The sequence below is a fragment of the Microbacterium sp. MPR-TSA4 genome, from assembly GCF_058792815.1.
On the sequence record NZ_JBXAFF010000010.1, the window covers coordinates 1 to 57128 of the forward strand.

Consider the following 57128-nt stretch of genomic DNA (forward strand, 5'->3'; position numbering starts at 1 on the left):
CTCGCGGGGGTCGTCACATGCGTGAGGCGGCATGCGGGGGTGCCCTAGACTTCTAGGACTGCCGGGCGTGACGTGACCGTCGGCAGCCCGACCCCACACGATTGGTTCCGCACGTGTCCGCCGCCTCCGACCGCCCGCTCGTGCCCGCGTGGCTCACCGTGCCGGACGATGCGAACGCGCTCGCCGCGGCCGTGTGGCCGGCCTCGGCCGCCCGCGACGACGACGGCCAGCTGCTCATCGCCGGCGTCGGCGCCGCCGCGCTGCGCGCCCGCTTCGGCACACCGCTGTACGTCCTCGACGAGGATGCCGTGCGCCGCCGCGCCCGCGAGGTCCGCGAGGCGTTCGCCGCCGCCGCCGCCCGCCACGGGGTGCAGGCCCGGGTCTACTACGCCGGCAAGGCGTTCCTGTCGACGGAGATCGTGCGGTGGGTCACCGAAGAGGGACTCGCGGTCGACGTCGCCACCGGCGGTGAGCTCGCCGTGGCCCTCGCCGCCGGCGCCGACGCGTCGCGGCTCGGGCTGCACGGCAACAACAAGTCGGTGGCCGAGCTGGAGCGCGGCGTGGAGATCGGCATCGGCTCGATCGTCATCGACTCCCGCATCGAGCTCGAGCGGCTCGCCGCGATCGTGGAGCGCCGCGTCGCCGCCGGGGCCGAGCCGCAGGCGGTCCTCGTCCGCGTGAACAGCGGCGTGCACGCCGAGACGCACGACTTCCTCGCGACCGCCCACGAGGACCAGAAGTTCGGGTTCGCCCTCGCCGACGCCCCGGCCGTCGTCGCCCGCATCCGCGAGCTGCCGGGCCTGCGCTTCGTCGGCCTGCACTGCCACATCGGCTCGCAGATCTTCGGCGCGCGCGGCTTCGAGGAGTCCGCGGCTCGCGTGGTCGACCTCCACGCGCAGCTGCTCGCCGGCGGCGACATCCCCGTCCTCAACCTGGGGGGCGGCTTCGGCATCGCCTACACGTCGGTCGATACGCCCACGCCCATCGCCGCGCTGGCCGACGGCATCGTCGACGCCGTCGCGCGCGAGTGCGAGGTCCGCGGCATCCCGCTTCCTCACCTCGCCTTCGAGCCGGGCCGCACGATCGTCGGCCGCGCCGGTGTGACCCTGTACGAGGTGGGCACCGTCAAGCCCGTGCAGGTCAGCGACGAGCTCGAACGGCTCTACGTCAGCGTCGACGGCGGCATGAGCGACAACGCGCGTCCGGCGCTGTACGGCGCGCAGTACTCCGCCCGTCTCGCATCGCGCACCTCGGATGCCGCGCCCGCCCTGGCCCGCGTGGTGGGCCGTCACTGCGAGTCCGGCGACATCGTCGTCGACGCGGAGTACCTGCCCGGCGATGTCACCCCCGGCGACCTGCTCGCCGTGCCCGCGACCGGCGCCTACTGCTTCTCGCTGTCGAGCAACTACAACTACGTGCCGCGGCCGCCGGTCGTCGCCGTCCGGGACGGCGCGGCACGGGTGATCGTGCGCGGCGAGACCATCGACGACCTGCTGGCGCGCGACCTCGGGGTCGCCTCCGGCTCCCCATCCGGCGAGGAGAACGAATGACCGACTACCGTCGACTGCGTGTGGCCCTGCTCGGGGCGGGGGCCGTCGGGTCCCAGGTCGCCGCGCTCCTGCGCAAGCACGCGGACGAGCTGGCCGACCGTGCCGGCGCCGCGCTCGATCTCGTCGGCATCGCGGTGCGCAACCCCGACGCGCCGCGCGACGCGGACCTGCCGCGCGAGCTGTTCACCACCGATTCCGAGCAGCTGATCGTCGGCGCCGACATCGTCATCGAGCTGATGGGCGGCATCGAGCCCGCCCGCACCGACATCCTGCTGGCGCTGTCGTCGGGCGCCGACGTGGTCACCGCCAACAAGGCGCTGCTGGCCACGCACGGCCCGGAGATCTTCGACGCCGCCGATCAGGTGGGCGCGTCGGTGTACTACGAGGCCGCCGCCGCCGGTGCCATCCCGATCATCCGGCCGCTGCGCGACTCGCTCGCCGGCGACCGCGTGCAGCGGATCGTGGGCATCGTCAACGGCACGACCAACTACATCCTCGACCGCATGGACAGCGAGGGCAGCGGTTTCGACGAGGTCCTCGCCGACGCGCAGAAGCTCGGCTACGCGGAAGCGGACCCCACGGCGGACATCGAAGGCTACGACGCGGCGCAGAAGGCGGCCATCCTCGCCTCGCTCGCCTTCCACACCGCCGTACCGCTCGACGCCGTGCACCGCGAGGGCATCACGCGCATCGACAAGCAGGCGATGGATGCCGCCCGTCACGCCGGCTACGTCATCAAGCTGCTGGCCGTCTGCGAGCGTCTCGCCGACGCCGAGGCGGACTCGCCCACCGGCGAGGCGATCTCGGTGCGCGTGTACCCCGCCCTGATCCCGCGCGAGCACCCGCTGGCGAGCGTGCACGGCGCCAACAACGCGGTCTTCGTCCAGGCCGAGGCGGCCGGGAACCTGATGTTCTACGGCGCGGGCGCCGGCGGCGTGCAGACGGCGTCCGCCGTGCTCGGCGACGTCGTGTCGGCGGCGCGGCGCCACATCGCCGGCGGGGTCGGGGTCGGCGAGTCCACGCGCGCGAACCTCCCGGTGCTCCCGATCGGCCGCGTCACCACGCGCTACCAGATCACCCTCGAGGTCTCCGACGAGCCGGGTGTGCTCGCGACGGTGGCCGGCATCCTCAGCGAGGGACGCGTGTCGATCGCGACGGTCGAGCAGACGATCGAGCCGACCGCGCCCACCGAGGCCGAGGACGCTCCGGGCGTCGCGCGGCTGGTCATCGGCACCCACACGGCACGCGAGCAGGACCTCAGCGACACCGTCGACCGTCTCGCCGCCAGCGGCGTGGTCGGCCGCGTCGTGTCGGTCCTGCGCGTCGAAGGCAATTGATCCGGGGAAACTGAACTCGCGGTCGCGGCACCGCAAGAAGGAGATGGACATGGCACACGTCTGGCAGGGTGTCCTGCGCGAATACGCCGATCGGCTCGGCGTCACGGAGACGTCGACGGTCGTGACGCTCGGCGAGGGCGGCACGCCCCTGATCCCCGCCGCGGCGCTCTCGCAGCAGACCGGCGCGAACGTCTTCATCAAGTTCGAGGGCATGAACCCGACGGGCTCCTTCAAGGACCGCGGTATGACGGTCGCGCTCTCGCGCGCCGTCGAGCACGGCGCGAAGGCCGTCATCTGCGCCTCGACCGGCAACACGTCGGCATCCGCCGCCGCCTACGCGGCGCACGCGGGCATCACGGCGGCCGTGCTGGTCCCGGAGGGCAAGATCGCGATGGGCAAGCTCAGCCAGGCGGTCATCCACGGCGGTCGGCTGATCCAGGTGCGCGGCAACTTCGACGACTGCCTCGAGATCGCGCGCGAGCTCGCCGACAACTACCCCGTCCACCTCGTCAACTCGGTCAACCCCGACCGCATCGAGGGGCAGAAGACGGCCGCCTACGAGGTCGTCTCCCAGCTCGGCGACGCCCCCGACTTCCACCTCATCCCCGTCGGCAACGCCGGCAACTACACGGCCTACTCCCGGGGCTACCGCGAGGAGGCCGCGCGCGGCGTCGCGACCAAGGTGCCGCGCATGTTCGGCTTCCAGGCCGAGGGCTCCGCGCCGCTCGTGCGCGGCGAGGTCGTCCGCAACCCCGAGACGATCGCCTCCGCGATCCGCATCGGCAACCCCGCCTCGTGGGAGCTCGCCCTCGAAGCGCGCGACGCGACCCAGGGCTGGTTCGGCGCCATCGACGACGCGCGCATCCTCGCGGCGCAGAAGCTGCTGGCCAGCACGGCCGGCGTCTTCGTCGAGCCGGCCAGCGCGATCGGCGTCGCGGGCCTGCTGGACCGTGCCGAGGCGGGCGTGATCCCCGCCGGCGCGACCATCGTCATCACCGTCACCGGCCACGGCCTCAAGGACCCCCAGTGGGCCCTGCGCAACGCCGACGGCACCGAGGTCGAGCCCACCGTCGTCGACGCGACGACCAGTGAGGTCGCGTCCGTCCTCGACCTGGCATGACCGCGGCAGAGGCGGGGCGTGCCGTCGCGGTGCGCGTGCCCGCGACGAGCGCCAACCTCGGGCCCGGCTTCGACACGCTGGGCCTCGCGCTGAGCTCGTACGACGAGCTCGTCGTGACGGCGCTGCCCGAGCCGGGGCTGGAGATCGTCGTCTCGGGGGAGGGCGCCGCCGACGTCCCCACCGACGCCTCGCACCTGGTCGTGCGGGCCATGGCGTACGCCTTCGAGGCCTCCGGCCGTCCGATGCCCGGCATCCGGCTCGTCGCGCACAACACCATCCCGCACGGGCGCGGCATGGGCTCGTCGGGCGCGGCGGTCGTCGCCGGACTGCTCGCGGCCCAGGGGCTGCTCGCCGGCGACGTCGAGCTCGGTCCCGACACGCTGCTGCGGCTCGCGACGGAGCTCGAGGGGCACCCCGACAACGTCGCACCGGCGCTGTTCGGCGGCCTCACGATCGCGTGGATGGACGAGAACGGCCCGCAGCACAAGAAGCTGCTGGTGCACCGCGGCGTGGCTCCGCTCGTGTTCGTCCCCGACTTCACGATGTCCACGTCGGTCGCGCGCGGGCTCGCGCCCCTGCAGGTCACGCGCGAGGACGCCGTCTTCAACGTGTCGCGCTCGGCCCTGCTGATCGCGGCGCTCACGCAGAGCCCGGAGCTGCTGATGGCGGCCACCGAGGACAAGCTGCATCAGTCGTACCGGGCCCAGGCGATGCCGGCGACCGACGAGCTCGTTCGCGCCCTGCGTGCCCGCGGCTTCGCGGCGGTGGTGTCGGGAGCCGGACCGAGCGTGCTCGTGCTCGCCGACGGTCCCGGTCAGCGTCTCGCGGCCGCGGAGGTGGCGGCCACCGTCACGGACACTCCGTGGGAGCCGCGCATGCTCGCCGTCGACGTCAGGGGTGGTACAGTGAGGAACCATACGGAGGGTGCCACGGCGTGACCGTGAATCTGGCCTCCGTCGCAATTCTGCGAACCACCGCATAACCCTCACGTTGCACCATCGCGCGTCTGAGCTAGACGTGCATGCGCGCACGAGAGCGGTAGCGCCTGTCGTGGACGGCGCGATGCGGACGGTCCCCGTCCACATGCCTACGAAGGAGAACTCGTGGAGTCCCTCTCCGAGATCCAGACCGAGAACATCGAGAACGTCGAGAACACGGAAGCCGCCGGCGACGCCGCCGCGACCGAGGTGACCGACGCCCCCACCGCCGAGGAGACCCCGGCGGAGGAGACCCCCGTCGAGGAGGCCGCCGCCGAGGAGGCCGCCGCCGAGGAGGCTCCCACCGAGGAGGCTCCCGCGGAGGAGCCCGTCGCGCCGGAGGAGCCCGCCGCCGAGGCCGTCCAGAGCGAGGCCCCCGACGTCGAGGTGCCCTCGGATGCCGAGGCCCCCGCCGCCGCGAGCGAGGAGGCGCCGGTCGTCGAGAAGCCCGTCAAGGCGCCGCGCAAGCGTGCCCCGCGCCGTGCGAAGAGCACCGACGTGCCGGCCGCCGAGGCGACGGATGCCGAGGCTCCCGCCGCCGAGACCGCCGCCGCCGAGACCGTCGTCGAGACCGCCGACGCGCCCGCCGCCGAGAGCGCGGACGCGCCCGCCGAGACCGCCGCGCCGGCGGAGACCCCCGACACCGCGGCTGCGGCGACCGACGCCGTCGCCCCGTCCGGTGAGGGCGAGACCGCTCCTGCCCAGGACGAGACGGGTGCCGACGCTGCAGCCGCCGACGCCACGGCATCCGGCGAGAACGCGGCCGAGGGCGAGACCCCCAGCCGCAGCCGCAGCCGTTCGCGCAGCCGCAGCCGCAACCGCGGCCAGCGCGGCGAGAACGCCCAGGCCGCGCAGAACGCCCCGGCCACGCAGGGCGGTCAGAACGCGCCGGCCGCTCCCGCGGCCCCCGCCGAGGACAACACGTCGAACGACGACGCCGACGAGCAGGGTCAGGGACGCGGTCGTCAGCGCAACAAGCGTCGCGGCGGACAGAACCAGAACGGCGACGAGTTCGAGACCGAGATCGGCGAGGACGACGTCCTCATCCCGATCGCCGGCATCCTGGACGTGCTCGACAACTACGCGTTCGTGCGCACGACGGGCTACCTGCCGGGCGCCAGCGACGTCTACGTCTCGCTCGGCCAGGTCAAGAAGTACAACCTGCGCAAGGGCGACGCCGTCGTCGGCGCCATCAAGCAGCCGCGCGAGGGCGAGCAGTCGAGCCGCCAGAAGTACAACGCGCTGGTGAAGGTCGACGCCATCAACGGCCTGTCGGTCGACGACGCCGCCGAGCGCGTCGAGTTCGGCAAGCTCACGCCGCTCTACCCGCAGGAGCGCCTGCGCCTGGAGACGGCGCCGGAGAAGCTCACGCAGCGCATCATCGACCTCGTCGCCCCGATCGGCAAGGGCCAGCGCGGTCTCATCGTCGCGCCGCCGAAGGCCGGCAAGACGATCGTCCTGCAGCAGATCGCGAACGCGATCGCGACGAACAACCCCGAGGTCCACCTCATGGTCGTGCTCGTCGACGAGCGCCCCGAAGAGGTCACCGACATGCAGCGCACGGTCAAGGGCGAGGTCATCGCCTCGACCTTCGACCGCCCGGCCGAAGACCACACGACCGTCGCGGAGCTCGCCATCGAGCGCGCCAAGCGCCTCGTGGAGCTCGGCCGCGACGTCGTCGTGCTGCTCGACTCGATCACGCGTCTGGGCCGCGCCTACAACATCTCGGCGCCCACCAGCGGCCGCGTGCTCAGCGGTGGCGTCGACGCGTCGGCCCTGTACCCGCCCAAGCGCTTCTTCGGTGCCGCCCGCAACATCGAGAACGGCGGATCGCTCACCATCCTTGCGACGGCGCTCGTGGAGACCGGCTCCAAGATGGACGAGGTCATCTTCGAGGAGTTCAAGGGCACCGGCAACAGCGAGCTGCGCCTGTCGCGTCAGCTGGCCGACAAGCGCATCTTCCCCGCCGTCGACGTCAACGCTTCGTCCACGCGCCGCGAGGAGATGCTGCTGAACCCCGACGAGGTCAAGATCACCTGGAAGCTGCGTCGCGCCCTCGCCGGCCTCGACCCGCAGCAGGCCCTCGAGGTGGTCCTCGGCAAGCTCAAGGAGACGAGCTCGAACGTGGAGTTCCTCTACCAGATGCAGAACGTGCAGATGAAGTCGGTGTCCACGACCGCCGGCGGCCACAGCCACGGACACGAGAACAGCATCCGCTGAGCGGGACCGTGTTCGAGTCCGTCCAGGCGCTGATCGACGAGCACCGCGCGGTCCAGGAGGAGCTCTCCGACCCCGCGGTGCACGCCGATGCCGCCCGCGCGAAGCGCGTCAACCGTCGCTACGCCGAGCTGTCGAAGATCGTCGCGGCGCACGACGCGTGGCGTGCGGCGGACGACGACCTCGCCGCCGCGCGTGAGCTCGCCCGTGAGGACGACGCCTTCGCCGACGAGGTCCCGGTCCTCGAGGAGCGGGTCGCCGCCGCGCAGGAGAAGCTGCGGCGCCTGCTCATCCCGCGCGACCCCGACGACGCGCGCGACGTGATCCTCGAGGTCAAGGCGGGGGAGGGCGGCGCCGAGTCGGCCCTGTTCGCGGCCGATCTCCTGCGGATGTACCTGCAGTACGCGGCATCCATGGGGTGGAAGACCGAGCTGCTGGAACGCAACGAATCCGATCTGGGCGGCTACAAGGACGTCCAGGTCGCGATCAAGGGCAGCTCGACCGACCCCGCGCAGGGGGTGTGGGCCCACCTCAAGTACGAGGGCGGCGTGCACCGTGTGCAGCGCGTGCCCGCGACCGAGTCGCAGGGGAGGATCCACACGTCGACGACGGGTGTCCTCGTCTTCCCGGAGGTCGACGAGCCCGAAGAGGTGCAGATCGACGCGAACGATCTCAAGATCGACGTGTTCCGCTCGTCGGGTCCGGGTGGACAGTCCGTCAACACGACCGACTCCGCGGTGCGCATCACGCACCTGCCGACCGGCATCGTCGTCTCGATGCAGAACGAGAAGAGCCAGCTGCAGAACCGCGAGGCCGGCATGCGGGTGCTGCGTGCCCGGCTGCTCGCCAAGCAGCAGGAGGAGCGGGATGCCGCGGCATCCGACGCCCGCCGTTCGCAGATCCGCGGCATGGACCGTTCCGAGCGCATCCGCACGTACAACTTCCCCGAGAACCGCATCGCCGACCACCGCACCGGCTACAAGGCCTACAACCTCGATCAGGTCATGGACGGGGCCCTCGGGCCCCTCATCGAGTCGGCCATCGCCGCCGACGAAGAGGCGCGGCTGGCGGCGCTCGGCGGCGACTGACCGCGTGGGTCGTCGCGCGCCGACGGATGCCGCTACGCTCGCGTCATGATCACGTTCCTCCTGCGCGCCCTCGTCTTCCTCGCGTCGGCGGCGGTCGGCCTCATCGTCGCCGACATCGTGCTGCCCGGCTTCACGATCGACTGGCGCAGTCCGTTCGGGTTCATCCTGGCGATCGTGATCTTCGCGGTGCTGCAGAGCGTCCTCGCCCCGTGGCTCGCGCGCGTCGCCCAGCGCAACGCGCCGGCCTTCCTCGGCGGCATCGGCATCGTGTCGACCTTCGTCGCCCTGCTCGTGACGGCGATCATCCCGGGGGCGGGGCTCACGATCGGATCGCCCTGGTGGACCTGGGTGGTCGCCCCGATGATCGTGTGGGTCGTCACCGCGATCGCGGCGTTCCTGCTGCCCGCGGTGCTCCTCAAGAAGAAGGTCGAGAGCCGGCGCGCGTCCTGACGATGCGTCAGATGTAGTACTCCGGCGTCGTCAGCAGCGCGCGGGTGTCTTCGCCGGCGCGGCGCGTGCGCGCCTTCGCGGGAACGCCGACCAGCACCGAGTCCTCCGGTGCGTCGCGCGTGACGACCGCGTTGGCCCCGATGACGGATCCGGCGCCGATGCGCACGGGGCCGAGGATCTTCGCGCCGGCGCCCACCGCCACGCCGTCGCCCAGGGTGGGGTGGCGCTTGCCCGCGTCGCGGGTGCGTCCGCCGAGGGTGACGCCGTGGTAGAGCATGACGTCGTCACCGATCTCGGCGGTCTCGCCGATCACGACGCCCATGCCGTGGTCGATGAAGAAGCGGCGCCCGATGCTCGCACCGGGATGGATCTCCACCCCGGTCAGCCAGCGCGTCAGCTGCGACAGGGCCCGGGCCGGGAAGCGCCAGCCGCGCCGCCACAGGGCGTTCGCCAGGCGGTAGGACCAGATCGCGTGCAGCCCGGAGTAGAGCACGGCGATCTCCGCCGCGCCGCGGGCTGCGGGGTCGCGCAGCTTCGCGGCGGCGATGTCCTCGCGGACGCGGGCGAACGCCCCGAGTCGCGGCGCGGCGGAGGGGCCGGTGGTGCGGGTCACGTCGGGGATCAGTCCTCGCGCAGGTGCTCGTAGAGCGCCGTCGAGAGGTACCGCTCGCCGAAGGACGGGATGATCACGACGATGTTCTTGCCCTCGGCCTCGGGGCGGGCGGCGATCTGCAGTGCGGCCCAGATCGCGGCGCCGGAGGAGATGCCGACGAGGATGCCCTCCGTGGTCGCGACCTCGCGGGCGACGCGGATCGCGTCGTCGAACTCGACGTCGACGACCTCGTCGATGACGCCCTGATCGAGGATCTCCGGGATGAAGTTCGGTCCGATGCCCTGGATCTTGTGCGGCCCGGGCGTGCCCTTGGTCAGCAGCGGGGAGTCGGCCGGCTCGACGGCGATGACCTTCGCCTCCGGCACCCGCTCCTTCAGCACCTGTCCGACGCCGGTGATCGTGCCGCCGGTGCCGATGCCGGCCACGAAGTAGCCGATCTCGCCGTCGGTGTCGCGGAGGATCTCCTCGGCCGTCGTCTTGCGGTGGATGGCGGGGTTGGCCTCGTTGGCGAACTGCTTGGCGAGGATGGCGCCGGGCGTCGCGGCGGCGATCTCCTCCGCCTTCGCGACGGCGCCCTTCATGCCGAGCGCGGGCTCGGTGAGCACGAGCTCGGCACCGTAGGCCTTCAGCAGCAGACGACGCTCGACCGACATCGACGCGGGCATCGTGAGGATGACCTTGTAGCCGCGTGCGGCGCCGACCATCGCCAGCGCGATGCCGGTGTTGCCGCTCGTGCCCTCGACGATCGTGCCGCCCGGCTGCAGCGCGCCCGCCGCTTCGGCGGCGTCGACGATCGCGATGCCGAGGCGGTCCTTGACGGAGGACGCCGGGTTGTAGAACTCGAGCTTGGCGAGCACCGTTCCGGGCAGGCCCTCGGCGATGCGGTTCAGACGCACCAGGGGAGTGTTGCCGAATGCGCTCGTGATGTCGGGGTGGATGCCGGACATGGCCTGCCTTTCGTGCGGTCGGGTGCCGCCCGGTCGTGCGTGATCGCGTCGCCGTCGGCGTCTCGCACCAGCCTAAGCGCCCGATCCGCTCCGGAGTCGATTGTGACGATTCTTCACGGGTGCACGGGCCTCCCGCGCGGCATCCGCCGGCGGGCGCGACTAGGGTGGGAGGGCTCATGATCCCCCCGCACGATTCCGGCGCGCCCGCACGACGCGCTGCCACCGGTCTGTCCGACCTGCTCCGACGGGCGACGCAGACGCTCGCCGCCGCGGGGGTGCCGACGCCCGACGTCGATGCGGAGCTGCTGGCGGCGCACGTCTGGGGCCGCACGCGCGGAGAACTGCTCGCCGCGGCTCTGCGTGGCGACGACGTCCCCGAGGACACGACGGCGTTCGAGGCGCTGATCGCCCGCCGCGCCGCCCGTGAGCCGCTCCAGCACCTCACGGGCACGGCTCCTTTCCGCCATCTCGAGCTGCGGGTGGGTCCGGGAGTCTTCGTGCCGCGGCCCGAGACCGAGATGGTCGCCCAGCTCGCCATCGACGCGCTGCGCGCCGTGCCGGATGCCGAGCCCGTCGCCGTCGACCTGGGCACCGGCTCGGGCGCCATCGCGTTGGCGATGGCCACGGAGGTGCCGCACGCGCAGGTGCACGCGGCGGAGAACGCGCTCGACGCGTTCGTGTGGGCGAAGGAGAACTTCGCCCGGCACGCGCCGCAGGCGCGCCTGGCGTTCATCGACCTCGCCGACGCGTTCCCGGAGCTCGACGGCTCGGTGGCCGTGCTCGTCTCCAACCCGCCCTACGTCCCCGACGCCGCCGTGCCGCGCGACCCGGAGGTGCGCCACTGGGACCCGCCGTCGGCGCTGTACGGGGGAGAGGACGGCCTGGACGTCGTCCGCGTGCTCTCCCGGGTCGGCCGGCGTCTGCTGCGCCCCGGGGGGACCCTCGTGATCGAGCACGGGGAATGGCAGGGCGGCCCCATCCGCGCGCTGCTGGAGGCCGACGGCTGGCGCGCGTGCGCCACGCATCCCGACCTCACCCTCCGCGACCGGGCCACGACGGCCCTCCGCCCCTGACCTCCCGGTCGTTGAGCGAGCGCAGCGAGTCGAAACGTCGCGTGCCTTCCGGTCGTTGAGCGAGCGCAGCCAGTCGAAACGTCGCGCGCCTTCCGGTCGTTGAGCGAGCGCAGCGAGTCGAAACGTCGCGCGGGTGAAACGTAGACTGGACACGATATGTCTGAGTTCTTCGACGCCCGCGACACGGAGCAGCTGCTTCCGGGTCTGCGCAAGGCACGGCAGGCGATCGGGCGCGGTGAGCTCATCGTCATGCCGACGGACACCGTGTACGGCATCGCGGCCGACGCGTTCAGCGCCAGCGCCGTCGCCGCGCTCCTGGCGGCGAAGGGCCGCGGGCGCCAGTCGCCCCCTCCGGTCCTGGTCGCGGGCCTGTCGACGATGCGCGCCCTGGTCTCGGACGTTCCGGCTCCCGTGGAGCGGCTGGTCGAGGAGTTCTGGCCGGGCGGACTGACGATCGTGCTGCCGTCGCAGCCCTCCCTGTCGTGGGACCTCGGCGACACGGGCGGCACCGTGGCGGTGCGCATGCCCGCCGACCGCATCGCGCTCGAGCTGCTCGAGGACTGCGGCCCGCTGGCGGTCTCCAGCGCCAACCTCACCGGCAAGGCCGCGGCCGTCGACGTGCACAGCGCCTACACGATGCTGCGCGACAGCGTCTCCGTCTACCTCGACGGGGGACCGTCCTCGCACGGCGTCGCGTCGACGATCGTCGACGCGACGGGACTCGCCGTCCCGGGAGGGCGTCCCGTCCGTGTGCTCCGCGAGGGCGCCGTCCCGCGCGACCGGCTCCGCGAGGTGCTGGGCGAGCTGCTCGAGCCCGACCCCGAGCCGCTCGGCGACGACGCGCCCGCGCCATGAGGTTCTATCTGCTCACCGTCGCCGTGACGGCCGTGGCGACCCTCGGTTTCACCTGGGTCGTCTGGCGGATCGGGATGCGGCTCAAGCTGTACCCCGAGATCCGTGAGCGTGACGTCCACACCACGCCCAAGCCGCGCGTCGGCGGTGTGGCCATGTTCCTCGGCGTGCTGGTGGCCTTCGGCATCTCCTCGCAGATCGGCTACTTCCAGATCTTCTGGGCCGATCCGGCGGTCATCTGGTCGCTGCTCGGCGCGTCCGCCCTGATCGTCGTCGTCGGCGTGCTCGACGACCTGTGGGATCTGGACTGGATGATCAAGCTGGGTGCGCAGTTCCTCGCCGCCGGCATCGTGGTGGGCTTCGGCGGCATCCAAATCTTCTTCATCCCGTTCGGCCAGCAGTTCGTGGTGTCGAGCTTCGCGAGCTTCGCGATGTCGGTGATCGCGATCGTCATCGTCATGAACGCGGTCAACTTCATCGACGGACTGGACGGTCTCGTCGCCGGGGTCGCTCTCATCGCCAACGCGGTGTTCTTCGTGTACACCTACCTCGTCGCGCGCGACACGGGCGCATCGAGCTACTCGAGCCTCGCCTCGTTCATCGCCGTCGCCCTCATCGGTGTGTGCGTCGGCTTCCTGCCGCTGAACTGGAACCCGTCGAAACTGTTCATGGGAGACTCGGGGGCGCTGCTGCTCGGTCTTCTCATGGCGTCGTCGGCGATCGTGTTCACGGGCAACCTGCCGCCGGCGCTGCTCGGCGACAACGACGTGTTCGGCCGCTCGCAGCTGCTGGGTGCGTTCATCCCCATCCTGCTGCCGGTCGTCGTCGTGCTGCTGCCGCTGCTGGACTTCGGGATGGCGATCGTGCGCCGCATGGCGCGCGGGAAGTCGCCCTTCTCTCCCGATCGCAAGCACCTGCACCACCGCATGCTCGACATGGGGCACAGCGACCGCGACGCCGTCCTCATCTTCTACGCGTGGACGGCCGTGGTGTCGGTGGGCGTGCTGCTCATGTACATCGGGACGACCCAGAACTGGCCGGGGGACTACGCGATCGGCGGGGTGTTCGTCCTCGTCGGCATCGCGGCCTGCCTCGTCGTCACCTTCATGCCGTCCCGGCGTTCCGCCCCCACCGCTGCCGACGGCGCCGCGGCGCCCCCGTCCGATCCGACCCCGAGGACCTCATGAGCTCCCTGTCCAGCACCACCGTCCTGCGCACGACCCTCCTGTGGTCGGCCCTCGCCACCGGCATCCTGGCCGTCGTCGGCGCGCTGATCGGCTTCGCCGTGGCCGGGACCTCCGGTCTGTGGAGCGCGCTGGTCGCGATCGTCCTCGCGGCGGTCTTCCTCGGGTTCACGGCGGTCACGATCCTCGTGTCCAACCGGTGGTTCGGCGATCCGCTGTACGTGCCGATCTTCTTCGGCGCCGTGATGGGCGGATGGCTGCTGAAGTTCGTCGTCTTCCTCGTCGTGCTGTTCCTGCTGCGGGGCCAGCCGTGGCTGAATGCCGGCGTGTTCTTCATCGCGCTCGTGATCAGCGTGGTGGTCTCGCTCGCGATCGACGCGATCGTGATGGTGCGCATGCGCGTGCCCGTCGTCAGCGACGCCTCGCTGCCCACGCTCGCCGACGTCATCGACGAAGCGCGACGCCCGGCGCCCCCGGAAAGGGGGGATGCCGAGGACGGTCCGCGGCCCGCGGACGATAACCCCTCCCGGGGCTGATAGGCTGTCTCTGCGCCCGTTCGCGCTCCGCGAAACGCGTGCGCAGTGACGCTCACACCGACCATCGTCGCACCGGTTGCATCCGGTGCCCCGAAGCTGGAGCCAGCGCTGTTTACCCAAGCTGCGACACTGATCGCCAAGACCGCCGAAGACGGCGGCTTCCACGGCCCGTCCATCGATGAGTTCTTCCCGGACGTCCTCTTCAGCGTCCTGGGCGTCCCCGTCACGCGGATCCACCTCATCCAGTTCATCGCGACGATCGCTCTCGTGCTGTTCCTGTGGGCCGGAACCCGTCGCATGCGGATCGTGCCGGGCCGTTTCCAGAGCATCGCCGAGATGGGCCTGGACTTCGTCCGCGTGAACATCGCCGAAGACCTCCTGGGCAAGAAGGACGGGCAGCGCTTCCTGCCGATCCTCACCACGATGTTCTTCATGATCCTGTTCTTCAACATCACAGGCATCATCCCGTTCATGAACCTCGCCGGGACGAGCATCATCGCCGTCCCGCTGATGCTCGCGGTGATCAGCTACGTGACGTTCATCTACGCGGGTATGAAGAAGAGCCCGAAGAACTTCTTCAAGAACGCGCTGTTCCCCTCGGGCGTCCCGCCGTTCCTCTACATCATCGTCACGCCGCTGGAGTTCCTGTCGACGTTCATCATCCGCCCGGTGACGCTCACCCTGCGACTGCTGATGAACATGATCGTCGGTCACCTCATGCTCGTCCTGTTCTTCTCGGCGACGCAGTTCTTCCTCATCACCCTCGGCGGCTGGTGGTCGGCTCTGGCGGCGGGCTCGCTCGCCTTCGGTCTGGCCTTCACCCTGTTCGAGATCCTGGTGGCCTTCCTCCAGGCCTACGTCTTCACCATCCTCACCGCGGTCTACATCCAGCTCGCGGTGGCAGAAGAGCACTGAGCGGGCGAGGCTCCCGCCTCTCCCACCCAACCCCGAAAGGAAAAACCCCGTGGACGCAACTACGGTTCTCGCCGAGCTTTCCGGCAACGTCGCGACGATGGGCTACGGCCTCGCGGCCATCGGCCCCGCCATCGGCGTGGGCATCGTCGTCGGCAAGACGATCGAGGGCGTCGCCCGTCAGCCCGAGCTGGCCGGCCGCCTGCAGGTCCTCATGTGGATCGGTATCGCCTTCACCGAGGCGCTCGCCTTCATCGGCATCGCTGCCGGCTTCATCTTCGTCTGATCGCCCGCACCAGTTAAGGAGACAGGATGCGCAATCTTGTCGCGTACGCCGCGGAGGAAGCGGGCCACAACCCGCTCATCCCCGCCTGGTACGACATCATCTGGTCGGGTGTCTGCTTCATCGTCATCCTCGTCGTGGTGTGGAAGGTCGCCCTTCCCAAGATGAAGGTGCTGCTCGACAACCGTGCCGCCGCCATCGAAGGCAACATCGCGAAGGCCGACGAGGCGCAGCGCAAGGCCGAAGCCGCGCTCGAGGAGTACACGGCGCAGCTCGCCGAGGCTCGCAAGGAGGCCGGTGAGATCCGCGACGCCGCCCGTGAGGACGGCAAGAAGATCGTCGCCGAGGCGAAGGACACGGCATCCGCCGAGGCCTCGCGCCTGACCGCCGCCGCGCACACGCAGATCGAGGCGGAGCGCCAGACGGCGCTCGTGTCGCTGCGCAGCGAGGTCGGCACCCTGGCGCTCGACCTGGCCGGCGGCGTCATCGGCGAGTCGCTCTCGGACGACGCCAAGGCGAAGGGCGTCGTGGACCGCTTCCTCGCCGACCTCGAGAAGGCGAAGTAATGGGCAGCGCGACCACTCAGGCACTGGCGACGACCACGGCGGAGCTGACGGCAGCCGGCGTGGGCGACCTCACGGTCGCTCGCGAGCTGTTCGCGGCCGCGCGCGAGATCGCCGACTCGGCGCAGCTGAGCGGCGCGCTCTCCGCATGGGGCGCGCCCGCCGAGGCGCGCGCCCAGGTCGCCCGCGCCGTGTTCGCCGGGTACGGTCCCGTCGCCGTCCGGCTGCTGACCTCCGCGGTCTCGCAGCGCTGGTCGTCGACGCACGACCTCATCTCCGGCATCGAGGAGCTCGCGATCCGCGCCGCCGCGATCGGGGCTCCCGGCACGGACGTCGAGGGCGAGCTGTTCCAGGTCGCACGCCTCGTCGCGGCCAACCCCGAGCTCGAGCTGGCGCTCGGCAGCAGGCGGGGCGACGCGTCGGCCAAGGGCGCGCTGATCGAGAAGCTGCTCGGCGGCCGGGCGGGAGAGGCCACGGCCCTCATCGCCTCGCAGCTGGTGCAGCAGCCCCGGGAGCGCCGTGTGCGCTTCCTTCTGAACCGCGCGCTCCAGCTCGTCGCCGACCAGCGCGGCAAGAAGGTCGCCACCGTGCGGGTGGCCGGCGCGCTCGACGCCGCGCAGCAGGATCGCCTCGCGGCCGCGCTGAGCGCCCGCTACGACGCCGACGTCACCGTGAACGTCGTCGTCGACCCGGAGGTGCTGGGCGGAATGCGCGTGGAGATCGGTGACGACGTCATCGACGGGACCGTCTCCTCCCGAATCAACGACTTGCGCCAGCGCCTCGCTGGCTAGAACAGAAGGAACACCATGGCAGATCTGACCATCAGCCCCGACGTCATCCGTGACGCGCTGAAAGACTTCGTCGCCGCCTACGAGCCGGCCGGCGCCGCCGCCACCGAGGTGGGCACGGTCGTCGACGCCGCCGACGGCATCGCGCACGTCGAGGGTCTTCCCGGCGTCATGGCGAACGAGCTCGTGCGTTTCGACAACGGCGTGGAGGGCCTCGCGCTGAACCTCGACGAGAACGAGATCGGCGTCGTCGTGCTCGGCGAGTTCTCCGGCATCGAGGCCGGCCAGAAGGTCACCCGTACCGGTGAGGTCCTGTCGGTCGCCGTCGGCGACGGCTACCTCGGCCGCGTCGTCGACCCGCTCGGCAACCCGATCGACGGCCTCGGCGAGATCGCCACCGAGGGGCGCCGCGCCCTCGAGCTGCAGGCGCCCGGCGTCATGCAGCGCAAGAGCGTGCACGAGCCCATGCAGACCGGCATCAAGGCCATCGACGCGATGATCCCCGTCGGCCGCGGTCAGCGTCAGCTCATCATCGGCGACCGTCAGACCGGCAAGACGGCCATCGCGATCGACACGATCATCAACCAGAAGGCCAACTGGGAGTCGGGCGACGTCAACAAGCAGGTCCGCTGCATCTACGTCGCCATCGGTCAGAAGGGCTCCACGATCGCCTCCGTCAAGGGTGCGCTCGAGGACGCCGGTGCCATGGAGTACACGACGATCGTCGCGGCCCCGGCATCCGACCCCGCCGGCTTCAAGTACCTCGCGCCCTACACGGGCTCGGCCATCGGCCAGCACTGGATGTACGGCGGCAAGCACGTCCTGATCATCTTCGATGACCTGTCGAAGCAGGCCGAGGCCTACCGCGCCGTCTCGCTCCTCCTGCGCCGCCCGCCGGGCCGTGAGGCGTACCCCGGCGACGTGTTCTACCTGCACTCGCGTCTGCTGGAGCGTTGCGCGAAGCTGAGCGACGAGCTCGGCGCCGGCTCGATGACGGGTCTTCCGATCATCGAGACGAAGGCCAACGACGTCTCGGCCTACATCCCGACCAACGTGATCTCGATCACCGACGGCCAGATCTTCCTGCAGTCCGACCTGTTCAACGCCAACCAGCGTCCCGCGGTCGACGTGGGCATCTCGGTCTCGCGCGTCGGCGGCGACGCCCAGGTCAAGTCGATCAAGAAGGTCTCGGGAACGCTCAAGCTCGAGCTGGCCCAGTACCGCTCGCTCGAGGCGTTCGCCATGTTCGCCTCCGACCTCGACGCGGCATCGCGCCGTCAGCTCGAGCGCGGTGCGCGTCTGACCGAGCTGCTCAAGCAGCCGCAGTACGACCCGTACCCCGTCGAGGAGCAGGTCGTGTCGATCTGGGCCGGCACCAACGGCAAGCTCGACACGATCGCGGTCGAGGACGTGCTCCGTTTCGAGCGCGACCTGCTCGACTACCTCAAGCGCAACACGACGATCCTCGACACGCTCCGCGACACCAACGTGCTCGACGACGCGACGGTCGCCGAGCTCGAGAAGGTCACCGACGCCTTCATCCTCGAGTTCCAGGGCGGCAAGGGCCAGGCCATCAACAAGCCCGGTCACGAAGAGGTCGCCGCCGCGCACGAGGAGGACGTGAACCAGGAGCAGATCGTCAAGGGCCGCCGCGGCTGACGCCCGGCGCGATCTGAGACAGAGAATCCATGGGAGCACAACTCAGGGTCTACAAGCAGAAGATCTCTTCTGCTCAGACGACCAAGAAGATCACGAAGGCGATGGAGCTCATCGCGGCTTCGCGCATTCAGAAGGCGATGGCGCGCGTGCGCGCCTCCTCGCCTTTCGCGCGCGCCGTGACACGGGCCGTCTCCGCCGTGGCGACGCACTCGAACGTCCAGCATCCCCTCACGACGGAGCGGGAGACGATCCGCCGGTCGGCGGTCGTCATCTTCGCCTCCGACCGAGGGCTCGCCGGTGCCTTCAACTCGCAGATCCTGCGCGAGGGCCTGCAGCTCGGTGAGCTGCTGCGCTCCCAGGGCAAGGAGGTCGAGTACTTCCTCGTCGGGCGCAAGGCGGTGGGCTACTTCCAGTTCCGCCGCATGGCGTCGGCCGGCGAGTGGGTGGGCGACACCGACACTCCGCACTTCAACACCGCCGAGCAGATCGCGGGCGCCCTGCTGGACGCCTACGACCGCGGCGGCGAGGAGGAGGGCGGCGTGGACGAGATCCATCTCGTCTTCAACCGGTTCGTCAGCATGATGACCCAGGAGCCGCAGACCGTTCGTCTGCTGCCCCTCGAGGTCGTCGAGGCGGACGAGGTCGTCGAGTCCGCCGGCGCGGGCACCCAGGTCTACCCGCTGTACGAGTTCGAGCCCAGCCCCGAGGTCGTCCTCGACGCGCTGCTGCCGGTGTACGTGCAGAGCCGCGTGTTCAACGCGCTCCTGCAGTCGTCGGCCGCGAAGCACGCCGCGACCCAGAAGGCGATGAAGAGCGCCAGCGACAACGCCGACAAGCTCATCACCGACTACACCCGCCTGCGCAACAACGCGCGTCAGGCCGAGATCACTCAGCAGATCGCCGAGATCGTCGGCGGTGCCGACGCCCTGGCATCCGGCAAATAACGCCCACACCGAAAGAGACAGACAATGACTGCCACCGCCACCGCCGAACAGGCCGAGACGACGGTCGTCGGGCGCGTCGCACGCGTCACCGGCCCGGTCGTCGACATCGAGTTCCCGCACGATGCGATCCCCGACATCTACAACGCGCTGAAGACGACCATCACGATCGGCGACGACGCGACGGAGATCACCCTCGAGGTCGCGCAGCACCTCGGCGACGACCTGGTGCGTGCCATCTCGCTCAAGCCCACCGACGGCATGGTCCGCGGCCAGGAGGTGCGCGACACCGGCGGCCCCATCACGGTCCCGGTCGGCGACGTCACCAAGGGCAAGGTGTTCAACGTCACCGGCGACATCCTGAACCTCGAGCCCGGCGAGACCGTCGAGATCACCGAGCGCTGGGGCATCCACCGCCAGGCGCCGAACTTCGACCAGCTCGAATCGAAGACCGAGATGTTCGAGACCGGCATCAAGTCCATCGACCTGCTGACGCCCTACGTGCAGGGTGGCAAGATCGGCCTGTTCGGCGGCGCCGGTGTCGGCAAGACCGTCCTCATCCAGGAGATGATCCAGCGCGTCGCGCAGGACCACGGCGGTGTGTCGGTGTTCGCCGGTGTCGGTGAGCGCACCCGTGAGGGCAACGACCTCATCGGCGAGATGGAGGAGGCGGGCGTCTTCGACAAGACCGCGCTCGTCTTCGGCCAGATGGACGAGCCGCCGGGGACGCGTCTTCGCGTCGCGCTGTCGGCGCTCACGATGGCGGAGTACTTCCGCGACGTGCAGAAGCAGGACGTGCTGCTGTTCATCGACAACATCTTCCGCTTCACGCAGGCGGGCTCCGAGGTGTCGACCCTTCTCGGTCGCATGCCGTCGGCCGTGGGCTACCAGCCGAACCTCGCCGACGAGATGGGTGTGCTGCAGGAGCGCATCACCTCCACGCGCGGTCACTCGATCACCTCGCTGCAGGCGATCTACGTGCCGGCCGACGACTACACCGACCCGGCGCCGGCCACGACCTTCGCGCACCTCGACGCGACGACCGAGCTCTCCCGCGAGATCGCGTCGAAGGGCCTCTACCCGGCCATCGACCCGCTGACCTCGACCAGCCGCATCCTGGACCCGCGCTACATCGGCGAGGACCACTACCGGGTGGCGACGGCCGTGAAGCAGATCCTGCAGAAGAACAAGGAGCTGCAGGAGATCATCGCGATCCTCGGTGTCGACGAGCTGTCCGAAGAGGACAAGATCGTCGTCTCGCGCGCCCGCCGCATCCAGCAGTTCCTCTCGCAGAACACCTACATGGCGAAGAAGTTCACCGGTGTCGAGGGCTCCACGGTCCCGATCAAGGAGACCATCGAGTCGTTCGACGCCATCGTCAAGGGCGACTTCGACCACGTGGCCGAGCAGGCCTTCTTCAACGTCGGAGGCATCTCCGACGTCGAGGAGAAGTGGGCGAAGATCCAGAAGGAGAACAGCTGACATGGCGCTGACCGTCACCCTCGTCTCCGCGGAGGAGGAGGTCTGGCACGGCGAGGCGAATCTCGTCGTCGCCAAGACCGTCGAGGGCGAGATCGGCTTCATGACCGGTCACGAGCCCGTGCTCGCGATCCTCGCCGAAGGTCAGGTGCGCATCACGCAGCCCGACGGGACGAAGGTCGTCGCCAGCGCGCAGGACGGATTCCTGTCGATGGAGGGCGACGAGCTCACCATCGTGGCCGGCCACGCCGCACTCGCGTCTCGCTGAAAACCTCGAGAAACCACTCCCCTGCCGACAAACCACCGCTCCGGTGGTTTGTCGGCAGGGGAGTGGTTTCTCACTGTTGGGAGGCGTGATGCTGATCCTGCTGCCGCCGTCGGAGACGAAGCGTCCCGGCGGACGGGCGTCCCGGCCGCTGGATGTCGGGTCGCTGGCCCTGCCCGCGTTGACCGACGCCCGCGAGGCCGTGATCGATGCGCTGATCGCCCTCAGCGCGGACGAGGAGGCGGCGGCCGCCGTGCTCAGACTCTCCGCGCGCCAGCGCGGCGACATCGCCGACAATGCCGCACTGCGCCGCGCGCCGACGATGCCGGCGATCGATCGCTACACGGGCGTCCTCTTCGACGCCCTGGATGCCGCGACGCTGGAGCCCGCGGCGCGCCGCTGGCTCGGCGCGCACGTCCTCATCCACTCCGCGCCGTTCGGCCCGGTCGCCGCGCTCGACGCGATCCCCGCCTACCGTCTCGCCGCGGGCACCGCGCTCCCCGGCATCCCGCCGCTGCGTCGCCACTGGGCCGGCGCCGTGTCGTCCGCGCTGGCGGCCGAGGCTCCCGCGTTCGTCCTCGACCTGCGCTCGGAGGCCTACGCGGCTCTGGGGCCGGTCCCGTCCGGACTCCGCTGCGCCTACCTGCGGGTCGTGACCGTCGGCGACGACGGGACCGCTCGGGCCCTCAACCACTTCAACAAGGCCGGCAAGGGCGCCCTCGTCCGCGCCCTCGCCCGGACCCGGCCGCGCATCTCCACGATCGACGCGCTGCTGCGCTGGGCGACGGCGAACGACGTCGTCCTGCGCGAGGGTGCGGCGGGCGAGATCGAGCTCGTCGTCTGACCTCCCTCGTGGCGTCAGTCGCGTGAGGTGTTCGCGGCCGTGCGCTCGGTGTTCTCGGCGATCGCGACCAGCGCGACGCCGGCCTCGATGACGAACCGCAGCACGACGACCGCGAGGAACGCGAGCACGGGGACCACGATGAGCGTCGAGAGGATCAGGGCGATGCCGCCGCCCGGGTTCCACCACAGCGAGCCGATTCCCGAGATGATCCCGCCGAGGAAGCTCGCGATGAAGGCGATGCCGATGGCGACCAGCCCCACGAGGTAGAAGACGCTCGCGAGACGGCGGGTGATGAACCGCGTGAACGACAGGTCGAACAGGGCGGAGAGGAAGCCGCGGCCGATGTCGTCGAGATCGCCCACGAGCCGGGGCACCCCCGTGTCGTCGACGCCGGCGATCCCCTCGGCGCGGGGCATCTCGCGGGCGGCCTCCTCTGCGGGTCGCTCGGGCAGGGGCGGCGGTGTGGGTGCGGACGGATCGGTCATGGCGTCTTCCTCCGGATGGCGGTGGGCGGGATGGGGACAGGCTATCGATCGGCGCGACCGCCCCGGGAAGACCCACCGCAACAGACGTCGCGCTCGTCGGGGCACTACCAATACGATGTGAGCCGAGCGGGCCAGGGTGGTCGTGCTCGACGGCGAGACTCGCCGGGGGAGGTTTTCATGGATGACTACTCGGGAGGCAGCGCGGCTGCGGCTGCGGCTGCCCTGATCGCGCTCGCATTCTTCATCTTCATCTTCGCGGTGATCGGCTACGTGATCAGCGCTTTCTTCTTGATGAAGATCTTCGACAAGGCCGGTGTCCAGGGCAAGTGGCGCGCCTGGGTCCCGATCTACAACTTCATGGTGTTCGCCAAGCTCGGCGACGTCAGCCCGTGGGTGATGCTCGGGGCCATCCTGGCGTCGGGCCTGCTGAGCCAGATCCCCGTCCTCGGATGGATCATCGCCCTGCTCCCCATCGTCGTCGGGGCGCTGGCCGCGTGGCGCGTCGGCCTCAAGCTCCAGAAGGAGACCCCCTGGGTCATCCTCTACGTGCTCCTCGGCATCGTCTGGCTCGGCATCCTCGCGTTCGACAAGTCGCGCTGGAACCCGAGCGTCGCACCGGCACCGTGGGCCGCGAACGGCTTCCTCGCCGACCGCACCGTGTGGCAGGGCGTTCCCGTCCAGGCCACCGGCGCAGCTCCGGCCGGGTACCAGCCGCCGGCCTACCAGCCGCCGGCACCGCCCGCGGGATACCAGCCGCCGGCGCCGCCCACGTACCAGCCGCCCGCGGCCACGCAGCCGCCCGCGGCGCCCGAGCCTCCGACGACGGAGCCCCCCGCGGCTCCGGAGCCGCCGCGCTCCTGATCGCACCTTCTCACCTCGACCGCCCGGGTTCGCTCACAGCGCACCCGGGCGGTTGAGCGTGGGCGGCGCGCGGGCGTAGCGTCGTCTCGCGCTCATCTCACGCTCATCTCGTGGGGCGCGGGAAGGTGGTGCCGTGCTCGGCAGGATCCTGGTGCGCTACATCGCACCGTCATGGCCGCTGCTCGTGCTGGTCGTCGTCTTCCAGCTCGGCCAGTCGGTCGCCTCGCTGCTGCTGCCCACGCTCAACGCCGACATCATCGACAAAGGTGTCATCACCGGCGACATCGGCTACATCTGGCAGACCGGCGGCGTCATGCTCGGCGTGAGCCTGGTGCAGATCGTGTGCTCGCTCATCGCCGTGTACTTCGGGTCGCGGCTCGCGATGGGACTCGGCCGGGCGCTGCGCGCGGACCTGTTCCATCGCGTGGTGGCCTTCTCGCAGCGGGAGGTGGGTCAGTTCGGCGCGCCGTCGCTGATCACCCGCAACACCAACGACGTGCAGCAGGTGCAGATGCTCGTGCAGATGTCGGCGACGGTCATGGTGGCCGCTCCCATGCTGGCGATCGGCGGCATCGTCATGGCGGTGCGACAGGATGCCGGGCTGTCCTGGCTCGTCGCGGTGTCGGTCCCCGTGCTCCTGGTGATCGTGTCGCTCATCGTGGTGCGGATGGTGCCGGCCTTCACCAAGATGCAGGCCCGCATCGACCGGATCAACCAGATCATGCGCGAGCAGCTCACCGGCATCCGCGTGGTCCGCGCCTTCGTGCGCGAGGACGAGGAGCGCGCCCGGTTCACCCGCGCGAGCGAGGACGTCATGGAGACGGCGCTTCGCGCCGGCAACCTGATGGCGCTGATGTTCCCCGCGGTCATGCTCGTGATGAACCTCTCCTCCGTCGCCATCATCTGGTTCGGCGCCGCGGAGGTGCAGGACAACGGCGTGCAGATCGGCACGCTCTTCGCGTTCCTGAGCTACATGATGCAGATCCTCATGGGCGTCATGATGGCGACCTTCATGTTCGTGATGATCCCGCGCGCGGCGGTGTGCGCCGACCGCATCGGCGCCGTGCTGGACACCGAGCCCTCGGTCCGCGCCCCGCAGACGCCGGTGCCGGCCGCGCACGGCGGCGGTCGGGTCGTGTTCGACGACGTGGAGTTCACCTACCCCGGTGCCGAGGCGCCGGTGCTGCAGGGCATCAGCTTCCAGGCCGAACCGGGCACCACCACCGCGATCATCGGCTCGACCGGGTCGGGCAAGTCCACGCTCGTCGGGCTCATCGCGCGCCTCTTCGACGTGACCGGGGGCAGTCTCACGGTCGACGGGGTGGACGTGCGCACGATGGATCCGGATGATCTCTGGGAGCGGGTGGGGCTGGTGCCGCAGCGGGCGTTCCTGTTCGCGGGCACCGTCGCCTCCAACCTCCGCTACGGCGACGAGGACGCCACCGACGACCAGCTGTGGCGGGCGCTGGAGCTCGCCCAGGCGAAGGACTTCGTGACGGCGCTCCCGGGAGGACTCGAGGCCCAGATCGCGCAGGGCGGCACGAACGTCTCCGGCGGCCAACGTCAACGCCTCGCGATCGCCCGTGCGCTCGCCAAGCAGCCGGAGATCTACATCTTCGACGACTCGTTCTCGGCGCTCGACCTGCAGACCGACGCGGCGCTGCGCCGAGCACTGGACATGCATCTGCCCGGGGCCACGCGCATCGTCGTCGCCCAGCGTGTCTCGACGATCCAGAGCGCCGACCAGATCATCGTCCTCGACCACGGTCGCATGGTCGGCATCGGCGCGCACGAGGAGCTCCTGGAGACCAGCGAGACCTACCGCGAGATCGTCGAGTCGCAGCTCGCCGCGCAGGAGGCATCGTGAGCGGCCCGGGGCCCCGCGGCCCGCGCGGCGGCCCGATGGCCGGGGGCGCGCCGGTGCAGAAGGCGCAGAACTTCGGCCCGAGCGCGCGTCGCCTGCTCGCCACCCTGCGCGTGGACAACGCGAAGCTCGTGGTCGTCCTGATCCTGGGTGTGCTGTCGGTGGGGCTGTCGGTGCTCGGACCGAAGATCCTCGGCGAGGGCACGAACGTCGTGTTCGCCGGATTCATCTCGATGCAGGTGCCGGCCGGGGCGACCAAGCAGCAGGTCATCGACCAGCTCGTCGCCAGCGGCAATCAGCAGCAGGCCGACATGCTCTCCGCGATGGACTTCACGCCCGGCGCCGGCATCGACATGGGCCGGCTCGGCACCATCCTGCTCGCCGTCCTCGCGATCTACGTGTTCGCGGCGGTCTTCAACTGGCTCCAGGCCCGTCTGCTCAACGGCATCGTCCAGCGCGCGATGCACCGGCTGCGTGTCCGCGTGGAGGAGAAGATCCACCGCCTGCCCCTGTCGTACTTCGACGGCGTGCAGCGCGGAGAGCTCCTCAGTCGCGTGACGAACGACGTCGACAACATCGGCCAGACGATGCAGCAGACGCTGTCGCAGGTCATCATGTCGCTGCTCACCGTGGTGGGCGTGCTGGTGATGATGTTCGTGATCTCGCCGCTGCTCGCCGTCATCGCGCTCGTCACGATCCCGCTGACCGTCCTGGTCACCGTGCTGGTGGCCCGCCGTTCGCAGAAGCTCTTCGTGGCCCAATGGAAGGCCACCGGCATCCTGAACGCACGCGTCGAGGAGACCTTCTCGGGCCACGCCGTCGTGAAGGTCTTCGGGCACCAGCGGGCGGTGGAGCAGGACTTCGCGGTCGAGAACGAGGAGGTGTACCGCGCGAGCTTCGGCGCGCAGTTCCTCTCCGGCGTGATCATGCCCGCGATGATGTTCATCGGCAACCTCGTCTACGTCGGCATCGCCGTCGTCGGCGGTCTCCAGGTGGCCGCGGGACTGCTCTCGATCGGCGATGTGCAGGCCTTCATCCAGTACTCGCGCCAGTTCACCCAGCCGCTCAGCCAGCTGGGGTCGATGGCGAACCTGCTGCAGTCCGGCGTCGCCAGCGCCGAGCGCGTGTTCGAGCTGCTGGACGAGCCCGAGCAGGAGCCCGATCCCGATCCGGCGGCGACCGCGCCCGCCGACGCCGCTCACCTCGAGTTCGACGACGTGAGCTTCCGCTACGTGGCCGACAAGCCGCTCATCGACGGGCTGACCCTCGAGGCGCAGCCGGGCAGCACCGTCGCGATCGTCGGGCCCACGGGTGCGGGCAAGACCACGCTCGTGAACCTCATCATGCGTTTCTACGACGTGGATGCCGGGGCGATCGCGCTCGACGGGGTCGACACCCGGCGGATGACCCGCGACGACCTGCGGGCACGCACCGGCATGGTGCTCCAGGACACGTGGCTGTTCTCGGGCACCATCCGCGAGAACATCGCGTACGGGCGTCCGGAGGCGTCGGAGGAGGAGATCGTCGCGGCGGCCACGGCCGCCTACGTCGACCGGTTCGTGCACGCCCTGCCGGAGGGCTACGACACGGTGCTGGACGACGAGGCGACGAATCTGTCGGTCGGTGAGCGCCAGCTCATCACGATCGCCCGCGCCTTCCTCGCCGATCCCCGCATCCTCATCCTCGACGAGGCGACCAGCTCGGTCGACACCCGCACCGAGCTGCTCATCCAGCGGGCGATGTCGCGCCTTCGCACCGACCGGACCGCGTTCGTGATCGCGCATCGGCTCTCGACCATCCGCGACGCGGACCTGATCCTCGTGATGGAGGAGGGCTCGATCGTCGAGCAGGGCACCCACGAGCAGCTGCTCGCCGCGCGCGGTGCGTACCGCCGGCTCTACGACGCGCAGTTCGAGGCGCCCGTCGACGACGAGGGGATCGCCGACCTTCCGCCGAGCGGTGCGCCTGTCGGCGGGGTGCGGGGCTGAGGCGTCCACTAGAGTGGGACCGTGCCCGAAGCCGCGACCCATTCGCGCACCATCCCTCTCGCGGACGGTGTGCTCGAACTGCAGTGGTCGGAACTGACCCACCGCGGTCGGCGGCGCGAGGTCAATCAGGATGCGGTCCTCGCCGAGTATCCGCTCTTCGTCGTCGCCGACGGCATGGGCGGGCACATCGGTGGGGAGATCGCCAGCAGCAGCGCGGTCGCGCGCCTGGAGACGATCGCCGCCAAGGGTGAGGTGACCCCCAAGAGCATCGAGAAGGCGCTCGCACGGGCCGTCGCCGACATCGCCTCGCACCCCGATGCGACCGACGACGGGACGGGTACGACCGTCACCGGCGTGTACCTCGACACCTCGACGCCCGAGCCGACCTGGGTCACCCTCAACATCGGCGACTCCCGGGTCTACCTCTTCCGTGACGGCGGCCTCGCCCAGGTGACGACGGACCACTCCGTCGTGCAGGAGCTCATCGCCGCGGGACGGCTGAGCCCGGAGGAGGCGGAGAACCACCCCTACGGCAATGTGATCACCCGCGCCGTGGGCCCCTCCGACGGCGTCGCGCCCGACTACGTTCGCCTCGAGGTCATCGACGGCGACCGCTTCGTCATCTGCAGCGACGGGCTCACCAAGGAACTCACGGACTACGGCATCCTGCACTTCCTCCTGCAGCACGACGACCCGAGTGCGGCGGCCGACGACATGCTCGAGGCGGCGCTGGAGAACGGCGGCCGCGACAACATCTCGATCATCGTCCTCGACGTCCACCGCACCGGTTCCTCCCCGGCAGCCGACTGACGCCTTCCCTCCACCGATCGTCCGTATCCGCGGTCGGCGCTGTCCACGGGCCGGTTGACTGCCGGCATGAGCGATGTCGCCGCCCGTGAGCACGATCTCCTCCGCCTGCCGTCGGTGCCGCCTCCGCCGGTGCGCGCACCGGTGCCCGTGCTGGCGGCGATCGTCCCGGTCGTCGGCGCACTCGTGCTGTGGCGGGTGACGGGATCGACGTACGCCCTGTGGTTCGCGGCGCTCGGACCGCTGCTGGCCGTCGCCTCCTTCGGTGACGGGCTGCGCGCCGCGCGCCGCGCGCGACACGCGGCCCGTCGCGCCGCACGCGGCGAGCTGACCCGCCTGGGCCGCGAGGTCGAGACGCGCCATGCCGAGGAACGTGCGCGCGCGTGGGGCCGCACTCCCGACGTCGCGGCGCTGTGCGGCGACGACGCCGAGATCTGGCGGGCGGTCCCCGGCCGCGAGAGCTGCCTCGTGGTCGGGCGCGGAGCCGGTGTCAGCGGTCTGCGCATCGAGGGCGACGCCGCCGACGAGGCGGCGCGTGCGCTGCGCCGTCGCGCCCGCGAGATCGAGGACGTGCCCGTGACGATCCCGCTGGACGCGGGCATCGCCGTGCGCGGGCCGGCCGTGCTCGCGGCATCCGTGGCCCGGGCGCTGCTGCTGCAGGTGTGCCTGGTCCACCCTCCCGGTCGAGTGCGGGTCGCCGACCCCGCGGCGCTGAGCACGGTCCTCGCGGTCGCCGGCGAGCTGCCCCACGCCCACGCGACGGCGGGGGCGGCCGTCGTGGTGACGGATGCCGCCGCGCGCGTTCCCGCCGGCGCCGACATCCCCATCGTCGTCATCGGTGAAGACGATCCCGTGCCGCCGCGGTGCGCGGCGGTGCTCACGCTCGCCGGGGGAGACCGGGGGCGGCTGGATCACGACGGGAGCACCCGCTCGGTGCAGGTCGAGGCCGTCTCGGCCGCCCAGGCCGCCGAGATCGCGTCGGCGCTCGCGGCGCGGGCGCACGGCCTCGGACACCGCACGGACGAGGCGACCACCGTCGACGACCTCGCCGTCGACGAGCCCCGTCCGGGCAGCTTGCGCTGTCCGCTGGGAGTGAGCGCGGGCGAGGTCGTCTCCCTCGATCTGGTGACCGACGGTCCGCATGCCGTCGTGATCGGCACGACCGGCAGCGGCAAGAGCGAGCTGCTGTGCACGTGGGCAGCCGGCATGTGCCGGGGCCGTGATGCCACCGAGGTGGCCCTGCTCCTCGTGGACTTCAAGGGAGGGCGCGCATTCGACGCGCTCGCGGCCCTCCCGCACGTGACGGGCGTGCTGACGGATCTCGACGAGCAGGCCGCGGTGCGGGCGGTGGAGAGCCTTCGTGCCGAGATACGGCATCGGGAGCGGACGCTCGCCGCGCACGCGGTGAAGGACATCGACGAGGCGGCCGGTGCCCTCGCGCGCCTCGTCATCGTCGTCGACGAGTACGCGGCCCTCGTCAACGCCCATCCCGAGCTGCACGAGCTCTTCGCCGATGTGGCGGCGCGCGGGCGGGCGCTCGGGATGCATCTCGTGCTCGCGTCGCAGCGGGCGACCGGCGCCTTCCGCGACGCCGTCCTGGCCAACGCGCCGCTGCGGATCGCGCTGCGCACCACCGACGCGGCCGACTCCCGCCTCGTGCTCGGCACCGACGACGCGGTGCGGCTGTCGGGGCGCCCGGAGGGGCGGGGGATCGCGCTGATCCGCGGCGCGGCGGACGATGAGCCGCGGCGCCTGCGCGTCGCCCGATGCACCGCGCGCGCCCTGGAGGCGATCCGGCTCGCGGCGGGAGCGCAGCGTGCGCGGGCGCCCTGGCTTCCGCCGCTCGCGGCATCCGTGTCTCTCGAACGGGTCGCCCGCCCGGGACGGATCGTCTTGGGGCTCGCGGACGAGCCGGACCGGCAGCGTCAGGAGGCGGTGGTCCTCCCCGAGGATGCCGCGGGTCTCGCCGTCGTCGGGGCCGCCGCGAGCGGGCGCACGGGAGTGCTCCAGACGGTCGCGCGCCAGCTTCGCGTCGCTCCGCTGTGGGTTCCTGCGGACGCGGAGGGCGCGTGGGACGCGGTCGACGCTCTGCTGCGCACCGCGACCGGCGGCGCCGTGTTGATCGACGACCTCGACGCCCTCGTCGGCCGGTTCTCCGCGGAGTACGCCGTCGAGTTCGTCGCCCGTCTGGAGCGCATCGTCCGTGACGCGCGCCGGGCGGACCGGCTCGTCGTCGTCTCCGCGGCCCGGATCTCCGGCCCCTCGGCGCGCATCATCGAGCTCCTCCCGCATCGCGCGCTGCTGTCGCTCGCGACGCGCGCCGACCACATCGCCGCCGGCGGCGACTCCGCCCACTTCCTCCCCGATCAGCCGGTGGGGCGCGGACGCTGGGGGAGGCTCCTCGTCCAGTTCGCCCACACCGACGCGCCCGTGATGCCCGTGCCGAGCCCCGCGCCGCCCGTGTGGTCACCGGCGGGCGCCGTCGGCGGTGTCACCGCCGTCGTGGCGGGTCCGGGCGCCGACCCGCGCGGCCTCGCCGCGGCCTGCGCCGCCCGCGGAGCGCGTCTGCTGACCGTCGCGGAGGCGGCCGCATCCGACCTGATCGACCCGGCGGCGGCGCCGCCGGGTGCCCCGCGCGAGACCCTGGTCGTCCACGGCGCCGCCGACGAGTGGCTCGCGCAATGGCGTCTGCTGGCGCGCGTCAGGTCGGCGCACGAGCTGCTGATCGGCGCGGAATGCCTCCCCGAGTTCCGCGCCGTGACGGGTCGGCGAGAGCTGCCGCCGTTCGCCGCGTCCGCAGCCGGGCGCGCGTGGCGGGTCGTTCCCGGACGGGAGTGCGTGCGGGTCCGCCTGCCGCCGGGGCGCCGATCAGACGGTCGGGCGGATGCGTCCCACCTCGCGGCCCCCGCCGGTGATCTCGAGGGGGAGCTGCGCCATCGTGGCGGCGGCGTCCTCCGCGGTCAGGGCGCCGACGCGGGCGAGCAGTGACAGGGCCACCGCGGTCGCCACCCGACCGCTGCCGTCGAGGGTCTTGAGCGCGACGGTCGTGCCGTCGGGAGCCGTCATGATCATGACACCCTCGGCGCCGCCCTTGGCGAACACTCCGAGGCGCTCGATCGCGATCGTGTCGGGCCGTCCCGGGCCGTCGATCGCCCACGGGTTCTCCCGCACTGCGCGCACGAGCGCGCCGGCCTGGCGATGCAGCGCGAACGGCGATCGCTCCGACGCCGTGCCGATCCGGTGCGCCGCGCGCGCCAGGGCGGTCAGGCTCATGGCGTACACCGGCGCCCCGCACCCGTCGATGGCCATGGTCGACACCTTCGTGCCCGTCAGGCGCTCGATCACCTCACGGATGTGCACCTGAAGCGGATGCTGCGGGTCGAGGTAGCTGCCCGGGTCCCACCCGTTCGCGGTGCAGGCCAGCAGCATCGTCGCGTGCTTGCCCGAGCAGTTCATCCGCACCCGTTCGGGCTGGCCGAGCTCGCGCACGAGCTCGTCGCGCGTCGCGGTGTCGCCGGGCCATGCCGGAGGGCACTGCAGGCTGTCCTCGCCGAGGCCGGCCCGTCCCAGGATCTCCCGGACCACCGCGGCGTGCCGGTCGGTGCCGCTGTGGCTCGCCGTCGAAAGCGCGAGCTGCTCGCCCTCCAGCGTCACGCCCGCCGTCAGGCAGCCCAGGGCCTGCAGCGGCTTCATGCTCGAGCGCGGCAGGATGGGCGCCTCGACGTCGCCGAGGCTCAGCCGGACGACGCCTTCCGCGTCGAGCACGATCGCCGCGCCCGCATGCCGCGACTCGACGAAGCCGCTGCGCTCGACGACGGCGAGCTCGACGGCGTCGCCGACCGCGATGGTTCCGTTGCGCGCGGACGATCGGGCGGAGGCGTGAGGATCTGACACGCAGAAGAGCCTACTTCCCTGCGCGCGTCGGCCGCGGCGGTCGCGGATGGCAGACTGGCCGCATGAACGGTGAGCATCGCTACGCGCTGCACAGCAGGTGGACCGGCAACCGGGGCACCGGCACGAGCGGATACCGGGACTACGACCGCTCGGTCACGATCTCGGTCGACGGCAAACCCGCCCTCGACGCCTCGAGCGACCGGCCGTTCCGCGGCGACCCGGCGAAGTGGAACCCCGAGGACCTGCTGCTGGCGGCGCTGTCCGAATGCCATTTGCTGTCGTACCTGCACGCGTGCGTCCAGGCCGGCGTCGTCGTCGTGTCCTACGAAGACAGCGCCACCGGCCTGATGACGGAGGACGGCCGCGGCGGGGGGTCGTTCACCGAGGTGACCCTGCACCCCCGGGTCGAGGTGGCCGCGGCATCCATGGTCGCCGCCGCCGAGGCGGCCCACGCGCAGGCGCGCGAGTGGTGCTTCATCGCGAACTCCGTCAACTTCCCCGTGCGGCACGAGGCCGTGGTCGTCGTCGCGGGTGTCAGCGACGCTCGCGCGGGTGTCAGCGACGCTCGTGGGGCAGGACCTGCTTGAGCCGCTCGACGGGATTCGACGCGGGAGCCTCGTTGTAGGCACCCGCCAGCTCCTGGCCGGAGAGGGCGTGGATGGCCGCCATGATCTCGTCGGTGGCCTGCCGTCGGGCGCGGCCCGAGTCGGCCGAGCCGTGGTGCGACAGATCGAGCGGCTCGCCGAAGCGCACGGTCACCCGCGGCCGCAGACGCGGGAACTTCGCGCCGACCGGCATGATCTCGTTGGTGCCGACGAGGCCGACGGGGATGACGGGCGCTCCGGTCTGCAGGGCGAGGAAGGCGACGCCCGTGCGGCCCTTGTAGAGGCGTCCGTCCAGCGAGCGGGTGCCCTCCGGGTACAGCGCGGTCGACCAGCCCTCCTCGAGCATGCGGCGCTGCTGATCCAGGGCGTCCAGGGCGGCCTGTCCCGCGCCGCGCTGGACGGGGAACGCGCCGACGGCGTAGAAGAACTGCCGCGAGAACCATCCCTTGATCCCGGTGCCGTCGAAGTAGCTCGACTTCGCGAGGAACCGCACCGGGCGCGGGGCGGCCATCGGGATGACGAAGGAATCGATGAACGACAGGTGGTTGCTCGCGATGATGACCGCGCCCTTGCGGGGGAAGTTCTTGCGGCCCTCGATGCGCGGCCGGTACACGAGGCGGGCGAGCGGCGCCACGACCCAGCGGCCGATGACGTAGGTCGGGCCGATGCCGGTCACGTCGTGGGGGCCCGTCTCGGGCGGCGCCTGTTCGCCGGCGGCGTCGGGGGCGGGCTCGGCGGATGTCACCAGATGAGGGTACTCCCGATCGCATGCCCGATCACGCATGCCCCGCCAGGGGCTCGCCGACGATCTCCCAGCGCGCACAGAACAAAGTGCGAGAGGATGGGCGGGTCCCGTCTCCCATCTGTGAGGTCCTCATCGTGCGCCTGCGCCCGCTCGCCGCTCTGTCCATCGCCGCCGTCTCCGCCGTCCTTCTCGTGGGATGCTCCGGTTCGGGCGGCGACGCCGCCACGCAGAGCCCCAGCGCCGACGCTGCGGCCGACCTCTGCTCGGCCCAGGTCGCCGCCGGCACCGCGGTCGACGCGGTCATCGTCAGCGGAGACGCGGGTACGTCTCCGACGCTGTCCTTCACCGCCCCGCTGCAGATCGACAAGCTCGAGGCGAAGACCATCGACAAGGGCACCGGGACCCCCGTCGCCGCGGGCGACTTCATCTCCTACGCGATGACCGCCTACGACGCCGAGACCGGCGAGAAGATGGGCGACATCGGCTACCAGGCCGGTCAGCTGCTGCCCGCCCAGATCTCCGCGTCGAGCCCGCTCGGCCAGGTGCTCGGCTGCGGCGCGCCGGGCGAGCGCGTCGTCGCGACCTTCCCGGCCAGCGAGCAGGGCGCGGCACAGGTCTACGTCGTCGATCTGCTCTCGGTGGTGCCGAGCGCCGCGTGGGGGGCCTCCCAGGAGCCCGTCGCGGGCATGCCCACCGTCGCGCTGGCCGACAACGGCGCCCCCACGATCACGCTGCCGGGCGGGAACCCGCCGGCCGAGACGCAGATCGCGACCCTCAAGAAGGGCGACGGCGCGACCGTGCAGAGCGGCGACCAGGTGCTGGTGCAGTACACCGGCGTGCGCTGGTCGAACGGCGAGACCTTCGACTCCACCTGGGACAAGGGCGGTGTCCCCACGAGCTTCAGCACGACGGGGGTCGTCGAGGGCTTCCGCAAGGCGCTCGAGGGTCAGACCGTCGGCTCGCAGGTGCTGGTCGTGATGACCCCCGCCGACGGGTACGGCGAGGGCGAGATCAACACGACCGACCTGAAGGGCGAGACGCTCGTGTTCGTCGTCGACATCCTCGGCGCGCAGACCTCGCAGAACCAGTAGCCCCGATCGGTCGCCGGTAGGCTGACGGGATGCGCCGCATCCTGATTCTCGGCTCCACCGGCTCGATCGGCACGCAGGCGCTGGACGTGATCCGCGGACGCCGCGACAGGTTCGAGGTCGTCGGGCTCGCGGCCGGCAGCAGCGCCGACGCGCTCGCCGCGCAGGCGGCGGAGTTCGGTGTGGAGCACACCGCGCTCGGCGCGGTCGAGGCCGAGCAGCTCGTCCGCGAGGTGGATGCCGATGTCGTGCTCAACGGCATCACCGGATCCGTCGGGCTGGGTCCCACTCTCGCGGCGCTGGAGTGCGGGCGCACGCTCGCGCTCGCCAACAAGGAGTCCCTCATCGTCGGCGGCGAGCTCGTCACCGCGCGGGCGGCTCCCGGGCAGATCGTCCCGGTCGACTCGGAGCACTCGGCGATCGCGCAGGCGTTGCGCGCCGGCGCGGCGGACGAGGTGCGCCGGCTCGTGCTGACCGCCTCGGGTGGTCCGTTCCGCGGTCGCAGCCGCGCCGACCTCGCCGACGTCACCCCGGCGCAGGCGCTGGCGCATCCCACCTGGGACATGGGCCGCGTCGTGACGACGAACTCCGCGACGCTGGTCAACAAGGGCCTGGAGGTCATCGAGGCGCACCTGCTGTTCGGCATCGACTACGACGCCATCGACGTCGTCGTGCATCCGCAGTCGATCGTCCACTCGATGGTCGAGTTCGTGGACGGATCGACGATCGCGCAGGCGTCTCCGCCCGACATGCGCCTGCCGATCTCGCTCGGCCTGGACTGGCCGCACCGGGTCGGCGGCGTCGGCGTGCCGCTGGACTGGACGCGTGCCGGCTCGTGGACGTTCGAACCGCTCGACGAGGACGCGTTCCCCGCCGTCGCGCTCGCCAAGAGCGTCGGCCGCGCCGGTGCGACGTATCCGGCCGTGTTCAACGCGGCCAACGAGCAGGCCGTCGACGCGTTCCACGAGGGGCGGCTCTCGTTTCCCGGCATCCTCGACACCGTGCGACGGACCGTGGAGGCGCACGAGGCGCCGTCGATGCTGTCGCGCGACGCCCTGACGGAGGCGGAGGCGTGGGCGCGCAGGAGCGCCGACCGGATCATCGCCTCCGCGTGAGGTCGCCGCCCCGGCCGTGCGCCCGGGCGGAGAAGAGGACCGGACCGCCCACAGGGGATGGGGGAGAGCGGTCCGGTCCGGGGCCCGGTCGTCGATGACCCGGCCGCGCGGCCGCGGAGGGGAAGCAGCGGTCCGCGTTCGCGAGAGGAGCCGACGTCAGTAGGTCACCAGGCCGTGCGCGCGGAACTGCGCGCGCACCCGTTCCACGAGGGCGACGGAGGGCGGCTCGGTGTCGGCGAGACGGTACTCGCGGCCGAGGGCGTCCCACTTGTCGCGGCCCATCTGGTGGAACGGCAGCACTTCGACGCGCGTCACGGCGCCGGGTCGGATCTCGTTGAGGGATGCCGCGTAGGCCGCGACCGCCTCGATGCCCTCGACGTCGTCCGTCAGGCCCGGCACGAGGACGTACCGGATCCAGATCTCGGGGCCCTCGGCGCGGGTGGCCAGGCGCCGACCGAAGGCGAGGGTCGGTTCGAGATCGCGACCGGTGATCTCCCGGTAGGCCTGCGGGTCGCCGCTCTTCACGTCGAGCAGGACGAGATCGACGTCGTCCAGCATCGCGTCCGACGCCGCCGCGCCGAGGTAGCCGGAGGTGTCGATCGCCGTGTGGATGCCGCGCTCCTTCGCGCCACGGAGGATCCGTGCGGCGAAGGCGGGCTGCATGAGCACCTCTCCGCCGGAGAGGGTGATGCCGCCGCCGGTGGCGCGGAAGACCGCGGTGTACCGGGAGATGCGGGCCAGCAGCTCATCGCTCGTGACGGGCTGGCCGTCCTTCATCGCGAGCGTGTCGGGGTTGTGGCAGTACAGGCACTGCAGCGGGCATCCGCTGAGGAACGTGGTCAGTCTCGTCCCTGGTCCGTCGACCGCCGTGACCAGCTCCCACGAGTGCACGGAGCCGAGGCGGCCCTCGCGCATCGCCGTGAGGCGTTCGTGACGGTCGACGTCGGAGACCTCGAGTCCGTCGACGCCGGCGCCCGTGCGCCGATGGGCGGGCGCCTGGAGGGGGACCTCCAGGCGCACCGCGTCGTCGGGGAGGGAAGCCGGTACCGTGTTGCACGGGTGGCGGAGCATCGCCCTGGCCATGGTCCTCAGCTTCTCTCGGGGGTCACATCGAGCCGTGGAAGGTCCGCGACAGGACGTCCAACTGCTGCTCACGGGTGAGGCGCACGAAGTTGACGGCGTAGCCGGAGACCCGGATGGTCAGCTGCGGGTAGTTCTCCGGGTGCTCCATGGCGTCCTCGAGCGTCTCGCGGTTCAGCACGTTGACGTTCATGTGGTAGCCGTGCGAGCCGACGTAGGCGTCGAGGAGGCCCGCCAGGTTGCGCACCTGCTCGTCCGTCGTGCGTCCCAGCCCGCTCGGCACGACCGTGTTGGTCAGCGAGATGCCGTCCTGAGCCTGCGCGTAGGGGATCTTGGCGACCGACAGTGCCGACGCCAGCATGCCGTGCGTGTCGCGACCGTTCATCGGGTTGGCGCCCGGGGCGAACGGCTCGCCGGCGCGGCGACCGTCGGGCGTGTTGCCCGTCGCCTTGCCGTAGACGACGTTCGAGGTGATCGTGAGCACCGACTGCGTGGGCAGGGCGCCCCGGTACATCGGGTGACGGCGGATCTTCGACATGAAGCTCTCCACGAGGCCGACGGCGATCTGGTCGGCCCGGTCGTCGTCGTTGCCGTAGCTCGGGAAGTCACCCTCGGTGAGGTAGTCGACGACGATGCCGCGCTCGTCGCGGACGGGGGTCACCGTGGCGTACTTGATCGCCGCCAGCGAGTCCGCCGCGACCGAGAGTCCGGCGATGCCGCAGGCCATCGTGCGCAGCACGTCCTTGTCGTGCAGGGCCATCTCGATCCGCTCGTACGCGTACTTGTCGTGCGACCAGTGGATGCAGTTGAGGGCCTCCACGTACGTCTCGGCCAGCCAGTCCATCGTCTTGTCGAAGCGTTCCATGACGTCGTCGAAGTCGAGGGGGCCGTCGCCGACGGGCGCCGTGACCGGCGAGACCTGCTTGCCGGTCACCTCGTCGCGTCCGCCGTTGATCGCGTACAGGAGCGTCTTGGCGAGGTTCACGCGAGCGCCGAAGAACTGCATCTGCTTGCCGACGCGCATGGGGCTCACGCAGCACGCGATGGCCGCGTCATCCCCCCACGCCGGGCGGATGATCTCGTCGGACTCGTACTGCACGGCCGAGGTGTCGATCGACACGCGGGCGCAGTAGTCCTTGAACCCCTGCGGCAGCTCGGGGCTCCAGAACACGGTCATGTTGGGCTCGGGGGCCGGGCCCAGGTTGTAGAGCGTCTGGAGGAAGCGGAAGGAGTTCTTCGTGACGAGCGGGCGGCCGTCCTCGCCCATGCCGCCGATGGTCTCGGTGACCCACGTCGGGTCGCCCGAGAAGAGGCTGTCGTACTCGGGGGTGCGCAGGAAGCGGACGATGCGCAGCTTGATGACGAAGTCGTCGATGATCTCCTGGGCCTCGGACTCGGTGATGAGCCCGGCTTCGAGATCGCGCTCGATGAACACGTCGAGGAACGTCGAGGTGCGCCCGAGCGACATCGCGGCGCCGTTCTGCTCCTTCACGGCCGCGAGGTAGCCGAAGTACAGCCACTGCACGGCCTCGCGGGCCGTCGTCGCCGGACCGGAGATGTCGTAGCCGTACGACGCGGCCATCTGCTTCAGCTCGCCGAGCGCGCGGATCTGCTCCGCGTGCTCCTCGCGCATGCGGACGACCTCCTCGCTGAACGGCGTCGTGTCGAGCCCGAGCTTGTCGACCTGCTTCGCGGCGATGAGCTGGTCCACGCCGTAGAGCGCGACGCGGCGGTAGTCGCCGATGATGCGTCCGCGGCCGTACGCGTCGGGCAGTCCGGTGATCACGTGCGAGCTGCGGGCGGCGCGGACGTTGGGGGAGTAGGCGTCGAAGACCGCCTCGTTGTGCGTCTTGCGGTACGTCGTGAAGATCTCCTTCAGCGTCTCGTCGACCTCGTACCCGTACGTGTTCAGCGCGCCCTCGACCATGCGCCATCCGCCGTTGGGCATGATGGCGCGCTTGAGCGGCGCGTCGGTCTGCAGGCCGACGATGACCTCGTCGTCCTTCGCGATGTAGCCGGGACCGTGGGCCGTGATGCCGGCGGGCGTGTGCGCGTCGACGTCGTAGATGCCCTTCTCACGCTCGATGGGGAACATCGCCGACAGCGTGTCCCAGACCCGGGTGGTGCGCGCCGTCGCTCCCGTCAGGAACGAGGCGTCCCCGAGGTAGGGCGTGTAGTTGCGCTGGATGAAGTCGCGCACGTCGATCGCATCCTGCCAGGGGCCGGCGGTGAAACCGTTCCAGGCGGCGGGCTGCGTGTCCTGTGCGGAGGGGGTGACGGTGGTCATGATTCGCTTCCTCAGATCCTCGTGGGAGCGGCCCGTCCACCCATCCGTGGGCGGGTCGTGACCCCAGCATACGACCTGTGGTCAGACCACAATGGGACTGTGGAGGAAGTCGACAGGAGAAGCGCGCGAGGCGCCGCCCGCAATGTGGTCAGGCCACAAAGGGGAAGCGCCTCGCGAGAGAGCCCGAGCGGAGCTCAGAACGGCCGCGTCGGATCCGATGGTGTGATGGAGTCGGCGGGGTAGGGCACCGTCCACGTCGGTGCGGGGGCGGGCCAGCCCGCCGCGTCGAGCGCTCGGCGGGCGAGCTCGCGCGCCGAGTAGGGCGTGCGGACGCCGCGGATGTCGCGGTAGTCCTGGTGGCCGGGCCCCGCCCAGAGGATCGCGTCGCCGTCGCCGACCCGGCTCACGGCCTCGACGATCGCGCGCTCGGGCGGGGAGATCTCCAGGATCTCGGCGCGGGACATCGCCGCACGGGCCCCCGTCAGCAGCGCCGCGCGGATCTGGTCGGGATCCTCGTGACGCGGATGGTGATCCGTGATGATGAGGATGTCGCTGCCCAGCGCCGCCGTGCGGCCCATGTCGAAGCGCTTGGTCGTGTCGCGGTCGCCGTCGGCGCCGAACAGCATCAGCACCCGCCCGGGGGTGACCCTCCGGACCGCGGCTAGCGTCTTGTCGAAGGCGTCCGGGGAGTGCCCGAAGTCGACGTAGACCGCCGGCCCGGCATCCCCGGAGACGCGCTGCGTGCGTCCGGGGACGGCGGCCTCGATGCGGCGACCGTCGAGCGCGGCGTGGATCCGCGACCATTCGTACCCGGCCTCGACGAGCATCACGATCGCGAGCCCCGCGTTGGACGCCATGTGCCGCCCGATCACCGGCACGGTCGTCTCCAGCGCCTGCCCGCCGGGACCCCGCAGCGAGAAGGTCGTGCCGTTCTGGCGTTCCGCGGAGATCTCCACGGTCCAATCGGCGGATGCCGGCACGGCCGCGATCGCGGGCGTCGTGATGGTCGTCGTCGGCACCGTCGCGGCGGCGACCAGCTGCGGCCCGTACTCCGAGTCGAGGCTGACGACCGCCCTCCGGCTGCGCTCCGGGGTGAAGAGGGGGAGCTTGGCCTGGAAGTAGGTCTCCATGTCGCCGAAGTCGTCCAGGTGGTCGTGGGTCAGGTTGGTGAAGCCCGCGACGTCGAAGACGATGCCGTCCACACGGTGGCGGTCGAGGGCCTGAGCGCTGACCTCGTCGGCCACGGCCTCGACGCCGCGCTCGCGCATGAGGGCGAGGAGGGCGTGGAACTCGCTGGCCTCGGGCGTGGTCAGGCGCGACGTGATCACCTCGGGGCCGATGTGGCGCTCGGCGGTGGACGACAGTCCGGCGACCACCCCCATCTGCTCGAGGATCGCTTTCAGCAGGTGCGAGACGCTGGTCTTGCCGTTCGTGCCGGTGACGGCGAGGAGGGTCGGCAGGTCGCGGTCGGTGCCGTAGACCCATGCCGACATGGCGCCGAGGGTGCCGCGGGGATCGGGGAAGACGGCCACCGGGAGCGTGGGAGACAGCGCCGCATCGCGGACGAGGCGCGCACCCTCCTCGTCGGTGATGATCGCCGCCGCGTCGAGGGAGGCCGCCGCGCTCGTGAACTCGGCACCGTGCTGATGGGTGCCGGGCAGGGCGACGAACGCCTCACCGGGGCGCAGATCGTTGGTGGACAGCGTGATCCCGCGCAACACGGTGTCGCCGTCTCCGGCGCGCAGCTCTCCGCCGAAGCGATCGACGAGGTCGATCAGTCTCCTCTGCGGCGGCTGATCGGGGCGAAGCGTCGGGGGCAGGGTGCTCTCGATGTCGGGTGTCATGATTCCCCCATGCTCGCGCATGGAGTTATGTGAAAACTATGTGCCCTCTATCGCGGCTCGTTGAGAGCGGCCGGGCGACGGGGTCGAGTCCGCCGCCCGGCCGCGGGTGAGAGGTCGCGCCGACCGGGGGTCAGGCGCGGCGTCGGAAGAGGGCCACCGCGAGCGCCGCGAGCGCCGCGACCAGGGCCCCTCCGCTCAGCCAGCGCGCGACGGGATCGGCGTCTGCCGGTGCCGCGGCATCCGTCGACGCGTGCGTGTCGGCGTCGGCGTGCTCCTCGGCCGTCGAGGCGTCATGGCCGTGCTCTCCGCCGTCCGCGGAGACGGCGCCGACCGCGACGACCGGTGCCGGGGCGGCCAGGTCGTCCTCGGTCTGTCCCTCGGCGGCCACCTCCGACCAGTCGGTCGATCCCGTCGCGCAGGTCTGCAGGACGGGGAAGGCGACCGACGTGTTCGCGGCGCTGGAGGAGAAGATCACGTCGAGGGCGACGGATGCCGCGACGCCCGACTCGACGGGGGTCACGGCCGTGAACGTGACGCTCGTGGGGATGCCGTCGGTGTTCAGCTCACGGGAGATCGTCCAGGCGCCGTCCAGCACGGGCTTCACCCCGTCGATGCCCTGCGGCACCGTGATCTTCACGGCGGTGGTCGGGGAGTCCTCGCAGCCGTGGCTGAAGGAGAACGCGAGGCGGGTGGTCGTGCCGGCCGACGATTCGTCGGGGGTCACGTGGACATGCGCGGACGCGGCCAGCGGGGCGGCGAGGACGAGGGCTGCGCCGGCGATGAGGCCGGCGGCGAGGCGGGTGCGACGGCGCGAACGGGTGGTGACGGTCATCAGGGTGCTCTTTCTGTACGTGGTGCGGCGGGATGCCGCGGTGACGGGGCGGCGCGTGCGCCGCGGGTGCCGCGTGTGCGGCGGTGCTCAGCGTGCGAACGCCGGCGGCCCCCGTCGACGAAGAGCGGACAGCAGGAAGAGCGGGAGGGCGATGCGCCGGTCGGTCGGGGCGGCGTGCGCGCGGGGACGCGGTCCGGGCGCCGTCACGGCGGCCCGGGCGAGGAGGCGACGGACGCCGCGCGCGATCATCGCGAGCAGTCGTTCGCCGTAGGCGACGAGCGCGATCGTCACGAGGGCGGCCACCAGGTGGCCGATCAGCATGGCGGCCGTCAGATGCCCGCCGGCGTGGGTCGTCGCGACCCCGATCGCGACGCCCGGCATCACGTGCTCGTGCCCGGCGGGGGTGACCGGTGCGGCGCCGCCGACGACGGCGAACGCCGTGTGCAGGGCGATCTGGGCCGTCGCGATGGCGGCCGCCAGCCGTGGAAGGCTGCGCCGTCGTCCGACCATCGCGACCGCGAGCGGCGCCGCCAGGACGGTCACGGCGACCAGCAGCCACAGCGACGGCGCGGCCCCGCCGCCGAACGTGTGCCCGGTCGAGGCGAGGGTCGTCGCGATCGCCGCCGCCGCCGTCCCGCGCAGGGCCCGCAGCCGGCGGGTCATCGGGTGTTCGGGCACACGTCGAGCCTACCGGGGGCCGGGGCGCGGACTGAGCAAACTCAAAGCGGTGGCGGGTAGCCTGTTCGCTCGTGACCGTCATCGCCTTCATCGTCGGCGTCCTGCTGCTTGTCGTGGGACTCGCCGCATCCATCGCCCTGCACGAGATCGGTCATCTCGTGCCCGCGAAGCGCTTCGGCGTCCGCGTCGGGCAGTACATGGTGGGCTTCGGACCGACGCTGTGGTCGCGTCGCTTCGGTGAGACCGAGTACGGCGTGAAGGCCGTGCCGTTGGGCGGCTACATCTCGATGGCGGGGATGTACCCGCGGTCGCGTGCCCGCGCCGCGGTGGGCGGTGCCGCGGGCAAGGCAGGGGGCGGGTTCTTCGCCACGATGGTGCAGGACGCCCGCGCCGCCAATGACGAGACGATCGCCGGAGACGACAGCACGGGCACGTTCCACGCGCTGCCCGTGTGGAAGCGGGTCGTCATCATGCTGGGCGGCCCCGTCATGAACCTGCTGCTCGCGATGCTGCTGTTCGCCATCGTGTTCAGCGGGATCGGGGTGCAGACGGCCACCACGACGGTCGCCGCCGTCAACGAATGCGTCCTGCCTGCCGGCTCCACCCAGACCGCCTGCACCGCGGACGACCCGCAGTCGCCGGCCGCGGCGGCGGGCCTTCGCCCCGGCGACGAGCTCGTGTCGGTCGACGGGACCCCCGTCGCCACCTTCGAGGAGGCGTCGGCGATCATCCAGGCCGCCCCGAACCGCACGATCGACGTCGTCGTCCGTCGCGACGGCGTCGAGCAGACCCTGCGCGTGACGCCGATGCTCGCGCAGCGCCAGATCGCGGGTCCGGACGGCACGGCGGTGACCGCGGAGGTCGGCTTCGTCGGGATGACGGCCGCGACCGCCTATGTGCGCCAGCCGCTGTGGGACGGGCCCGCCGCCGCGCTGCAGCAGGCCGGCCAGGTCGCCGGCATCATGTGGCAGCTCCCGGTCCGGGTCTACCAGACGGCGTCCGACCTGGTCACGGGAGCGCCGCGCGATCCCAACGGCCCGCTCTCGGTCGTCGGCGTGGGCCGGCTCGCCGGAGAGGCGGCGGCCATCGACGCGCCCGTCCTCGACCGGGTGGCCACGATCCTCGGTCTGCTCGGATCGCTCAACCTCGCGCTGTTCGTCTTCAACCTCATCCCGTTGCTCCCGTTGGACGGCGGGCACGTCGTCGTCGCGCTCTGGGACGGACTCAAGCGGGCCTGGGCGAAGCTGTGGCGGCGGCCGCCGCCCGCTCCCGTCGACGCGACACGGCTCGTGCCGGTCACCTTCGTCGTCGTCATCGCGCTCATCGTGATGGGCGGCATCCTCATCCTGGCCGACATCGTCAACCCGATGAAGATCTTCGGCTGAGCGCCCTCGCGCCCCGGTTCAGGACAGCGCGTCGGCGATGAGGCTCTCGAGGGTCCGCAGCCCGTCGCGCGACAGGATCGACTCGAGGTGGCCCTGCACCGAGGCGTAGCCCGGCCCGCGGAGCGCGTAGACGTCGCCGGATGCCGGGTCGGCCGAGATCCGCGTCCGGCCGATCTCGTCGGTGCCCGGCTCGACACGCGCCGTGAAGGTGTTGTAGAAGCCGATGGATGCCGGCACCCCGAAGACGTCGACCGTCTTCTGCAGGCCCTGATGCGGCGCGTCCAACGGGGCCAGGGAGATGCCGAGCCGATCGGCGAGGATCTGGTGGCTCAGGCAGACGGCCAGCAGCGGCCGGCCGCTCTCCAGCCGGTCGGCCACGACGGCGCGCATCGTCCGGATCCGTGCGTTGGCGTCGTCACGCGGGTCGCCGGGCCCGGGCCCGGCGACCACCAGGTCGGCGGCCGCGAGGGTCGCGGCATCCGCGTCGTTCCACGGGAGGATCGAGACCGCGAAGCCGAGGTGGCGCAGCTGGTGCGCGAGCATCGTCGTGAAACGGTCTTCGGCGTCGACGACGACCGCGGTGCGCCCGGAGTACGGTCCCGCGATCTCCCCGGCTTGCGGCTCGAGCCAGAACGATGCGAGGCGTTCGTTGCGCGCGGCCAGCAGTGCGGCGATCTCGGGCACGTCGGCGAGGCGGGGATGCCGGGCGGCGGGCGCGTCCTCGTCGAGCGCGCTCGCCTCCGCGACGACGTCGCGGGCGACCGCGCCGATGGCGCCCAGCACGCCCGCCGCCTTTCCATGGGTCTCACCGACCTCGCCGTCGGGGTCGGAGTGACGCACGAGCGTCGCGCCGACCGGCACCCGCAGCGTGCCGTCGACGAGATACGCCGTGCGGATGAGGATCGGCGCGTCGAGGTCGTGTCCGCCGCCGGGTGTGGGCGTGAACAGCGCGGCGACGCCCGAGTAGTAGCCGCGCGGAGCGCGTTCGTGCCGCTGGATGACGGTGCACGCGTTCTGCATGGGCGATCCGGTGACCGTCGGGGCGAACATCGTCTCGCGCAGGATGTCCCGCGGATCCATCGTGCTAGTCCCGCGCAGCATGTACTCGGTGTGCGTCAACCGCGACATCTCCTTGAGATGCGGGCCGGTGATGCGGCCCCCGTCGCTGCAGACGGCGCTCATCATCTTGAGCTCCTCGTCGACCACCATGAAGAGCTCTTCGGTCTCCTTGGTGGACGAGAGGAACTCCGTCAGGGTCTCTGCCGTGGCCCCGCCGGCCGGGTGGCGGAACGTGCCGGAGATCGGGTTCATCGTCACCGTGCTGTGGCCGGGCCCGGCGGGAGCCCCGGCCTGCGCGCTCACGTGCGCTTCCGGGCTCGCCCCGACCGCGAGGTGGCCGGGGGTGGAGACGAGGAAGGTCCAGTAGGCTCCGCGCTCGTGTTCGAGCAGCGCGCGGAACCAGGTCAGGCCGGCGGTGAGGGCATCGGTGTCGACGGATGCCGTGAAGTCGCGCCGGATGACGAAGTTCGCGCCCTCGCCGCGACCGATCTCATCGGCGATGACGGTGCGCACGATCGCGGCGTACTCGTCGTCGGAGATGTCGAACCCGGCGTCGGCCAGCGGCACCGTCGCGGTCGGTAGCGCCGCCAGCACGTCGGCGCGGGCGAGCGTGGTGTGCTCCTCGACGACGAGGCAGCGCAACGGCGCGCCGTCGTCGTGGCATGCGAAGCCGCGCTCGACGACCTGCCGGTACGGCACCAGCGCCAGCACCTCTCGCGGGGCGCCGGTCGCATCCGTCAGCGGGATGTCGGCGAGCAGGGCGACGTCGACGACATCGCCGACGAGCAGCTCGACGGTGTCGGGATCCCGCGCGATCAGGGCGAAGGGGCGATCCGCGCGCAGCACGGACTCCAGGAGGGCGGGGCTCGGGGTCATCGCCGGGCCTTTCTTCAGGTCGGGCGGGCTGGGTTCGTCCGGGAACGAAAAGACCGCCTCGAGGGCGGTCTGTGGTCGTGGGTCGCGAGCACACCGCCTCAGCGGGTGGGCCACCAGGAGGTGTTCGCGAACATGCGGTCACGATATCAGAACGACACGTGCGCGTCGGCGCGGCGGGTATCGGCCGCGGGTGCGTGATCACGATCTCGAAACGAACGGCCGCCGCCGATGCGCCTCTGCAGCGCCGTGCATCAGGGTGAAGGGATGAGCGCCTCCGCCCCCCGATCGGTCCCCGTCGTCATAGCCGCAGCGGCATGTGTCCTGGTGCTGGCGGGCTGTGCACGGGGCGCTGCGGCACCCGTCGAGTCCGCGTCGCCCGTCGCCTCGGCGACCTCCACGCCGACGGCGACGCCGCCTGCAGAGCACACGATCGCCTTCGGGGGCGACTGCGACGCCGTCCTGCGTGAGGAGCAGCGCACGTCGCTGTTCGACGCGGAGTCCACGCGTGTCGACGCCGATCCGGGGCGAGATGTCGGCATCGGGACGCTGGGCGGTGTCGAATGCACGTGGCGCGGAGTGGACTGGCAGTCACTGAGCGCCGACATCGCGACCGTGTCCGTGCTCGCGTTCCCGACGTCGGAGATCCCTCTGGATCTGCGAGCCGAGGCTGAGGCGGGGACGTGCGTTCAGATCTATGACGCGATGTCGTGCACGCTGGGCGCTGACGTGGACGGCGTCTGGCTCGTTGTGCAGACCGTCCAGGCGGCGGCAGAGGGCGTCGACACCCCCGCCGCGCTGCTGCGGTCCGTGCTCGACGCGGTCACGGCGAATGCGGCGGGGGCGGTTCGGCCCGTTCCGCTGGTGCGTACGGCGGGATGGTGGAGCACCGAGATCTCCTGCGACGATCTGGGCCAGCGCCTCGGGCTCGCCGACTTCCTCGGGACGGCGTACATCACCGGTTGGTGGGAGGGCGACCCCAGCCTGGGGTGGACGTGGCGTCTGCTCGAGAGCGCCGATGTCTCGCTCACCTGCATGTGGTACCCCGACTTCACCGATTCCTCCTCCGTTGATGCGAGCTACGGGCTGACGACCCTTCAACTCTCGCCTGGCGGGGCATGGGCGGCGGACGCGGCGTTGGCCGCCGGGGAGCGCTCGAGCCTCGCGGGCGGACTGTCCGCGGCGGTGACCGGGAAGACCGCGCTCGCCGCCGACGGCGTGAACCTCGCCAGGGTCAGCATCGGCGACAGCGGCACCGGAGATCCGACGACGCTCCTTCTGCGCGTCTTCGACGAGTTCGCGACATCCCCCTGACGTCAGCCGCGCAGCCCCCGCGCGGCCCGTGCGGCGTAGGCTGGTGCAGTGCCAGCAGTGAACATCGGGATGCCGCGTGTGCCGGACGTCCTCGCCCCGCGCCGCAAGAGCCGTCAGATCAAGGTCGGGAAGGTGCTCGTCGGTGGCGACGCGCCCGTGAGCGTGCAGTCGATGTGCACGACGCCCACGACCAACATCAACGCCACGCTCCAGCAGATCGCGGAGCTCACGGCATCCGGCTGCGAGATCGTGCGCGTCGCCGTTCCGAGCCAGGATGACGCGGATGTGCTGCACATCATCGCGAAGAAGAGTCAGATCCCCGTGATCGCCGACATCCACTTCCAGCCCAAGTACGTCTTCCAGGCCATCGACGCGGGCTGCGGCGCGGTGCGTGTGAACCCGGGCAACATCCGCAAGTTCGACGACCAGGTCGGCGCGATCGCGAAGGCGGCGAAGGATGCCGGTGTGTCGCTGCGCATCGGCGTGAACGCCGGCTCGCTCGACAAGCGGCTGCTGGAGAAGTACGGCAAGGCGACTCCGGAGGCGCTCGTGGAGAGCGCCGTCTGGGAGGCCTCGCTGTTCGAGGAGCACGACTTCCACGACTTCAAGATCTCGGTCAAGCACAACGACCCGATCGTCATGGTGAAGGCCTACCGCATGCTCGCCGAGCGGGGCGACTGGCCCCTGCACCTCGGTGTGACCGAGGCCGGTCCCGCGTTCCAGGGCACGATCAAGAGCGCGACCGCCTTCGGCATCCTGCTCGGCGAGGGCATCGGCGACACGATCCGCGTCTCGCTGTCGGCGCCGCCGGCCGAAGAGGTCAAGGTGGGTCACCAGATCCTGCAGTCGCTGAACCTCCGCGAGCGCAAGCTCGAGATCGTCTCGTGCCCGTCGTGCGGGCGGGCGCAGGTCGACGTCTACACCCTCGCCAACGACGTCACCGAAGGCCTCAAGGACATGACCGTGCCGCTGCGCGTCGCCGTCATGGGCTGCGTCGTCAACGGCCCCGGTGAGGCGCGCGATGCCGACCTCGGCGTCGCGTCCGGCAACGGCAAGGGACAGATCTTCGTCAAGGGCGAGGTCATCAAGACCGTCCCGGAGGCCGAGATCGTGGCCACCCTGATCGAAGAGGCCAACCGCATCGCCGACGAGATGGGCCCCGACGCCCCGCTCGGAACGGCGCAGGTCGTCACGGTCTGACGGCGGTCCCTCTTCCTCGGCGGCGCACCATATGCCGCCATCGGCATGGGCGTGACCAGATCGTTGCGGGCTCCGTTCGAGCGACGAATCGTGCGCGTGCCACGATGGGTTCATGGCCCCCCTTCCTACGCTTACCAAGGACGCCGTCCGGCGCGCGGCACTTCTGATCGCGCTGGCGGCGACCGTCGTGTCGCTGCCGGCTTGTGCGTCCGGCGGCTCTGTCGCGAGCTCCCCTTCGACCAGCGAGGCTGCGGCCTCCGCGCCCGAGAGCCCCACCCCCAGCTCGGCGATCGACACGACCGCGCGCCCCGCTTTCGGAGGCGACTGCGCCTCCGTCGTGGACGCGGCGCGGCTCTCCTCGATTCTGGGCAGAGAGCTCGGGCAGGCTTCCGAGGAGACCTCGACCGGCGTGCGTACGCTCGGGGGCCTGGAATGCGTCTGGCGGACGGGGAGCGGTTCGGCCGTGCGCAGCTTTGCCGCTCCCGTCGATGTCGTCCCGGAAACCACCCAGTCCCGCTACGGCAGCGTGGTCTGCGAGGGATACCTCTACGACGGTTGGGGGTGCCGGATCGCGGTCCGCAACGACACGACCTGGCTCCTGGTCACGATCGACGGCGAAGTGGGCGTCGAGGGGTCGGCGTCAAAGGCTCAATTGAGCGAGGACGCCGGAAAGCTCGCCCCGCTCTTCCAGGAGTCCCTGGCGGCATCGCCCGCTCCGCGAGCTGCGACCCCGAGCGCGGGATGGTGGGCGGCGCCCACCTGTGAGGACCTGGGGAGCCGACTCGATCTCGCGGGCATTCTCGACTCAGCCGATTTCGAGTCCGGGTATCCGTCGGGATTCGCCACCGACATCGCGTCGGAGCTGGCGATCGCGCGCGGGACGATGATCGACTGCAAGTGGTACTCGTCGTCCGCAGAGGGGATGACGGCGATCGTCATCACCGCCTATCCCGGCGCCGCGGATGAGTGGGAGCAACTCGAGAACGACCTGTCGTCGCGGACACCGGTGACGCCCGTCGTCGTCGCAGGTGCGCAGCAGGCGATCGAGGGCACCGGCGCCATTCGTCCGGAGAGTTCGTTCGTGGCCGCCACCGACGGGATCAACCTCATCCAGGTCGCGGAGGCGCCCCGCACCGCCGACGCGACGGCGTCCGTGATCGCCGCACTGAGCCAGGGCTGAGCGCGGCCGGCGGGCGGCGTCAGCGCGCGACGCTCACCCGCGCGACGCTCATCGCCCGCCGACCCTCGCGCGTCCGCGCCAGGGCCCGTGACAGATCGGCGATCAGGTCGTCGACGTGCTCGAGTCCGATCGACAGTCGCAGGATGTCGGCGGCGGGACGCGCCTCGGGCGCGACGGGGCGGTGCGTGAGCGCCGCGGGATGCTGGACGAGCGAGTCGACGCCGCCCAAGGACACCGCGTGGGTGAACAGGCGCAGGGATGCCGCGACCTGTGCCGCCGCGTCGTAGCCGTCCCGCAGGCGCAGAGCGAGCATCGCGCCGCCGCCGTGCTGCTGGCGCGTCAGGAGTCCCTGCGGATCACCGTGCAGTCCGGGGTAGAAGACGTCGACGACCGCATCGTCCTCCTGCAGATGCCGAGCGATGTGCGCCGCCGACGCCTGCTGGGCCCGCATGCGCAGCGGCAGCGTCGGCAGCCCGCGGTGGAGGAGATACGCGCCGAGCGGATGGAGGATGCCGCCGGTGATGGCGCGCACGCGCCGCAGGGCTGCCGCGGACTCCGGGCCGCAGGCGATGACCCCGCCGACGACGTCGCCGTGGCCGCCGAGGTACTTCGTCGCGCTGTGCAGCGACATCGCCGCGCCGTGGTGGAGCGGCTGCTGCAGCACCGGGGTGGCGAAGGTGTTGTCCACGAGCACCGGCACGCCGTCCGCCTGCGCGACCACGCCGGCGATGTCGACGAGGTCCAGCGTGGGGTTCGCGGGCGTCTCGACGATCACCAGACCGGTGTCCGGTCGCAGCGACGCTCCGACCTCGTCCGCGGAGCAGAAGGTCACGTCGGTGCCGAGCAGGCCCGTCGCCAGCAGATGGTCGCTGCCGCCGTACAGCGGTCGCACCGCCACGACGTGCCGGCGACCGACGGACACCGTGTGCGAGAGGACGGCGGCGGTGAGTGCGGCCATCCCGGACGCGAACGCGACAGCGGCCTCGGCGTGCTCGAGTGCCGCGAGGGCTTCCTCGAAGCGCGCCACGGTGGGGTTCCACAGCCGCGCGTACACGTGGCTGCCCCCGTCGATGGGCGTGCCCCCGGTGGCCAGCGCCTCGTAGGAGTCTCCGCCGCGCTCGACGTCCGGCAGGGGGTACGTGGATGACAGGTCCAGCGGCGTAGTGTGCACGCCGAGGGCGGCGAAGTCGTCACGACCGGCGTGGACGGCGAGTGTGTCGGGGTGCGTCATGCCCGCGAGTATGAAGGAAAGAGCGGCAGACCGCCTGCGTGATTGCGGAAAGAGCAATCGGGTGATCGAATTGTGCCGCTGTCATCAATCCCGCCCCACCGTGAGGAGCCGCCCTTGCCGGAATCACAAGGCGCCGCATCCGCTCTGGATGAGCTCGACCTCCGTGTGCTCGCGGCGATCGTGCGCGCTCCCGGGCGCTCCAACAAGGCGCTCGCCGATGATCTCGGCATCGCCGAGTCGACGTGCGCGTACCGCGTGCGGACGCTGCGTTCGCGCGGCGTGCTCACCGGCGTGCGGGTGCTCGTCGACCCGGCATCCCTCGGTCTGCCGCTGCAGGCGGTCATCCGCGTCCGGCTCGGCCGTCACACCCGCGAGGGCGTCGGCCGGCTCTTCGATGCGATCGTCGCGACCCCCGGAGTGATCGAGGCGTTCCACGTCGCGGGCGAGGACGACTTCCTCGTGCACGTCGCGGTCGAGGATGCCGCGGCGCTGCGTGACATCGTGCTGCAGCACATCACCGTGCACGAGTCGGTGCGCACGACCGAGACCCACCTCGTCTTCGAGCGGCGCGAGGGCGTCGGGCCGCTCGCCCGCGTCACCGGGGAGCGACCGTCGGGTCCCACAGCGAGTGATAGGCGTTGATCGCCGGCTGTCCGCCCAGGTGCGCGTAGAGCACGGTCGACGACGCCGGGATGTCGCGCGAGCCGACGAGATCGATGAGTCCCGCGAGAGACTTCCCCTCGTAGACCGGGTCGGTGATCATCGCCTCCAGCTGCGCGCCGATGGCCATCGCCTCCATCGTCGAGTCGACGGGGATGCCGTACAGCTCGCCCGCCCAGCCCTCCAGCACCTGGATCTCGTCGTCGCGGAGGTCGCGGCCGAGCTCGATGAGCTCCGCGGTGTGGCGGGCGATGCGCGCCACCTGGTCCCGGGTCTTCTGGAGCGTGGCGGACGCGTCGATCCCGAGCACGCGGCGCTTCACCCCGGTGGCCTCCTCCAGCGCCGCGAACCCGGCGATCATGCCCGCGTGGGTGGAGCCGGTCACGGTGCACACGATGATCGTGTCGAAGAACACCCCGAGCTGCTTCTCCTGTTCGGCGACCTCGAACGCCCAGTTCGCGAAACCGAGGCCGCCGAGCGGGTGCTCGCTCGCGCCGGCCGGGATCGGATAGGGCGTTCCGCCGCCCGCCTCGACCTCGGCGAGGGCCTGCTTCCAGGAATCGCGGATGCCGATGTCGAACCCGGCGTCGTCGAGGCGCGAGTCCGCGCCCATCATGCGCGAGAGCAGGATGTTGCCGACCTTGTCGTTGGTGGGGTCGTCCCACGGAACCCACTTCTCCTGCACGAGCCGCGCCTTCAGCCCGAGGTGCGCCGCGACGGCCGCGACCTGTCGGGTGTGGTTGGACTGGTAGCCGCCGATCGAGACGATCGTGTCGGCGCCGGAGGCGAGGATGTCGGGGACGATGTACTCGAGCTTGCGTACCTTGTTGCCGCCGAACGCGAGGCCGCTGTTCACGTCTTCGCGTTTCGCCCAGATCTGCGCACCGCCGAGGTGATCGCTGAGCCGCGCCAGGTGCTGCAACGGGCTGGGGCCGAACGTGAGCGGGTGGCGCGGGAACTCGTGCAGCTTCATGCGGGGTCCTGTTCGATCGGGGTGGTCCGGGTGGTCGGGATGCCGAGGCTCTGCCACGTCTGCTCGGCCAGGCGGGCGGCGCCGTCGGCGTCGCCGTCGGCGCACAACGCGATGAGTCGTTCATGCCGAGCGGCCGACTCTGCGCCTTCGTGCGAGGCGAACCGCAGCCGCTCCACGCGACGCAGGACCGGCTCGTACTGGGCGATGACCGCGACGGCGGCCGCGTTGCCGCTGGCATCGAGCGCGACGCGATGGAAGCGCTCGTCCGCGGCGAGGGCGGCGTCGGTGTCGCCGGCCCGCTGCGCGGCGGTGAACGCCGCGTTGGCGTCGCGCATGGCGGACAGATCCGCCGCCGTCAGCAGCGGCACGGCCGTCCGCACGGCAAGGGCGTGGAGAGCGCCGACGACGGCCTGAGCATCGCGGATCGCCCGGGGGTCGAGGGGGGCGACGACGGTGGAGCGGCCGGGCGTGGCCGTCACGAGTCCGGCGCGGGCGAGCTCGAGCAGCGCCTCGCGCACGGGCGTCCGGCTGACGCCGAGCCGTTCGGCCAGCTCGACGTCGCGCAGCTGTTCGCCGGGCGCGAGCGTGCCGTCGACGATGGCGTCGCGCAAGCGGGCGTGCACGTCGTCGCGCAGGAGGGCGCGCGGTACGGGCGTGAGCGAGAGAGACACGATATGCAATATATCGCATCGCGGAATGGAGCAGGAGTCGAGAGGCGCGCGGATGACCGCGGGTCTCAGGCGGGGGCGAACGCGATGGTCCCGTCCGGGACGGATGCCGCGAGAAGCCGGAGCGCGGCGCTCGTCCCGGGGGCGGCGTCGAGGCCCGTGACCGTCGCCTCGACCGGGGGCCGATCGATCTGGACGCGGGCCGTCGTGCCGCGGACGTTCAGCACGAGCGCGTCGAACACCTCTCCCTCGTGCCCGGCGAGCAGCGCCGCCTCGACGCGATCGATCGACCCCGCGTCCAGACGGCCCGCCACGGCGGCGCTCCGCGCCATCGCTGCCGGCAGCCCGGCCAGCGACGAACGCGCCCACTCGGGCACCTCGCGGCCGTTCGCGAGCGCGTCGCAGATGACCAGCGACCAGCGGTCGACGAGGCGCCGCAGCGGCGCGGTCGTGTGGGCGTACGGAGCGCCGATCGCCGCCTGCATCGTCTCGGTCGGCACGTCGCCGTCGAACGTCGTGTAGCCCGCGCCGCGGAACAGGGCTGCCGCGTACTCGCGGACCACCCGCGCGGCGGGGGAGCGGTCGAGACCGCGGAGATAGTCCCCGTACGCCACCTCCGGTGCCCACGGCATCCCGAGCGCGACGGTCTGTGACCGGAAGGAAGCCACATCCTCCGCGGCGGCGGGCGGCATGGTCCGCAGGATGCCGATGCGACCGTCGATCATGATCTGCGCCGCGGCCATGCCCGTCAGCAGCGACACATCGGCATTCCAGTCCTCGAGCGGTACCCCGTCGCTGCGATCGAGGGCGTACTCCCCGGGCTCTCCGGCCGGTGGCGAGACGACGCGGGTCTCGGGCAGGTTCAGGCTCGCGCCGCCGCGCTCCCGCTCGCGGTCGGCGCGCGCCGCACCGAACCAGGGGAGCGCCAGGAGCGTGGCCGGCGCGTCGCCCGCATCGATCGCGCGTTGCGCGTCCACGTACGACCATTGCCGCCGCGAGCGCACCACCGCGCGGGTGAGGGTCGTCTCGACGGGCCGCGCGCCGTCGTCGAGGACGAATCGCCAGACGAACGCGCGGCGATCTCGGCCCGGAAGCAGCGAGGCGGCGCCGTCGCCGAGCACCCCCGGATGCAGCGGGATGCGGCCGTCGGGAGCGTAGAGGGTCTGGCCGCGGCGGCGGGTCTCGGCATCCAGCGCGCCGCCGGCGCTCACGAACGCGGGGACGTCGGCGATCGCGTAGTGCAGGATCGCCCCGCTCGCGGTGCGTTCGAGGTGCAGCGCCTGGTCGAGGTCGGTGGAGCCGGCGGGATCGATCGTGAGGAAGGGGATGTCGCGCAGATCGGCCAGCCCGGATGCCGAGGGCGCGACCGGCACGGTGTCGGCGGCACGCTCCGCCTCGGCCTGCGCATCGGCGGGGTACCCGTCCGGGAGATCGAGCGCGCGGCGCAGGGCTTGCAGCGACGCGGCGAGCTGACCCCCGATGGAGCTGCCGATGAGCCGGGAGCGACGCTGGACCACGCGCCCAGTGTAGGTGGAGACGGGCGCGAACCTTTCGGCCGGTGCTGGACACTACACAGTGTGAGCAATGACGATGCGGACGCATGGCGGAGGCTGTGCGCCGGTGACGATACGGCGATGCGCGACCTCTTCGATCTCCACGAGGCCCGTCTCTTCCGTCAGGCGTGTCGTCTGCTCGCCGATCGGGAGGACGCCAAGGATGCCGTGGCGATCGCCTTCCTCGAGGCGTGGCGGAAGAAGGCCGCCGTGCGCCTCGTCGACGGCTCTCCGCTGCCCTGGCTGTTGACCACCGTCGTCAACACCTCCCGGAACGTGGAGCGATCTCGCCGGCGCTACCGCGCGTTGCTGGCACGGACGCCCGCGGCGGCGGCCGTCGATCCCCCCGTGGCGCCGGATGAGAGCGGCGTGCTCGCCTCTCTCGCCCAGCTCCCGGGCGTGGAGCGCAGCGTCGTGGTCCTCGTGGTGCTCGAGGGCTACTCGGAGCGTGAGGCGGCGGATGCACTCGGCATCCCCGTCGGCACCGTCAAATCGAGGCTGTCTCGCGCGAAGGCCCGACTGCGGGACGGGATGGCGGCACTGGAGGCATCGTGGACCTGAACGAAGAACTCACCCCGCGCGAGCACGCCGAACTCCGCGAGAGTGTGGTCACCGGCGTCGGTCGTCTGCGGGCAGCACGCGCGCGGCGGTCGCGCATCGTCGCCGGCGTCGCCGCCGCCGCTCTGGTTGCCGTCGTCGTCACGGCGGTCGCGTTCACGACGCTGCGGCAGCCCGACCGGGTGACCACGCCGATCGAGACCATGTCGCCCTCGCCCTCGCCCTCGGCGACGCGTGCGCCGACGCCGGAACCGTCGCCGTCGGCATCGGGCAGCATGCCACCCGTTGCTTCATCGTCGCCGTCCATCGCTTTCGATGACGACTGCGCCGCGGTGATGAGCACCGTCGCCCTCTCGGCTGCGTGGGGGTCCGAAGCCACCGCGGAAGCGCGCAGCTACTTCTTCGTCGACGTGCGAACGGCTGGGGGGATCACGTGCGACTGGCGCTTCGCTGACGGCACCACTCTCCGCGTCTCGGCAATGCCGTCTTCGGTCGTAGATAGCAGTCTCCGGAGCACGTACGAATCGGCTCTTTGTGAGCCGGTGCCGTGGCTTTCGACAGGATGCCGAAAAGCCGTGGAGGATGACAAGACCTGGCTTCTGGCTACAGTTTCGGGCGATGTGTACCAGTTCGTCGACGGAGAGTTCGATGAGGCCGCTGTGCGTCAACGGCTCGACGCGCTGACGCCGTTGCTGTTCGACGCACTCGCGCGCGCCGGAGCCCCGTCTGCGGCGACGAGAACCGACGAGTGGTGGCCACAAGTGACGTGCGACGATCTTGCAACGAAGATTCCGTTGGCTCAGCTCCTGGGATCATCCGGCTATCAGACGGGATTTGGTGGCGAGGCAAGCGCCGATGTCGACTCTCGGGTTGCCGGTGCGCAGGGTTTTGGCCTCCAATGCGGTTGGCGGCCCTCTGATGACTCGGCATCGGGATCGAGCATGATGATCATGCTGTATCCGGGCGGCGCCTGGGATTGGGAGCGGATCGCGACCGCGACGGATCCGGTCGGTGATGTCGTGCCGGTGAACGTCGACGGTGCTCGCGCCGCAGTGGCGACGCGGTCGGAGACCAGCTCTCCGCTGAGCAACGTCTACGCGTCGGACGGTGTGAACGTCGTGAGGGTCTTCAGCGCACCAGATCCGCTGGCCGCCGCCGCCGCCCTCCTGGCAGCGATGAAGGGTGCGAGGGGATAGCCAGTGGCTGCGGACTAGGCTTGACGCTCGTGGTCACCCGTCTGTCGAACTTCTTCCTCCGCACGCTTCGCGAAGACCCCTCGGATGCCGAGGTCACGAGCCACCGTCTGCTCGTGCGCGCCGGCTACATCCGCCGTCAGGCGCCGGGGATCTTCGCGTGGCTGCCGCTGGGCCTGCGCGTGAAGGCCCGCATCGAGACCATCATCCGCGAGGAGATGACGGCGGCCGGAGCGCAGGAGGTCCACTTTCCGGCGCTCATGCCGCGCGACCCCTACGAGGCGACCGGGCGCTGGGAGGAGTACGGCGACGGCATCTTCCGACTCAAGGACCGCAAGGGCGCCGACTACCTGCTCGCCCCCACCCACGAAGAGGCGTTCACGCTGCTGGTGAAGGACCTGTACGGCTCCTACAAAGACCTGCCGCTGACGATCTACCAGATCCAGGACAAGTACCGCGACGAGGCCCGCCCGCGTGCGGGTCTCCTGCGCGGCCGCGAGTTCACGATGAAGGACGCCTACTCCTTCGACTACACCGACGCCGGGCTCGACACCAGCTACATGGCCCAGCGCGACGCCTACGAGCGGATCTTCCAGCGCCTGGGCCTGGAGTACGTCATCGTCCAGGCGGATGCCGGGGCGATGGGCGGCTCGCGCAGCGAGGAGTTCCTGCACCCGACGGCGATCGGCGAGGACACGTTCGTGCGCTCGGCCGGCGGCTACGCGGCCAATGTGGAGGCGTTCGAGACCCTGGCGCCCGAGCCCATCGCGTTCGACGGGTTCGGCGAGCCGGTGATCTTCGACTCCCCGAACACGCCCACGATCGACACGCTCGTGGCGCACACCAACGCCGTGCTCGACGGTGAGTACACCGCCGCCGACACCCTCAAGAACGTCGTCCTCGCGCTCACGCACCTCGACGGCACCCGCGAGCTCGTCGTCGTCGGCCTCCCCGGCGACCGCGACGTCGACGACAAGCGCGTCGAGGTGGCGTTCGCGCCCGCCGAGGTCGAGCCCGCCACGCCCGAGGACTTCGAGAAGCACCCGCTGCTGGTCAAGGGGTACATCGGACCGTGGTCGCCCCAGGGCGCGATCCTGGGCGAGGAGTCGGCCACCGGCATCCGCTACGTCCTCGACCCCCGCGTCGTGGACGGCACGCGCTGGATCACCGGCGCGAACATCGACCAGAAGCACGTGCACTCGCTCGTCGCCGGTCGCGACTTCGCCGCCGACGGGTACGTCGAGGTCGCGACGGTGCGCGCCGGCGACCCGGCGCCCGACGGCTCCGGCCCGGTCGAGCTCGCCCGTGGCATGGAGATCGGCCACGTCTTCCAGCTGGGGCGCAAGTATGCGGACGCGCTCGGTCTCAAGGTGCTCGACGAGAACGGCAAGCTCGTGACCGTCACGATGGGCTCCTACGGCATCGGCGTC

Annotated in this window: 51 protein-coding genes (1 of these 51 running past the window's edge); 36 read left to right on the forward strand and 15 right to left on the reverse strand. The window is 71.2% G+C overall.

The window, feature by feature from the left end; translation table 11 throughout:
• The first annotated feature begins 113 nt into the window (after nucleotides 1-113).
• The 7 genes from lysA (at nucleotide 114) to AC1Q49_RS06550 (ending at nucleotide 8739) form a co-directional block, all read left to right on the forward strand.
• Nucleotides 114-1550 carry a diaminopimelate decarboxylase gene (lysA, locus tag AC1Q49_RS06520; protein ID WP_492491242.1) on the forward strand — a complete coding sequence of 479 codons (1437 nt, stop codon included), beginning with the start codon at nucleotides 114-116 and terminating at the stop codon, nucleotides 1548-1550.
• A complete protein-coding gene (locus AC1Q49_RS06525; protein ID WP_492491243.1) occupies nucleotides 1547-2887 on the forward strand; it encodes a homoserine dehydrogenase in 1341 nt (446 codons plus the stop codon). The genes lysA and AC1Q49_RS06525 overlap by 4 nt, the downstream gene beginning before the upstream one ends.
• A gap of 49 nt (nucleotides 2888-2936) precedes the next feature.
• Complete coding sequence (gene thrC / locus AC1Q49_RS06530) at nucleotides 2937-4007, forward strand: threonine synthase (protein WP_060959190.1); 1071 nt, start codon at nucleotides 2937-2939, stop codon at nucleotides 4005-4007.
• A complete protein-coding gene (gene thrB, locus AC1Q49_RS06535; RefSeq protein ID WP_060959191.1) occupies nucleotides 4004-4945 on the forward strand; it encodes a homoserine kinase in 942 nt (313 codons plus the stop codon). The genes thrC and thrB overlap by 4 nt, the downstream gene beginning before the upstream one ends.
• Nucleotides 4946-5110: 165 nt before the next feature.
• Nucleotides 5111-7204: a transcription termination factor Rho gene (gene rho, locus AC1Q49_RS06540; RefSeq protein WP_492491244.1), complete on the forward strand. Its 2094-nt coding sequence runs from the start codon at nucleotides 5111-5113 to the stop codon at nucleotides 7202-7204.
• 8 nt (nucleotides 7205-7212) lie between these two features.
• Nucleotides 7213-8289, forward strand: a complete 1077-nt coding sequence (prfA, locus tag AC1Q49_RS06545) for a peptide chain release factor 1 (RefSeq protein WP_060958901.1) — start codon at nucleotides 7213-7215, stop codon at nucleotides 8287-8289.
• Between the two features lie 45 nt (nucleotides 8290-8334).
• Nucleotides 8335-8739, forward strand: a complete 405-nt coding sequence (locus AC1Q49_RS06550; protein ID WP_060958900.1) for a phage holin family protein — start codon at nucleotides 8335-8337, stop codon at nucleotides 8737-8739.
• A 7-nt stretch (nucleotides 8740-8746) separates the two neighbouring features.
• Here AC1Q49_RS06550 and epsC read toward each other — a convergent pair whose 3' ends face one another.
• Together epsC and cysK are read right to left on the reverse strand one after the other, a co-directional pair.
• Nucleotides 8747-9352: a serine O-acetyltransferase EpsC gene (gene epsC / locus AC1Q49_RS06555; RefSeq protein WP_191008829.1), complete on the reverse strand. Its 606-nt coding sequence runs from the start codon at nucleotides 9350-9352 to the stop codon at nucleotides 8747-8749.
• 8 nt (nucleotides 9353-9360) lie between these two features.
• On the reverse strand, nucleotides 9361-10299 hold the full coding sequence (gene cysK / locus AC1Q49_RS06560; RefSeq protein ID WP_061782498.1) for a cysteine synthase A: 939 nt from the start codon (nucleotides 10297-10299) through the stop codon (nucleotides 9361-9363).
• Between the two features lie 176 nt (nucleotides 10300-10475).
• Between cysK and prmC the strand changes: the two genes are divergently transcribed.
• The 13 genes from prmC (at nucleotide 10476) to AC1Q49_RS06625 (ending at nucleotide 21678) form a co-directional block, all read left to right on the forward strand.
• On the forward strand, nucleotides 10476-11372 hold the full coding sequence (gene prmC, locus AC1Q49_RS06565; RefSeq protein WP_492491245.1) for a peptide chain release factor N(5)-glutamine methyltransferase: 897 nt from the start codon (nucleotides 10476-10478) through the stop codon (nucleotides 11370-11372).
• A 156-nt stretch (nucleotides 11373-11528) separates the two neighbouring features.
• Nucleotides 11529-12227, forward strand: coding sequence for an L-threonylcarbamoyladenylate synthase (locus AC1Q49_RS06570; protein ID WP_061782497.1), 699 nt, complete (start codon nucleotides 11529-11531; stop codon nucleotides 12225-12227).
• Nucleotides 12224-13411 (forward strand): MraY family glycosyltransferase, encoded by a 1188-nt coding sequence (locus tag AC1Q49_RS06575; RefSeq protein WP_060958895.1) that lies wholly within the window; start codon nucleotides 12224-12226, stop codon nucleotides 13409-13411. The genes AC1Q49_RS06570 and AC1Q49_RS06575 overlap by 4 nt, the downstream gene beginning before the upstream one ends.
• Nucleotides 13408-13944: a Cg1360 family ATP-synthase-associated protein gene (locus tag AC1Q49_RS06580; RefSeq protein ID WP_101306629.1), complete on the forward strand. Its 537-nt coding sequence runs from the start codon at nucleotides 13408-13410 to the stop codon at nucleotides 13942-13944. The genes AC1Q49_RS06575 and AC1Q49_RS06580 overlap by 4 nt, the downstream gene beginning before the upstream one ends.
• Nucleotides 13945-13989: 45 nt before the next feature.
• Entirely contained in the window at nucleotides 13990-14859 is an 870-nt protein-coding gene (gene atpB / locus AC1Q49_RS06585) for a F0F1 ATP synthase subunit A (protein ID WP_101306628.1), read from the forward strand.
• A gap of 49 nt (nucleotides 14860-14908) precedes the next feature.
• On the forward strand, nucleotides 14909-15142 hold the full coding sequence (gene atpE / locus AC1Q49_RS06590; RefSeq protein ID WP_060958893.1) for an ATP synthase F0 subunit C: 234 nt from the start codon (nucleotides 14909-14911) through the stop codon (nucleotides 15140-15142).
• A gap of 26 nt (nucleotides 15143-15168) precedes the next feature.
• A complete protein-coding gene (locus AC1Q49_RS06595; RefSeq protein ID WP_060958892.1) occupies nucleotides 15169-15705 on the forward strand; it encodes a F0F1 ATP synthase subunit B in 537 nt (178 codons plus the stop codon).
• Nucleotides 15705-16493 carry a F0F1 ATP synthase subunit delta gene (locus tag AC1Q49_RS06600; protein ID WP_061782496.1) on the forward strand — a complete coding sequence of 263 codons (789 nt, stop codon included), beginning with the start codon at nucleotides 15705-15707 and terminating at the stop codon, nucleotides 16491-16493. The genes AC1Q49_RS06595 and AC1Q49_RS06600 overlap by 1 nt, the downstream gene beginning before the upstream one ends.
• A 15-nt stretch (nucleotides 16494-16508) precedes the next feature.
• Nucleotides 16509-18149 carry a F0F1 ATP synthase subunit alpha gene (gene atpA / locus AC1Q49_RS06605; protein ID WP_061782495.1) on the forward strand — a complete coding sequence of 547 codons (1641 nt, stop codon included), beginning with the start codon at nucleotides 16509-16511 and terminating at the stop codon, nucleotides 18147-18149.
• A 29-nt stretch (nucleotides 18150-18178) separates the two neighbouring features.
• Complete coding sequence (locus AC1Q49_RS06610) at nucleotides 18179-19093, forward strand: F0F1 ATP synthase subunit gamma (RefSeq protein ID WP_191008826.1); 915 nt, start codon at nucleotides 18179-18181, stop codon at nucleotides 19091-19093.
• Nucleotides 19094-19117: 24 nt separating this feature from the next.
• Entirely contained in the window at nucleotides 19118-20572 is a 1455-nt protein-coding gene (atpD, locus tag AC1Q49_RS06615; RefSeq protein ID WP_060958888.1) for a F0F1 ATP synthase subunit beta, read from the forward strand.
• A gap of 1 nt (nucleotide 20573) precedes the next feature.
• Entirely contained in the window at nucleotides 20574-20837 is a 264-nt protein-coding gene (locus AC1Q49_RS06620; protein WP_060958887.1) for a F0F1 ATP synthase subunit epsilon, read from the forward strand.
• Nucleotides 20838-20925: 88 nt separating this feature from the next.
• Nucleotides 20926-21678, forward strand: a complete 753-nt coding sequence (locus AC1Q49_RS06625; protein ID WP_061782494.1) for a YaaA family protein — start codon at nucleotides 20926-20928, stop codon at nucleotides 21676-21678.
• A 14-nt stretch (nucleotides 21679-21692) separates the two neighbouring features.
• Here AC1Q49_RS06625 and AC1Q49_RS06630 read toward each other — a convergent pair whose 3' ends face one another.
• Nucleotides 21693-22163, reverse strand: a complete 471-nt coding sequence (locus AC1Q49_RS06630; protein WP_492491246.1) for a DUF4282 domain-containing protein — start codon at nucleotides 22161-22163, stop codon at nucleotides 21693-21695.
• A gap of 177 nt (nucleotides 22164-22340) precedes the next feature.
• On the opposite strand from AC1Q49_RS06630, the gene AC1Q49_RS06635 reads away from it, so the two are divergent.
• From AC1Q49_RS06635 to AC1Q49_RS06655, 5 genes are all read left to right on the forward strand, one after another.
• Nucleotides 22341-23024 carry a DUF5684 domain-containing protein gene (locus AC1Q49_RS06635; RefSeq protein WP_060958884.1) on the forward strand — a complete coding sequence of 228 codons (684 nt, stop codon included), beginning with the start codon at nucleotides 22341-22343 and terminating at the stop codon, nucleotides 23022-23024.
• Nucleotides 23025-23157: 133 nt separating this feature from the next.
• Entirely contained in the window at nucleotides 23158-24891 is a 1734-nt protein-coding gene (locus tag AC1Q49_RS06640; protein ID WP_492491247.1) for an ABC transporter ATP-binding protein, read from the forward strand.
• Between the two features lie 35 nt (nucleotides 24892-24926).
• Complete coding sequence (locus AC1Q49_RS06645; protein WP_060958903.1) at nucleotides 24927-26876, forward strand: ABC transporter ATP-binding protein; 1950 nt, start codon at nucleotides 24927-24929, stop codon at nucleotides 26874-26876.
• A 21-nt stretch (nucleotides 26877-26897) separates the two neighbouring features.
• Nucleotides 26898-27686, forward strand: a complete 789-nt coding sequence (locus AC1Q49_RS06650; protein WP_492491248.1) for a PP2C family protein-serine/threonine phosphatase — start codon at nucleotides 26898-26900, stop codon at nucleotides 27684-27686.
• 66 nt (nucleotides 27687-27752) lie between these two features.
• Nucleotides 27753-30671: an FtsK/SpoIIIE domain-containing protein gene (locus AC1Q49_RS06655; protein WP_492491249.1), complete on the forward strand. Its 2919-nt coding sequence runs from the start codon at nucleotides 27753-27755 to the stop codon at nucleotides 30669-30671.
• Here AC1Q49_RS06655 and AC1Q49_RS06660 read toward each other — a convergent pair.
• The gene (locus AC1Q49_RS06660) at nucleotides 30552-31577 is read right to left on the reverse strand and encodes an asparaginase (RefSeq protein ID WP_061782492.1); all 1026 of its coding nucleotides are present in this window, start codon (nucleotides 31575-31577) and stop codon (nucleotides 30552-30554) included. The genes AC1Q49_RS06655 and AC1Q49_RS06660 overlap by 120 nt on opposite strands.
• A 62-nt stretch (nucleotides 31578-31639) precedes the next feature.
• On the opposite strand from AC1Q49_RS06660, the gene AC1Q49_RS06665 reads away from it, so the two are divergent.
• Complete coding sequence (locus AC1Q49_RS06665) at nucleotides 31640-32164, forward strand: OsmC family protein (RefSeq protein ID WP_205283222.1); 525 nt, start codon at nucleotides 31640-31642, stop codon at nucleotides 32162-32164.
• Here the strand turns inward: AC1Q49_RS06665 and AC1Q49_RS06670 are convergent.
• Complete coding sequence (locus AC1Q49_RS06670) at nucleotides 32133-32966, reverse strand: lysophospholipid acyltransferase family protein (RefSeq protein ID WP_101306620.1); 834 nt, start codon at nucleotides 32964-32966, stop codon at nucleotides 32133-32135. The genes AC1Q49_RS06665 and AC1Q49_RS06670 overlap by 32 nt on opposite strands.
• Nucleotides 32967-33061: 95 nt before the next feature.
• On the opposite strand from AC1Q49_RS06670, the gene AC1Q49_RS06675 reads away from it, so the two are divergent.
• Together AC1Q49_RS06675 and dxr are read left to right on the forward strand one after the other, a co-directional pair.
• Entirely contained in the window at nucleotides 33062-34018 is a 957-nt protein-coding gene (locus tag AC1Q49_RS06675; RefSeq protein ID WP_492491250.1) for an FKBP-type peptidyl-prolyl cis-trans isomerase, read from the forward strand.
• 29 nt (nucleotides 34019-34047) lie between these two features.
• Nucleotides 34048-35130 (forward strand): 1-deoxy-D-xylulose-5-phosphate reductoisomerase, encoded by a 1083-nt coding sequence (gene dxr, locus AC1Q49_RS06680; protein ID WP_492491251.1) that lies wholly within the window; start codon nucleotides 34048-34050, stop codon nucleotides 35128-35130.
• Between the two features lie 156 nt (nucleotides 35131-35286).
• Here dxr and pflA read toward each other — a convergent pair whose 3' ends face one another.
• The 5 genes from pflA to AC1Q49_RS06705 form a co-directional block, all read right to left on the reverse strand.
• On the reverse strand, nucleotides 35287-36213 hold the full coding sequence (pflA, locus tag AC1Q49_RS06685; protein WP_492491252.1) for a pyruvate formate-lyase-activating protein: 927 nt from the start codon (nucleotides 36211-36213) through the stop codon (nucleotides 35287-35289).
• A gap of 22 nt (nucleotides 36214-36235) precedes the next feature.
• On the reverse strand, nucleotides 36236-38497 hold the full coding sequence (pflB, locus tag AC1Q49_RS06690; RefSeq protein WP_492491253.1) for a formate C-acetyltransferase: 2262 nt from the start codon (nucleotides 38495-38497) through the stop codon (nucleotides 36236-36238).
• Between the two features lie 194 nt (nucleotides 38498-38691).
• Entirely contained in the window at nucleotides 38692-40341 is a 1650-nt protein-coding gene (locus AC1Q49_RS06695; protein WP_191008819.1) for a Mur ligase family protein, read from the reverse strand.
• A 130-nt stretch (nucleotides 40342-40471) separates the two neighbouring features.
• Nucleotides 40472-41173, reverse strand: coding sequence for a DUF1775 domain-containing protein (locus AC1Q49_RS06700; protein ID WP_191008818.1), 702 nt, complete (start codon nucleotides 41171-41173; stop codon nucleotides 40472-40474).
• 87 nt (nucleotides 41174-41260) lie between these two features.
• Nucleotides 41261-41851 carry a hypothetical protein gene (locus tag AC1Q49_RS06705; protein WP_492491254.1) on the reverse strand — a complete coding sequence of 197 codons (591 nt, stop codon included), beginning with the start codon at nucleotides 41849-41851 and terminating at the stop codon, nucleotides 41261-41263.
• 71 nt (nucleotides 41852-41922) lie between these two features.
• On the opposite strand from AC1Q49_RS06705, the gene AC1Q49_RS06710 reads away from it, so the two are divergent.
• Complete coding sequence (locus tag AC1Q49_RS06710) at nucleotides 41923-43236, forward strand: M50 family metallopeptidase (protein WP_492491255.1); 1314 nt, start codon at nucleotides 41923-41925, stop codon at nucleotides 43234-43236.
• 18 nt (nucleotides 43237-43254) lie between these two features.
• Here the strand turns inward: AC1Q49_RS06710 and AC1Q49_RS06715 are convergent, their stop codons facing one another.
• A complete protein-coding gene (locus AC1Q49_RS06715; protein ID WP_492491256.1) occupies nucleotides 43255-45171 on the reverse strand; it encodes a chorismate-binding protein in 1917 nt (638 codons plus the stop codon).
• 264 nt (nucleotides 45172-45435) lie between these two features.
• Between AC1Q49_RS06715 and AC1Q49_RS06720 the strand changes: the two genes are divergently transcribed.
• From AC1Q49_RS06720 to AC1Q49_RS06730, 3 genes are all read left to right on the forward strand, one after another.
• On the forward strand, nucleotides 45436-46482 hold the full coding sequence (locus tag AC1Q49_RS06720; RefSeq protein ID WP_492491257.1) for a hypothetical protein: 1047 nt from the start codon (nucleotides 45436-45438) through the stop codon (nucleotides 46480-46482).
• 69 nt (nucleotides 46483-46551) lie between these two features.
• Complete coding sequence (gene ispG / locus AC1Q49_RS06725) at nucleotides 46552-47682, forward strand: flavodoxin-dependent (E)-4-hydroxy-3-methylbut-2-enyl-diphosphate synthase (RefSeq protein ID WP_492491270.1); 1131 nt, start codon at nucleotides 46552-46554, stop codon at nucleotides 47680-47682.
• Between the two features lie 112 nt (nucleotides 47683-47794).
• Complete coding sequence (locus tag AC1Q49_RS06730) at nucleotides 47795-48862, forward strand: hypothetical protein (RefSeq protein ID WP_492491258.1); 1068 nt, start codon at nucleotides 47795-47797, stop codon at nucleotides 48860-48862.
• Between the two features lie 19 nt (nucleotides 48863-48881).
• Here the strand turns inward: AC1Q49_RS06730 and AC1Q49_RS06735 are convergent, their stop codons facing one another.
• A complete protein-coding gene (locus tag AC1Q49_RS06735) occupies nucleotides 48882-50093 on the reverse strand; it encodes a trans-sulfuration enzyme family protein (protein WP_492491259.1) in 1212 nt (403 codons plus the stop codon).
• A gap of 114 nt (nucleotides 50094-50207) precedes the next feature.
• Between AC1Q49_RS06735 and AC1Q49_RS06740 the strand changes: the two genes are divergently transcribed.
• Nucleotides 50208-50735: an Lrp/AsnC family transcriptional regulator gene (locus AC1Q49_RS06740; RefSeq protein ID WP_060960491.1), complete on the forward strand. Its 528-nt coding sequence runs from the start codon at nucleotides 50208-50210 to the stop codon at nucleotides 50733-50735.
• On the opposite strand, the gene AC1Q49_RS06745 is transcribed toward AC1Q49_RS06740, so the two are convergent.
• The 3 genes from AC1Q49_RS06745 to AC1Q49_RS06755 form a co-directional block, all read right to left on the reverse strand.
• Entirely contained in the window at nucleotides 50689-51726 is a 1038-nt protein-coding gene (locus tag AC1Q49_RS06745; RefSeq protein WP_060960490.1) for a 1-aminocyclopropane-1-carboxylate deaminase, read from the reverse strand. The genes AC1Q49_RS06740 and AC1Q49_RS06745 overlap by 47 nt on opposite strands.
• The gene (locus AC1Q49_RS06750) at nucleotides 51723-52397 is read right to left on the reverse strand and encodes a GntR family transcriptional regulator (RefSeq protein ID WP_082808090.1); all 675 of its coding nucleotides are present in this window, start codon (nucleotides 52395-52397) and stop codon (nucleotides 51723-51725) included. Before AC1Q49_RS06750 ends, AC1Q49_RS06745 begins: the two co-directional genes overlap by 4 nt.
• A gap of 65 nt (nucleotides 52398-52462) precedes the next feature.
• Complete coding sequence (locus AC1Q49_RS06755; RefSeq protein ID WP_101306610.1) at nucleotides 52463-53911, reverse strand: RNB domain-containing ribonuclease; 1449 nt, start codon at nucleotides 53909-53911, stop codon at nucleotides 52463-52465.
• A 117-nt stretch (nucleotides 53912-54028) separates the two neighbouring features.
• Between AC1Q49_RS06755 and AC1Q49_RS06760 the strand changes: the two genes are divergently transcribed.
• The 3 genes in view from AC1Q49_RS06760 to AC1Q49_RS06770 are tightly spaced (at most 29 nt apart) and all read left to right on the forward strand, a layout consistent with a single transcriptional unit that may run on beyond the window.
• Complete coding sequence (locus AC1Q49_RS06760) at nucleotides 54029-54508, forward strand: RNA polymerase sigma factor (protein ID WP_101306609.1); 480 nt, start codon at nucleotides 54029-54031, stop codon at nucleotides 54506-54508.
• A complete protein-coding gene (locus AC1Q49_RS06765; protein WP_101306608.1) occupies nucleotides 54499-55701 on the forward strand; it encodes a hypothetical protein in 1203 nt (400 codons plus the stop codon). The genes AC1Q49_RS06760 and AC1Q49_RS06765 overlap by 10 nt, the downstream gene beginning before the upstream one ends.
• Before the next feature lie 29 nt (nucleotides 55702-55730).
• On the forward strand, nucleotides 55731-57128 hold the 5' portion of the coding sequence (locus AC1Q49_RS06770) for a proline--tRNA ligase (RefSeq protein ID WP_101307253.1). Its footprint extends 360 nt past the window's final position; only the first 1398 of its 1758 coding nucleotides appear in the window; its start codon is at nucleotides 55731-55733; the stop codon falls past the right edge of the window.

Coding starts and splice junctions, on each gene's coding strand:
- prmC (WP_492491245.1), top strand. CDS start 10,476: ATGATCCCCCCGCACGATTCCGGCGCGCCCGCACGACGCGCTGCCACC.
- pflB (WP_492491253.1), bottom strand. CDS start 38,497: ATGACCACCGTCACCCCCTCCGCACAGGACACGCAGCCCGCCGCCTGG.
- AC1Q49_RS06655 (WP_492491249.1), top strand. CDS start 27,753: ATGAGCGATGTCGCCGCCCGTGAGCACGATCTCCTCCGCCTGCCGTCG.
- AC1Q49_RS06570 (WP_061782497.1), top strand. CDS start 11,529: ATGTCTGAGTTCTTCGACGCCCGCGACACGGAGCAGCTGCTTCCGGGT.
- AC1Q49_RS06715 (WP_492491256.1), bottom strand. CDS start 45,171: ATGACCCCGAGCCCCGCCCTCCTGGAGTCCGTGCTGCGCGCGGATCGC.
- ispG (WP_492491270.1), top strand. CDS start 46,552: ATGCCGCGTGTGCCGGACGTCCTCGCCCCGCGCCGCAAGAGCCGTCAG.
- AC1Q49_RS06645 (WP_060958903.1), top strand. CDS start 24,927: ATGGCCGGGGGCGCGCCGGTGCAGAAGGCGCAGAACTTCGGCCCGAGC.
- AC1Q49_RS06760 (WP_101306609.1), top strand. CDS start 54,029: ATGCGCGACCTCTTCGATCTCCACGAGGCCCGTCTCTTCCGTCAGGCG.
- cysK (WP_061782498.1), bottom strand. CDS start 10,299: ATGTCCGGCATCCACCCCGACATCACGAGCGCATTCGGCAACACTCCC.
- AC1Q49_RS06720 (WP_492491257.1), top strand. CDS start 45,436: ATGAGCGCCTCCGCCCCCCGATCGGTCCCCGTCGTCATAGCCGCAGCG.
- thrC (WP_060959190.1), top strand. CDS start 2,937: ATGGCACACGTCTGGCAGGGTGTCCTGCGCGAATACGCCGATCGGCTC.
- AC1Q49_RS06630 (WP_492491246.1), bottom strand. CDS start 22,163: ATGACCGATCCGTCCGCACCCACACCGCCGCCCCTGCCCGAGCGACCC.
- AC1Q49_RS06735 (WP_492491259.1), bottom strand. CDS start 50,093: ATGACGCACCCCGACACACTCGCCGTCCACGCCGGTCGTGACGACTTC.
- AC1Q49_RS06625 (WP_061782494.1), top strand. CDS start 20,926: ATGCTGATCCTGCTGCCGCCGTCGGAGACGAAGCGTCCCGGCGGACGG.
- AC1Q49_RS06700 (WP_191008818.1), bottom strand. CDS start 41,173: ATGACCGTCACCACCCGTTCGCGCCGTCGCACCCGCCTCGCCGCCGGC.
- AC1Q49_RS06525 (WP_492491243.1), top strand. CDS start 1,547: ATGACCGACTACCGTCGACTGCGTGTGGCCCTGCTCGGGGCGGGGGCC.
- AC1Q49_RS06635 (WP_060958884.1), top strand. CDS start 22,341: ATGGATGACTACTCGGGAGGCAGCGCGGCTGCGGCTGCGGCTGCCCTG.
- dxr (WP_492491251.1), top strand. CDS start 34,048: ATGCGCCGCATCCTGATTCTCGGCTCCACCGGCTCGATCGGCACGCAG.
- atpD (WP_060958888.1), top strand. CDS start 19,118: ATGACTGCCACCGCCACCGCCGAACAGGCCGAGACGACGGTCGTCGGG.
- pflA (WP_492491252.1), bottom strand. CDS start 36,213: ATGGCCAGGGCGATGCTCCGCCACCCGTGCAACACGGTACCGGCTTCC.
- AC1Q49_RS06730 (WP_492491258.1), top strand. CDS start 47,795: ATGGCCCCCCTTCCTACGCTTACCAAGGACGCCGTCCGGCGCGCGGCA.
- AC1Q49_RS06695 (WP_191008819.1), bottom strand. CDS start 40,341: ATGACACCCGACATCGAGAGCACCCTGCCCCCGACGCTTCGCCCCGAT.
- thrB (WP_060959191.1), top strand. CDS start 4,004: ATGACCGCGGCAGAGGCGGGGCGTGCCGTCGCGGTGCGCGTGCCCGCG.
- AC1Q49_RS06620 (WP_060958887.1), top strand. CDS start 20,574: ATGGCGCTGACCGTCACCCTCGTCTCCGCGGAGGAGGAGGTCTGGCAC.
- AC1Q49_RS06670 (WP_101306620.1), bottom strand. CDS start 32,966: ATGCGTGATCGGGCATGCGATCGGGAGTACCCTCATCTGGTGACATCC.
- AC1Q49_RS06745 (WP_060960490.1), bottom strand. CDS start 51,726: ATGAAGCTGCACGAGTTCCCGCGCCACCCGCTCACGTTCGGCCCCAGC.
- AC1Q49_RS06595 (WP_060958892.1), top strand. CDS start 15,169: ATGCGCAATCTTGTCGCGTACGCCGCGGAGGAAGCGGGCCACAACCCG.
- AC1Q49_RS06665 (WP_205283222.1), top strand. CDS start 31,640: ATGAACGGTGAGCATCGCTACGCGCTGCACAGCAGGTGGACCGGCAAC.
- AC1Q49_RS06600 (WP_061782496.1), top strand. CDS start 15,705: ATGGGCAGCGCGACCACTCAGGCACTGGCGACGACCACGGCGGAGCTG.
- AC1Q49_RS06550 (WP_060958900.1), top strand. CDS start 8,335: ATGATCACGTTCCTCCTGCGCGCCCTCGTCTTCCTCGCGTCGGCGGCG.
- AC1Q49_RS06580 (WP_101306629.1), top strand. CDS start 13,408: ATGAGCTCCCTGTCCAGCACCACCGTCCTGCGCACGACCCTCCTGTGG.
- AC1Q49_RS06610 (WP_191008826.1), top strand. CDS start 18,179: ATGGGAGCACAACTCAGGGTCTACAAGCAGAAGATCTCTTCTGCTCAG.
- AC1Q49_RS06575 (WP_060958895.1), top strand. CDS start 12,224: ATGAGGTTCTATCTGCTCACCGTCGCCGTGACGGCCGTGGCGACCCTC.
- atpA (WP_061782495.1), top strand. CDS start 16,509: ATGGCAGATCTGACCATCAGCCCCGACGTCATCCGTGACGCGCTGAAA.